53 protein-coding genes, 1 tRNA gene and 1 riboswitch (1 of these 55 running past the window's edge) are annotated in these 54896 nt (G+C 74.2%); of the genes, 37 read left to right on the top strand and 17 right to left on the bottom strand.

What is annotated here, in order from left to right:
• Window positions 1-520, bottom strand: the beginning of a protein-coding gene (murA, locus tag ACFU7Z_RS00905) for a UDP-N-acetylglucosamine 1-carboxyvinyltransferase (protein ID WP_049653446.1). Its footprint begins 821 nt before the window's first position; only the first 520 of its 1341 coding nucleotides appear in the window; the start codon lies at window positions 518-520; its stop codon lies beyond the left edge, outside the window.
• A gap of 300 nt (window positions 521-820) precedes the next feature.
• On the opposite strand from murA, the gene ACFU7Z_RS00900 reads away from it, so the two are divergent.
• The 6 genes from ACFU7Z_RS00900 (at window position 821) to ACFU7Z_RS00875 (ending at window position 8397) form a co-directional block, all read left to right on the top strand.
• The gene (locus ACFU7Z_RS00900; protein WP_049653449.1) at window positions 821-1405 is read left to right on the top strand and encodes a YqgE/AlgH family protein; all 585 of its coding nucleotides are present in this window, start codon (window positions 821-823) and stop codon (window positions 1403-1405) included.
• A gap of 63 nt (window positions 1406-1468) precedes the next feature.
• Entirely contained in the window at window positions 1469-1747 is a 279-nt protein-coding gene (locus ACFU7Z_RS00895) for a DUF3039 domain-containing protein (RefSeq protein WP_049653451.1), read from the top strand.
• Between the two features lie 91 nt (window positions 1748-1838).
• Window positions 1839-3449, top strand: coding sequence for a beta-N-acetylhexosaminidase (locus ACFU7Z_RS00890; RefSeq protein WP_380775129.1), 1611 nt, complete (start codon window positions 1839-1841; stop codon window positions 3447-3449).
• Between the two features lie 357 nt (window positions 3450-3806).
• Window positions 3807-4673: a xanthine dehydrogenase family protein subunit M gene (locus ACFU7Z_RS00885; protein ID WP_049659370.1), complete on the top strand. Its 867-nt coding sequence runs from the start codon at window positions 3807-3809 to the stop codon at window positions 4671-4673.
• Window positions 4670-6073, top strand: a complete 1404-nt coding sequence (locus tag ACFU7Z_RS00880) for a 2Fe-2S iron-sulfur cluster-binding protein (RefSeq protein ID WP_074005026.1) — start codon at window positions 4670-4672, stop codon at window positions 6071-6073. Before ACFU7Z_RS00885 ends, ACFU7Z_RS00880 begins: the two co-directional genes overlap by 4 nt.
• Complete coding sequence (locus tag ACFU7Z_RS00875; RefSeq protein ID WP_079272634.1) at window positions 6070-8397, top strand: xanthine dehydrogenase family protein molybdopterin-binding subunit; 2328 nt, start codon at window positions 6070-6072, stop codon at window positions 8395-8397. Before ACFU7Z_RS00880 ends, ACFU7Z_RS00875 begins: the two co-directional genes overlap by 4 nt.
• A gap of 96 nt (window positions 8398-8493) precedes the next feature.
• Here ACFU7Z_RS00875 and ACFU7Z_RS00870 read toward each other — a convergent pair.
• Window positions 8494-8565: transfer RNA gene (locus ACFU7Z_RS00870), tRNA-Cys, on the bottom strand.
• An 84-nt stretch (window positions 8566-8649) separates the two neighbouring features.
• Window positions 8650-8715: riboswitch (guanidine-III (ykkC-III) riboswitch) on the top strand.
• A gap of 44 nt (window positions 8716-8759) precedes the next feature.
• On the opposite strand from ACFU7Z_RS00870, the gene ACFU7Z_RS00865 reads away from it, so the two are divergent.
• Window positions 8760-9074 carry a multidrug efflux SMR transporter gene (locus ACFU7Z_RS00865; protein ID WP_049656934.1) on the top strand — a complete coding sequence of 105 codons (315 nt, stop codon included), beginning with the start codon at window positions 8760-8762 and terminating at the stop codon, window positions 9072-9074.
• A 94-nt stretch (window positions 9075-9168) separates the two neighbouring features.
• Window positions 9169-10608, top strand: coding sequence for an MFS transporter (locus tag ACFU7Z_RS00860; RefSeq protein WP_380775127.1), 1440 nt, complete (start codon window positions 9169-9171; stop codon window positions 10606-10608).
• Window positions 10609-10611: 3 nt separating this feature from the next.
• Here ACFU7Z_RS00860 and ACFU7Z_RS00855 read toward each other — a convergent pair whose 3' ends face one another.
• The gene (locus ACFU7Z_RS00855; RefSeq protein WP_199823158.1) at window positions 10612-11901 is read right to left on the bottom strand and encodes a hypothetical protein; all 1290 of its coding nucleotides are present in this window, start codon (window positions 11899-11901) and stop codon (window positions 10612-10614) included.
• A gap of 405 nt (window positions 11902-12306) precedes the next feature.
• Between ACFU7Z_RS00855 and ACFU7Z_RS00850 the strand changes: the two genes are divergently transcribed.
• From ACFU7Z_RS00850 to ACFU7Z_RS00840, 3 genes are read left to right on the top strand one after another with little or no spacing between them, the layout of a single operon-like run.
• A complete protein-coding gene (locus ACFU7Z_RS00850) occupies window positions 12307-12948 on the top strand; it encodes a class F sortase (RefSeq protein ID WP_049656930.1) in 642 nt (213 codons plus the stop codon).
• Window positions 12945-14270 carry an esterase family protein gene (locus tag ACFU7Z_RS00845; RefSeq protein ID WP_049656928.1) on the top strand — a complete coding sequence of 442 codons (1326 nt, stop codon included), beginning with the start codon at window positions 12945-12947 and terminating at the stop codon, window positions 14268-14270. The genes ACFU7Z_RS00850 and ACFU7Z_RS00845 overlap by 4 nt, the downstream gene beginning before the upstream one ends.
• Complete coding sequence (locus tag ACFU7Z_RS00840) at window positions 14237-16849, top strand: rhomboid family intramembrane serine protease (RefSeq protein WP_147409113.1); 2613 nt, start codon at window positions 14237-14239, stop codon at window positions 16847-16849. Before ACFU7Z_RS00845 ends, ACFU7Z_RS00840 begins: the two co-directional genes overlap by 34 nt.
• A gap of 145 nt (window positions 16850-16994) precedes the next feature.
• On the opposite strand, the gene ACFU7Z_RS00835 is transcribed toward ACFU7Z_RS00840, so the two are convergent.
• Window positions 16995-17420, bottom strand: coding sequence for an SsgA family sporulation/cell division regulator (locus ACFU7Z_RS00835; protein ID WP_049654781.1), 426 nt, complete (start codon window positions 17418-17420; stop codon window positions 16995-16997).
• Window positions 17421-17732: 312 nt separating this feature from the next.
• On the opposite strand from ACFU7Z_RS00835, the gene ACFU7Z_RS00830 reads away from it, so the two are divergent.
• The 3 genes from ACFU7Z_RS00830 (at window position 17733) to ACFU7Z_RS00820 (ending at window position 21428) form a co-directional block, all read left to right on the top strand.
• The gene (locus ACFU7Z_RS00830) at window positions 17733-19565 is read left to right on the top strand and encodes a DEAD/DEAH box helicase (RefSeq protein WP_074005029.1); all 1833 of its coding nucleotides are present in this window, start codon (window positions 17733-17735) and stop codon (window positions 19563-19565) included.
• A 367-nt stretch (window positions 19566-19932) separates the two neighbouring features.
• Window positions 19933-20583 carry an IclR family transcriptional regulator gene (locus ACFU7Z_RS00825; RefSeq protein ID WP_049654777.1) on the top strand — a complete coding sequence of 217 codons (651 nt, stop codon included), beginning with the start codon at window positions 19933-19935 and terminating at the stop codon, window positions 20581-20583.
• 38 nt (window positions 20584-20621) lie between these two features.
• Window positions 20622-21428: a S16 family serine protease gene (locus ACFU7Z_RS00820; protein WP_074005030.1), complete on the top strand. Its 807-nt coding sequence runs from the start codon at window positions 20622-20624 to the stop codon at window positions 21426-21428.
• Between the two features lie 73 nt (window positions 21429-21501).
• Here the strand turns inward: ACFU7Z_RS00820 and ACFU7Z_RS00815 are convergent, their stop codons facing one another.
• Together ACFU7Z_RS00815 and ACFU7Z_RS00810 are read right to left on the bottom strand one after the other, a co-directional pair.
• Window positions 21502-22272: a helix-turn-helix domain-containing protein gene (locus ACFU7Z_RS00815; protein ID WP_049654774.1), complete on the bottom strand. Its 771-nt coding sequence runs from the start codon at window positions 22270-22272 to the stop codon at window positions 21502-21504.
• A 152-nt stretch (window positions 22273-22424) separates the two neighbouring features.
• Entirely contained in the window at window positions 22425-22907 is a 483-nt protein-coding gene (locus ACFU7Z_RS00810; RefSeq protein ID WP_181970601.1) for an Lrp/AsnC family transcriptional regulator, read from the bottom strand.
• A gap of 273 nt (window positions 22908-23180) precedes the next feature.
• Here ACFU7Z_RS00810 and ACFU7Z_RS00805 point away from each other — a divergent pair, with 273 nt between their 5' ends.
• A complete protein-coding gene (locus ACFU7Z_RS00805; protein WP_380775124.1) occupies window positions 23181-23786 on the top strand; it encodes a VOC family protein in 606 nt (201 codons plus the stop codon).
• A gap of 48 nt (window positions 23787-23834) precedes the next feature.
• Here the strand turns inward: ACFU7Z_RS00805 and ACFU7Z_RS00800 are convergent, their stop codons facing one another.
• A complete protein-coding gene (locus tag ACFU7Z_RS00800) occupies window positions 23835-24401 on the bottom strand; it encodes a hypothetical protein (protein WP_380775122.1) in 567 nt (188 codons plus the stop codon).
• 134 nt (window positions 24402-24535) lie between these two features.
• On the opposite strand from ACFU7Z_RS00800, the gene ACFU7Z_RS00795 reads away from it, so the two are divergent.
• The 4 genes from ACFU7Z_RS00795 (at window position 24536) to ACFU7Z_RS00780 (ending at window position 28772) form a co-directional block, all read left to right on the top strand.
• Window positions 24536-25240 (top strand): response regulator transcription factor, encoded by a 705-nt coding sequence (locus ACFU7Z_RS00795; protein WP_074005033.1) that lies wholly within the window; start codon window positions 24536-24538, stop codon window positions 25238-25240.
• On the top strand, window positions 25237-26733 hold the full coding sequence (locus ACFU7Z_RS00790; protein WP_380775120.1) for a sensor histidine kinase: 1497 nt from the start codon (window positions 25237-25239) through the stop codon (window positions 26731-26733). Before ACFU7Z_RS00795 ends, ACFU7Z_RS00790 begins: the two co-directional genes overlap by 4 nt.
• A gap of 256 nt (window positions 26734-26989) precedes the next feature.
• On the top strand, window positions 26990-27214 hold the full coding sequence (locus ACFU7Z_RS00785; RefSeq protein ID WP_380775118.1) for a hypothetical protein: 225 nt from the start codon (window positions 26990-26992) through the stop codon (window positions 27212-27214).
• A gap of 157 nt (window positions 27215-27371) precedes the next feature.
• Window positions 27372-28772, top strand: coding sequence for a glycosyltransferase 87 family protein (locus ACFU7Z_RS00780; RefSeq protein WP_117488016.1), 1401 nt, complete (start codon window positions 27372-27374; stop codon window positions 28770-28772).
• Between the two features lie 158 nt (window positions 28773-28930).
• Here ACFU7Z_RS00780 and ACFU7Z_RS00775 read toward each other — a convergent pair whose 3' ends face one another.
• Window positions 28931-29347, bottom strand: a complete 417-nt coding sequence (locus ACFU7Z_RS00775; protein ID WP_049658875.1) for an SsgA family sporulation/cell division regulator — start codon at window positions 29345-29347, stop codon at window positions 28931-28933.
• 406 nt (window positions 29348-29753) lie between these two features.
• Here ACFU7Z_RS00775 and ACFU7Z_RS00770 point away from each other — a divergent pair, with 406 nt between their 5' ends.
• Together ACFU7Z_RS00770 and ACFU7Z_RS00765 are read left to right on the top strand one after the other, a co-directional pair.
• Window positions 29754-31454 carry an RDD family protein gene (locus tag ACFU7Z_RS00770; protein ID WP_380775116.1) on the top strand — a complete coding sequence of 567 codons (1701 nt, stop codon included), beginning with the start codon at window positions 29754-29756 and terminating at the stop codon, window positions 31452-31454.
• A gap of 74 nt (window positions 31455-31528) precedes the next feature.
• Window positions 31529-32290, top strand: coding sequence for an RDD family protein (locus tag ACFU7Z_RS00765; RefSeq protein WP_380775114.1), 762 nt, complete (start codon window positions 31529-31531; stop codon window positions 32288-32290).
• A 36-nt stretch (window positions 32291-32326) separates the two neighbouring features.
• On the opposite strand, the gene ACFU7Z_RS00760 is transcribed toward ACFU7Z_RS00765, so the two are convergent.
• Window positions 32327-32599: a hypothetical protein gene (locus ACFU7Z_RS00760; RefSeq protein WP_380775112.1), complete on the bottom strand. Its 273-nt coding sequence runs from the start codon at window positions 32597-32599 to the stop codon at window positions 32327-32329.
• 233 nt (window positions 32600-32832) lie between these two features.
• Between ACFU7Z_RS00760 and ACFU7Z_RS00755 the strand changes: the two genes are divergently transcribed.
• From ACFU7Z_RS00755 to mycP, 4 genes are all read left to right on the top strand, one after another.
• The gene (locus ACFU7Z_RS00755; protein WP_049657751.1) at window positions 32833-33546 is read left to right on the top strand and encodes an endonuclease V; all 714 of its coding nucleotides are present in this window, start codon (window positions 32833-32835) and stop codon (window positions 33544-33546) included.
• Window positions 33547-33645: 99 nt separating this feature from the next.
• Window positions 33646-34095, top strand: coding sequence for a hypothetical protein (locus tag ACFU7Z_RS00750; RefSeq protein ID WP_049657753.1), 450 nt, complete (start codon window positions 33646-33648; stop codon window positions 34093-34095).
• A gap of 37 nt (window positions 34096-34132) precedes the next feature.
• Window positions 34133-35563, top strand: a complete 1431-nt coding sequence (locus tag ACFU7Z_RS00745) for a hypothetical protein (protein WP_380775110.1) — start codon at window positions 34133-34135, stop codon at window positions 35561-35563.
• 162 nt (window positions 35564-35725) lie between these two features.
• Window positions 35726-36886 carry a type VII secretion-associated serine protease mycosin gene (mycP, locus tag ACFU7Z_RS00740; RefSeq protein ID WP_380775109.1) on the top strand — a complete coding sequence of 387 codons (1161 nt, stop codon included), beginning with the start codon at window positions 35726-35728 and terminating at the stop codon, window positions 36884-36886.
• Here mycP and ACFU7Z_RS00735 read toward each other — a convergent pair.
• Window positions 36880-37449 (bottom strand): GNAT family N-acetyltransferase, encoded by a 570-nt coding sequence (locus tag ACFU7Z_RS00735; protein WP_074005041.1) that lies wholly within the window; start codon window positions 37447-37449, stop codon window positions 36880-36882. The genes mycP and ACFU7Z_RS00735 overlap by 7 nt on opposite strands.
• A 205-nt stretch (window positions 37450-37654) precedes the next feature.
• Here ACFU7Z_RS00735 and ACFU7Z_RS00730 point away from each other — a divergent pair, with 205 nt between their 5' ends.
• Entirely contained in the window at window positions 37655-38251 is a 597-nt protein-coding gene (locus tag ACFU7Z_RS00730; RefSeq protein WP_380775107.1) for a DinB family protein, read from the top strand.
• A gap of 90 nt (window positions 38252-38341) precedes the next feature.
• On the opposite strand, the gene ACFU7Z_RS00725 is transcribed toward ACFU7Z_RS00730, so the two are convergent.
• Window positions 38342-38782 (bottom strand): hypothetical protein, encoded by a 441-nt coding sequence (locus ACFU7Z_RS00725; RefSeq protein WP_049657761.1) that lies wholly within the window; start codon window positions 38780-38782, stop codon window positions 38342-38344.
• 654 nt (window positions 38783-39436) lie between these two features.
• A complete protein-coding gene (locus ACFU7Z_RS00720; protein WP_380740318.1) occupies window positions 39437-40096 on the bottom strand; it encodes a hypothetical protein in 660 nt (219 codons plus the stop codon).
• A 256-nt stretch (window positions 40097-40352) separates the two neighbouring features.
• On the opposite strand from ACFU7Z_RS00720, the gene ACFU7Z_RS00715 reads away from it, so the two are divergent.
• The gene (locus ACFU7Z_RS00715; protein WP_380775105.1) at window positions 40353-41357 is read left to right on the top strand and encodes a hypothetical protein; all 1005 of its coding nucleotides are present in this window, start codon (window positions 40353-40355) and stop codon (window positions 41355-41357) included.
• 74 nt (window positions 41358-41431) lie between these two features.
• Here the strand turns inward: ACFU7Z_RS00715 and ACFU7Z_RS00710 are convergent, their stop codons facing one another.
• Together ACFU7Z_RS00710 and ACFU7Z_RS00705 are read right to left on the bottom strand one after the other, a co-directional pair.
• A complete protein-coding gene (locus ACFU7Z_RS00710) occupies window positions 41432-42022 on the bottom strand; it encodes an isochorismatase family protein (protein ID WP_380775103.1) in 591 nt (196 codons plus the stop codon).
• A 260-nt stretch (window positions 42023-42282) separates the two neighbouring features.
• On the bottom strand, window positions 42283-43617 hold the full coding sequence (locus tag ACFU7Z_RS00705; RefSeq protein WP_049654311.1) for a nicotinate phosphoribosyltransferase: 1335 nt from the start codon (window positions 43615-43617) through the stop codon (window positions 42283-42285).
• A gap of 139 nt (window positions 43618-43756) precedes the next feature.
• On the opposite strand from ACFU7Z_RS00705, the gene clpS reads away from it, so the two are divergent.
• The 7 genes from clpS (at window position 43757) to ACFU7Z_RS00670 (ending at window position 48683) form a co-directional block, all read left to right on the top strand.
• Window positions 43757-44050, top strand: coding sequence for an ATP-dependent Clp protease adapter ClpS (gene clpS, locus ACFU7Z_RS00700; RefSeq protein WP_049654313.1), 294 nt, complete (start codon window positions 43757-43759; stop codon window positions 44048-44050).
• Between the two features lie 92 nt (window positions 44051-44142).
• Window positions 44143-44715, top strand: coding sequence for a DUF2017 domain-containing protein (locus ACFU7Z_RS00695; protein WP_375874761.1), 573 nt, complete (start codon window positions 44143-44145; stop codon window positions 44713-44715).
• A gap of 283 nt (window positions 44716-44998) precedes the next feature.
• Window positions 44999-46498, top strand: a complete 1500-nt coding sequence (locus ACFU7Z_RS00690; RefSeq protein ID WP_241853104.1) for an amino acid permease — start codon at window positions 44999-45001, stop codon at window positions 46496-46498.
• A gap of 53 nt (window positions 46499-46551) precedes the next feature.
• Window positions 46552-46983, top strand: coding sequence for a Mov34/MPN/PAD-1 family protein (locus ACFU7Z_RS00685; protein ID WP_380775101.1), 432 nt, complete (start codon window positions 46552-46554; stop codon window positions 46981-46983).
• Window positions 46984-47121: 138 nt separating this feature from the next.
• Window positions 47122-47241 (top strand): putative leader peptide, encoded by a 120-nt coding sequence (locus ACFU7Z_RS00680; RefSeq protein ID WP_310593142.1) that lies wholly within the window; start codon window positions 47122-47124, stop codon window positions 47239-47241.
• Window positions 47242-47359: 118 nt separating this feature from the next.
• Entirely contained in the window at window positions 47360-47638 is a 279-nt protein-coding gene (locus tag ACFU7Z_RS00675; RefSeq protein WP_030242903.1) for a MoaD/ThiS family protein, read from the top strand.
• 76 nt (window positions 47639-47714) lie between these two features.
• Entirely contained in the window at window positions 47715-48683 is a 969-nt protein-coding gene (locus tag ACFU7Z_RS00670; RefSeq protein ID WP_049654320.1) for a PLP-dependent cysteine synthase family protein, read from the top strand.
• A gap of 3 nt (window positions 48684-48686) precedes the next feature.
• Here the strand turns inward: ACFU7Z_RS00670 and ACFU7Z_RS00665 are convergent, their stop codons facing one another.
• On the bottom strand, window positions 48687-49136 hold the full coding sequence (locus ACFU7Z_RS00665; protein ID WP_380775131.1) for a type II toxin-antitoxin system PemK/MazF family toxin: 450 nt from the start codon (window positions 49134-49136) through the stop codon (window positions 48687-48689).
• Window positions 49137-49334: 198 nt separating this feature from the next.
• Here ACFU7Z_RS00665 and ACFU7Z_RS00660 point away from each other — a divergent pair, with 198 nt between their 5' ends.
• The 3 genes from ACFU7Z_RS00660 to ACFU7Z_RS00650 all read left to right on the top strand — a co-directional run bounded on the left by ACFU7Z_RS00660 (window position 49335) and on the right by ACFU7Z_RS00650 (window position 52082).
• Window positions 49335-49526, top strand: coding sequence for a MarR family transcriptional regulator (locus tag ACFU7Z_RS00660; RefSeq protein ID WP_079272642.1), 192 nt, complete (start codon window positions 49335-49337; stop codon window positions 49524-49526).
• 246 nt (window positions 49527-49772) lie between these two features.
• Window positions 49773-50519 carry an MBL fold metallo-hydrolase gene (locus ACFU7Z_RS00655; RefSeq protein ID WP_074005047.1) on the top strand — a complete coding sequence of 249 codons (747 nt, stop codon included), beginning with the start codon at window positions 49773-49775 and terminating at the stop codon, window positions 50517-50519.
• Window positions 50520-50759: 240 nt separating this feature from the next.
• Window positions 50760-52082, top strand: a complete 1323-nt coding sequence (locus tag ACFU7Z_RS00650) for an LAETG motif-containing sortase-dependent surface protein (protein ID WP_380775099.1) — start codon at window positions 50760-50762, stop codon at window positions 52080-52082.
• A 35-nt stretch (window positions 52083-52117) separates the two neighbouring features.
• Here the strand turns inward: ACFU7Z_RS00650 and ACFU7Z_RS00645 are convergent, their stop codons facing one another.
• Window positions 52118-53404 (bottom strand): LLM class flavin-dependent oxidoreductase, encoded by a 1287-nt coding sequence (locus tag ACFU7Z_RS00645; protein WP_380775097.1) that lies wholly within the window; start codon window positions 53402-53404, stop codon window positions 52118-52120.
• Window positions 53401-54474 (bottom strand): LLM class flavin-dependent oxidoreductase, encoded by a 1074-nt coding sequence (locus tag ACFU7Z_RS00640; protein ID WP_380775095.1) that lies wholly within the window; start codon window positions 54472-54474, stop codon window positions 53401-53403. Before ACFU7Z_RS00640 ends, ACFU7Z_RS00645 begins: the two co-directional genes overlap by 4 nt.
• Window positions 54475-54896 lie beyond the last annotated feature (422 nt).

The raw sequence follows: 54896 nt of genomic DNA, 5'->3' as shown, positions 1-54896 counted from the left end.
CGGTCGCGCCGACCGAGGGGTAGGGCAGCTCGATCTTGGTGCCGCGCAGCCGCTGCGGGGCCACCAGGTAGGTGCCCTGCGGGTGCTTCTCGATGCTGGCGCCGAACTGGCGCAGCACCTCGAAGTGGAAGTCGACGGGGCGGCCGCCGATGTCGCAGCCGCCCAGGCCGGGGATGAAGGCGTGGCCGAGGCGGTGCAGCAGCGGGCCGCAGAACAGGATCGGGATCCGCGAGGAGCCGGCGTGCGCGTCGATGTCCGCGACGTTGGCGCTCTCGACGTGCGAGGGGTCGAGGATCAGCTCGCCGTCCTCGTCACCGGTGCGCACGGTCACGCCGTGCAGCTGCAGCAGGCCGCGGACCACCTTGACGTCGCGGATGTCCGGGACGTTGCGCAGTCTGCTGGGGCCCTGCCCGAGGAGGGCGGCGACCATGGCCTTGGGCACCAGGTTCTTCGCTCCGCGGACGCGGATCTCGCCTTCGAGCGGGTTTCCGCCGTGGACCAGCAGGACGTCGTCGGTCATCGTTCTCGCAATCCGGGGTGCCAGAGGAGTCGGGGGGAGGGCTCCGGGAGAGAGCCGGTGGTGGACCGGTCGTACGGGCGCGTTCGGGCCCCCGGCGAAACCGAGTCGGCACCGTATAAAGGCGTCCACCAGACGTAGATGGTAGTAGGCGTGCCGTTGGTTCCCGTGAGCCTCTCCCGTGATGGTGCTCTCTCCGGGCCCGGGCCCGCCCCCCGGTACGGCCGTACGGGTGTTCGTGGGCGTGGCCGTTTCCGGGCGTTGCGGTGTCCGAGCGGTGCGGTTCTGCGGGATCATGTGGGCATGACGGCGGCCCATTCGCACGGAGGCCGGTCCCACACCGGCCGTCTGCTCGTCGCGACGCCCCTGCTCACCGACCCGAACTTCGCGCGGGCGGTGGTGCTGCTCCTCGACCACGACGTCGAGGGGGCGCTCGGCGTGGTCCTGAACCGGCCGACGCCGGTCGAGGTGGGCAGTGTGCTGGACGGCTGGAACAGACTCGTCGGACAGCCGGCCGTGGTCTTCCAGGGCGGCCCGGTGGCGCTGGACTCGGCGCTCGGCCTCGCGGTGGCGCCGGGGGAGCCGGGCACCGGCGAGCCGCTCGGCTGGCGCCGGGTGCACGGCGCGATCGGCCTGGTGGACCTGGAGGCGCCGCCCGAGGTGCTGGCCGGCGAGCTGGGCAGCCTGCGGATCTTCGCCGGGTACGCCGGGTGGTCGCCCGGGCAGCTGGAGGCGGAGCTGGAGAGCGGCGCCTGGTACCTGGTGGACTGCGAGCCGGGGGACGTCTCCAGCCCCGAGCCGGAGCGGCTCTGGCGCTCGGTGCTGCGCCGCCAGCGCGGCCCGCTCGCCCTGCTGGCGACCTACCCGGACGACCCGACGATGAACTGAGCCGACCGGCCCGGAGCCGCGACACTGGCCGGGTTTCCGGAGGCGCCCATAGACTTGGCACCCATGAGCACTCTTGAGCCCGAGCGCGGCCTCGGCACCGGCACCCTGGTCGAGCCCGTCCCGCAGGTGTCCCACGGGGACGGCGACCACGAGCGCTTCGCGCACTACGTCCAGAAGGACAAGATCATGGAGAGCGCGCTCTCGGGGTCCCCCGTGGTGGCGCTCTGCGGCAAGGTGTGGGTGCCCGGTCGCGACCCGAAGAAGTACCCGGTCTGCCCGATGTGCAAGGAGATCTACGACGGCATCGGCAAGCCGCAGGGCGGCGACGGCGACAAGAAGTAGTCCGCGGCGCCCCGCACAACGCCGTTTTGCATAGCACCAGGGTTCCCCTGGTGGTCTATGCCAATCGTCGGGGCGTGGGCAGGATGTCGGAATGGACCTCATTCCCGCACCTTCGAGTGCCGCCCGCCGCCCGGACGAGGACTATCCGCTCGACGCCGCCACCACGCTGACCGCACCCCCCGCGCTGGCCGACGCCGAGCGCTGGCTGCGGGCCACGCTCTCCGCCGCCACCGGGCTGCCGCTCGGCCCGGGCCGGCCGGGCGCGGGCATCGAGCTGGTCCAGGACGGGACGCTCGCCGCCGAGGCGTACCGGATCACGGTGCGCCCCGGCCACGCCCTGCTCGCCGCGGGCGGCCCGGCCGGCGCGCTGTGGGGCGCGCAGACCCTGCGGCAGCTGCTCGGGCCGGACGCCTACCGCCGCTCGCCGCTGCGCCACGACGGCTGGGTGCTGCCCGGCGCCGACATCGAGGACGCCCCCCGGTTCGGCTGGCGCGGCGCGCTGCTCGACGTCGCCCGGCACTTCCTGCCCAAGGCGGACGTGCTGCGCTTCGTCGACCTGCTGGCCGCGCACAAGCTCAACGTGCTGCACCTGCACCTGACCGACGACCAGGGGTGGCGGGTCGAGATCAAGCGCTACCCGAGGCTGACCGCGCGCGGTTCCTGGCGGGACCGCTCGATGGTCGGGTACCGGGCCGGACAGCGCCGCGACGACCGCCCGCACGGCGGCTTCTACACCCAGGACGACCTGCGCGAGATCGTCGCCTACGCGGCCGCCCGCGGGATCACCGTCGTCCCGGAGATCGACCTGCCCGGCCACACCCAGGCCGCCGTCGCCGCCTACCCCGAACTGGGCAACACCGACGTGGTGGACACCGCCGCGCTCGGGGTGTGGACCGACTGGGGGGTGAGCCACAACGTGCTCAACGCCTCCGAGGAGACCCTGCGCTTCTTCGAGGGCGTGCTGGAGGAGGTCCTGGAGCTCTTCCCGTCCGAGTTCGTCCACCTCGGCGGCGACGAGTGCCCCAAGGAGCAGTGGAAGGACAGCGCCGCCGCGCAGGCGAGGATCCGCGAGCTGGGCCTGGCCAACGAGGACGAACTGCAGAGCCACCTGATCCGGCACTTCGACCGCTGGCTGGCCGAGCGCGGCCGCCGGCTGATCGGCTGGGACGAGATCCTGGAGGGCGGGCTCGCGCCCGGCGCCGCGGTCTCCTCCTGGCGCGGCTTCGGCGGCGGGATCGCCGCCGCGAAGGCCGGGCACGACGTGGTGATGTGCCCCGAGCAGCACGTCTACTTCGACCACCGGCAGGCGGACGGGCCGGACGAGCCGATCCCGGTCGGCTTCGTGCGCACGCTGGAGGACGTCTACCGGTTCGAGCCCGTCCCGAAGCAGCTGGACGAGGCCGCCGCCCGGCACGTGATCGGCACCCAGGCCAACCTGTGGAGCGAGTTCATGGACAGCGCCCGGGACATCGACTACCGGGCCTTCCCCCGGCTGGTCGCCTTCGCCGAGGTCGCCTGGTCCGCGCTGCCCGCCGAGCCGGCCGAGCGGGACTTCGCCGGTTTCGAGCGGCGGCTGACGACCCACCTGAAGGCGCTGGACGCGCTCGGCGTCGAGTACCGCCCGGCCGACGGGCCGCACCCGTGGCAGCGCTGGCCCGCCCCGGCCGGCCGGCCGATCGAGGGCCCGCCGCCGGTCCGTTAGGGCGTGTCCCGGGGGCCCTTTCCGGGGTCGCCGGGACCCCCGTGACACGCCCCGGTCGTGCTGACCGGGAACTTCTGAGCGGTCATCGGACGTCAAGAACTGATGAACATCTGCCCTGGCCCGGAGCGGGTCAGGGCAGATACCGCCCGGTATCGGTCCCAATCGGGCAGCCCCGTTCACCGGCCCCGAAATGATCATCGAGCATTGTGTGCCAGAGTTGCCCAACCCGGCCCGATCGCCCGTACCCTACGGGCCAGGCCGGGCTGCTGACGCAGGACGGCACGGCCGCAGGCCGGCGGGCGGCAGGCGATCGATGAGCAAGTGGAGCACGGTGGGACCCAGGTGAACCGGACGATCATGCTGCCGGCCTCCCTCGACGAGGCCGTCGACGCGCTGGCCGCCGCTCCGGCCGCGGTACCGGTGGCCGGAGCCACCGACCTGATGGAGGCCGTCAACGCCGGCCGGTTGCGCCCCGCCGCCCTGGTCGGCCTCGGCCGGATCACCGAACTGCGGGGCTGGCGCTACGAGGACGGCGGCACCGCCGTACTCGGCGCCGGACTCACCCACGCCCGGATGGACCGCCCCGACTTCGCCGCGCTCATCCCCGCGCTCGCCGACGCCGCCCGCACCGCCGGCCCGCCGCAGGTCCGCAACGTCGGCACCCTCGGCGGGAACATCGTCACCGCCGCCCCGGCCGGCGACACCCTCCCGGTGCTCACCGCGCTGGAGGCCGGCGTCACCCTGACCCGGGCCGGGGGCACCCGCGAGGTGCCGGTCAGTCACCTGCTCACCGGACTCGACCCGGTGCGCCCCGGCGAACTGCTCACCTGGGTGCGCGTCCCGCTGCTGCACGCCCCGCAGGTCTTCCTCAAGGCCACCGGCCGCAGCGGCCCGGCCCGCGCCACCGCCTCCGTCGCCCTCGTCCTCGACCCGGCCAGGCGCTCGGTGCGCTGCGCCGTCGGGGCCGTCGCGCCGGTGCCGCTGCGCCCGCTGGAGGCCGAGGCCTGGGTCGCCGGCTGCATCGACTGGGACGGCAGCCGGGAGATCGACCCGGCCGCGACCGCCGCCTTCGGCGAGTACGTGGCCGCCGCCTGCGTCCCCGACGACTACGGCGCCGAGGGCGCCTGGGAGGCCGTGACCGAGGGGCCGACAGCGGCCGCCGTTCGGCTGCGGCGTACCGTATCGGTGCTGGCCCGACGGGCGCTGGGAAGGGTGCTGAAGTGACCACAGACCCCATCGAGACCCTCGACGCCGACCCGCTCGGCCTCTCCCCGCAGGTCAGCCGCGAGCTGCGCCCGTGCGCCTCGTACACGCTGCGGGTCAACGGTTTCGAACGGCCCGTCACCGACGCCTGGATCGGCGAGAGCCTGCTCTACGTGCTGCGCGAGCGGCTCGGCCTGGCCGGCGCCAAGGACGGCTGCGAGCAGGGCGAGTGCGGGGCCTGCTCGGTGCAGGTGGACGGCCAGCTGGTGGCCGGCTGCCTGGTGCCCGCCGCGCTGGCCGCCGACAGCGAGATCAACACCGTCGAGGGCCTGTCGGCCGCCGGCGGCGCGAGCGCCGTCCAGCAGGCGCTGGCCGCCTCCGGCGCCGTCCAGTGCGGCTACTGCACCCCCGGCATGGCGATGGCGGTGCACGACCTGCTCCAACGCAACCACCGGCCCACCGAGGTGGAGGCCCGTCAGGCCCTGTGCGGCAACCTCTGCCGCTGCACCGGCTACCGGGGCGTGCTGGCCGCCGTCCAGACCGTCGCGGACGCCCGCGCGCTGGAGGCCGAGCAGGCGGAGGAGGCCGCCGAGGCCGCCGCCGCGCAGGCCGCCGCCGAGGCGCCGGCCGAGCCGGTCGCCGAGCCGGTCGCCGAGCCGCCCGCCGCACGGCCGGCGGAGGCGCCGATCGAGCCCGGGCAGGCCGTCGAGCCGCCGGTCTACGCCGACGCCGGGGACTGGATCGAGCACGTCCCGCAGCAGGCCGTCGAGCAGCAGCCCGTCCCGCAGCAGCCCGTCCCGCAGCAGCCCGTCGAGCAGCACGCCGTCCCGCAGCACGCCGTCGGGCAGCCGGGCGTCGGGCCGGCCCCGGCCGGAGTGCCGTACGGCGACCCCCAGGGCGGCTACGACACCGGCGTGTACGACACCACCGTGCTGGCCCCGATCCGGGACGCCATCCCCGCCCAGGCCGCCGACGAGCAGGTGTACTACCCGCCGCAGGGCTACCCCGAGCAGCCCTACCAGGCCACCCCCGCGCACGGCACCTACCTGCCCTACCCGGACGGCCACCAGCAGCAGAACGGCTACGACACCGGGTACGACGCCCCGGTCTACGAGCCCACCCCGGCGCACGGCACCCCGCTGCCCGGCGCCGGCTACGACGGCACGCCGCCGCACGGCACGCCCGCGCACGGCACCCCGCTGCCCGGCACCGGCTACGACGGCACGCCGCCGCACGGCACGCCCGCGCACGGCACCCCGCTGCCCGGCACCGTTTACGACGGCACGCCGCCGCACGGCACCCCGTACCCCGCTCCGCACCCGCACGGTGCCCCGGCCGAGGGCGGCGCCCCGGCCGGTGTCCCGTACGGGGCCACCCCCGCCCACGGCATCCGGCTCCCCGAGGACGACCACGCATCATGACGTCGCCTACCGACATCGGCGCAGCACTCCAGCAGGACGGCGGCGAGGGCGGCGCACCGGAGCCGATCGGCCTGGGCAGCTCCCCGCTGCGCGGCGACGCGCTGCCGAAGGCGCTCGGCATCTACCCGTACGCGGCCGACCTCTGGGCCGAGGGCCTGCTGTGGGGCGCGGTGCTGCGCTCGCCGCACCCGCACGCCCGGATCCGCGGCATCGACACCTCGGCCGCGCTGGCGCTGCCCGGGGTGCACGCCGTGGTCACCGCCGCCGACCTGCCGCCCGGCCCGGACGGCACCCCCGACGGCGCCCCGGCCGGGCCGATCGTCTCCGACCGGCCGGTGCTGGCCGCCGGCGTGGTGCGCCACCACGGCGAGCCGATCGCCGCGGTGGCCGCCGACCACCCGGACACCGCCCGGCTGGCGGTCGGCCTGATCGCGGTCGACTACGAGCCGCTGGAGGCCGTCACCGACCCGGAGCAGTCCTTCACCGCGCCGCCGCTGCACCCGGACGGCAACCTGTTCCGCCACCTGCCGCTGCGCACCGGCGACCCGGACGCGGTCGGCGAGATCATCGTCGAGGGCCTCTACCAGGTCGGCCGGCAGGACCCGGCCCCGCTGGGCGCCGAGGCCGGGCTGGCCGTGCCGCGCCCGGACGGCGGCGTCGAACTGCACCTGTCCTCCACCGACCCGCACGGCGACCGCGACCGCACCGCCGCCTGCCTCGGCCTGGAGCCGGACCGGGTCCGGCTGGTGGCCACCGGCGTGCCGGGTGCCACCACCGACCGCGAGGACCTCTCGTTCCAGGTCACCCTGGCCCTGCTGGCGCTGCGCACCGGCCGCCCGGTGAAGATGACGCTCACCCGCGAGGAGTCCTTCCACACCCACACCTCGCGCCACCCCGCGCTGCTGCGCTACCGCCACCACGCCGACGCCGAGGGCACGCTGGTGAAGGTCGAGGCGCAGATCCTGCTGGACGGCGGCGCCTACGCGGACGTCTCCGCCGAGGCGCTGGCCGCCGCGACGGCCTTCTCGGCCGGTCCGTACGTCTGCCCGAACGTCTTCGTGGACGCCTGGGCGGTGCGCACCAACAACCCGCCGGCCGGCCGGATGCGCGGCGAGGGCGCCCTGCAGGCCTGCTTCGCGTACGAGTCCCAGCTGGACCAGCTGGCCGCCCGGATCGGCGTGGACCCGGTGGAGATCCGCCGCCGCAACGCGATGTCCACCGGCGACCCGCTGCCCACCGGACAGGCCGTCACCTGCCCGGCGCCGGTGCGCGCCCTGCTGGACGCGGTCGCGGCCGAGCCGCTGCCGGCCCTGCCGGTGGACGACCCGGACGCCGAGTGGCTGCTGCCCGGCGGGCCCGGCGGCGCGGGCGACCCGGCGGCGGTGCGGCGCGGCATCGGCTACGCCGTCGGCATGGTGCACATGCTGGGCGCCGAGGGCGAGGACGAGGTCTCCACCGCGACGGTGCGGGTCAGCGGCGACCACGCGACGGTGATCTGCGCGGCGGTCGACGCCGGGCAGGGCTTCGCCACGCTGGCCCGGCAGATCGTGCAGACGGTGCTGGGCGTCAGCGAGGTCTACATCGCGCCGGCCGACAGCGACCAGTCGATCGCCGGGCCGTCCGCCCGCGGCCGGCACACCTGGGTCTCCGGCGGCGCCGTCGAGCGGGCCGCGCTGATGGTCCGCCACCAGCTGCTGCAGCCGATCGCGGCGAACTTCGGGATGTCGGCGGAGCTGCTCCAGATCGCCGACGGCAAGATCACCTCGTACGACGGGGTGCTCGGCATGCCGGTCGCCGAGGCGCTGGAGGGCAAGGAGCTGTGGGCGACCGCGCAGTGCCGCCCGCACCCCACCGAGCCGCTGGACGAGTCCGGGCAGGGCGACGCCTTCGTCTCCATCTCGTTCTGCGCGATGCGCGCGGTGGTGGACGTGGACATCGAGCTGGGCGCCGTCCGGGTGGTCGAGATGACCGTCGCCCAGGACGTCGGCCGGGCGTTGAACCCGCGCCAGATCGAGGACCGGATCGAGGCGGGGGTGGCCCAGGGCGTCGGCCTGGCGCTGCTGGAGGACCTGCGGACGGAGGGCGGGGTGCTGCAGAACCCCTCGCTCACCGGCTACCGGCTGCCCACCGCGCTGGACACCCCGGAGGTGCGGATCGCCGCGCTGCTGGAGGAGCGCGACGTGGTGGCCCCGTTCGGCGCGAAGGCGGTCGGCGCCGTCCCCGCGGTGGTCGCCCCGGCGGCCGTGGCCGCGGCGGTGCGCGCGGCCACCGGCCTGCCGGTCGGCCGGCTGCCGATCCGGGCGGAGGACGCCGTCACCGCCTGACCGGACTGTTCGGAAAGGCGACGGAAAGCGGTGCAAACAGCGGAAAGGAATTGCCGGCCGACTTTTCCGGGTCGACCGGCAATTCCTTTCTCCACGAGGCCATGGCGGGGATCGAACCCGCGTGTACCGCTTTGCAGACGGTTCCCTAAGCCACTCGGGCACACGGCCAGTGAATTCATAGTGGCCGATCCGGGGAGAGCGGTCAACGCTCCTTTGTAAATTCTGTATGGCAGTGTGTGCTACCGTCGGAGACCGGTGGCGGCATTTCCGCCACCCCGGACGAGCGCGTCGTACCCGGTGACGACAAGACGGCGCAGTTCAGCGGCAATCCGGCCGCTGTGGACTGCGGAGGCACCACCGTCATGGCCTGGCTCGTTCTGATCCTCTCGGGTTTCCTCGAAACCGTCTGGGCGGTCGCCCTGGAATCGTCCAAGGGCTTCACCCGCCTCGTTCCCAGCCTCGTCTTCGGCGTCGCCCTGCTGTTCAGCATGGGCGGGCTGGCGTACGCGATGCGCACCATTCCGATCGGCACCGGCTACGCGGTCTGGGTCGGCATCGGCGCGGTCGGCACCGCGGTCTACGGCATGGCCGTCCTGGGGGACGCGGTGACCATGGCCCGGATCGGCTGCCTGCTGCTGATCGTCTCCGGCGTGGTGGGCCTCAAGGTGCTGCACTGAGCCCCGGCGGGCCCGCGGCGTAGGTCCCGGGGCGGAGTCGATCACCGACCGGGGTCAGGGGTCATCGAGGCGGACGGCTCTTACGATGTTACGTATGACCACTGCCTCCCCCACCTCGGTCGACCCTGTTCCGATACCCCTCGACGACGACCCCGGTGGCGGGGTGCTCGGCGGCCGCTACCGCGCGCTGACCCTGGGGATCGTCTCGGTGGTCCTGGTGATCGCCTTCGAGGCGACGGCCGTCAACACCGCGATGCCGACCGCGGCCCGCCAGCTGAACGGGCTCGGGCTGTACGCCTTCGCCTTCTCCGGCTACTTCACCACCACCCTGTTCGCCCTGGTCGTCTCCGGCCAGTGGTGCGACCGGAGCGGCCCGCTGAGGCCGCTGTTCAGCGGCATCGCGGTGTTCGGCGTGGGGCTGGTGGTGGCCGGGACGGCGCCCGGGATGTGGGTGTTCGTGGCCGGCCGGGCGATCCAGGGCCTGGGCGGCGGGCTGGTGATCGTCGCGCTGTACGTGGTCGTCGGCCGGGCCTACCCGGAGCGGCTGCGGCCCGCGGTGTTCGCGGCCTTCTCCTCCGCCTGGGTGCTGCCCTCGATCGTCGGCCCGCTGGTCTCCGGGGCCGTCACCCAGCACCTGGGCTGGCGCTGGGTGTTCCTGGCCGTGCCGGCGCTGATCCTGCTGCCGCTGGCCGTGATGGGCCCGGCGCTGGCCCGCTCGGAGCGGGAGCGCCCGGTGGTCCGGGGCGCGGCCTTCGACCGCCGTCGCACCCTGCTGGCCGCGATGGCGGCGGTCGGCGCCGGCCTGCTGCAGTACGCGGGCCAGCGGCGCGACCTGATCGGGCTGCTCCCGGGGATCGCCGGGGCGGCGCTGCTGGTGCCGGCGGTCCTGGGGCTGCTGCCGACCGGGACCCTGCGGGCCGGGCGGGGGCTGCCGGCGGTGATCCTGCTGCGCGGGATGGCGGCCGGGGCGTTCCTCGGCGCCGAGGCCTTCGTCCCGCTGATGATGACCACCCAGCGGGACCTCTCGCCGACGCTGGCCGGCCTGACCCTGACCAGCGGCGGCCTCACCTGGGCGGTCGGCTCCTGGCTCCAGGGCCGGCCCGGGGCGGAGCGCTACCGCGAGGCGATGATCCGGGGCGGCCTGCTGCTGACCGCGGTGGCGATCGGGGGCGCCGCGCTGGTGCTGTTCCCGGCGGTGCCGGCCTGGGTCGCGTCGGTGGCCTGGGGCGTCGGCGGCATCGGGATGGGGATGGCGATCGCGAGCGTCAGCGTGCTGATGATGAAGCTCTCCACGCCGGAGGACGCCGGGGCCAACTCGGCCGCCCTGCAGATGAGCGACGCGCTGGGCAACGTGCTGCTGACCGGGATGGCCGGGGTGCTGTTCGCGGCGCTGGGCGGCGGCTCGCTCGCCGCCGCCCACGAGGGCGGCGGGGCGGCCGGCTCGCCCGGCGCGTTCGCGGTGATCCTGCTGTCGATGGCCGGGGTGGCGCTGCTCGGCGCGCTGCTGGCCGGCCGGGTGCGGGCGAAGGCCTGACGGTCAGGACCCGGCGGGGGCTCCGGCCCCCACCGGGGCGCCGAGGAAGGCCTCCCAGCCGCCGGCCGGCGCCTGGCCCGGGGCGAGGGTCTGGAGCTTGCGCAGCACCGCCGGGTCCTGGGCGTCCAGCCAGTCGACCAGCTGCCGGAAGGAGACCAGCCGGACCTCCGGCTTGCCCGCGATGGTCCGGAGGACGTCCTCGACGGCGTTCATGTAGATGCCGCCGTTCCACTCCTCGAAGTGGTTGCCGATGACGTACGGCGCCCGATTGCCGTTGTAGGTGCGGTCGAAGCCCATCAGGTAGGCGTCGCGGGCCTGGGTCTGGAAGCCGGGGTGGAGCGCCGGGTCGGCCTTGGTGTTGGGGCCGCACTGGTTGTACATGATGTTGTAGTCCATCGAGAGCACCTGGAAGGTGTGCCCGGGGAACGGGATGGACTGCAGCGGGAGGTCCCACAGGGCGCCGCCCTGGATCTTCTGCGGCCACACCTGGGTGCCGTTGCCGCTGCTGTCGTAGCGCCAGCCGCGCTTGACCGCGGTGGGCAGCAGGTTGCGCTGGCCCTCCAGACAGGGGGTGCGGCTGCCGATCAGCTCCTTGCGGTAGTCGAAGGGCAGCGCCGGCAGGTCGGTGAAGCCGGTGTTGGTGCGCCAGTTCGTCACGAAGTCCATCGCCTGCTGGATCTCGCTGTCCCACTCCTCGGGGGACCACTTGCCGACGCCGGTGGAGCCGCAGAAGTGGCCGTTGAAGTGGGTCCCGATCTCGTGGCCCTCCAGCCAGGCCGCGTGCACGTTCTCCAGGGTGTCGCGGATGTGCTGGTCGCTCAGGTAGCCGATGTCGGAGGCGCCGGCCCTGTGCTGCGGCGGGCGGTAGAGGTCCTTCTTGGACTCCGGCAGCAGGTAGAGGCCGCTGAGGAAGAAGGTCATCTTCGCGTCGTGCTCCTGCGCCAGCCGGCGGAAGCGGGCGAACAGGCCGTTGTCGAGCTCGCCGGCGCCGTCCCAGGAGAAGACCACGAACTGCGGCGGGCGCTGGCCGGGCTGCAGCCGGTCGGGGACCGGCTGGTGCGGCTGGGCGCCGGTGTCCGAGGTGGAGCCGTCGCCGATCAGGACGGCCTGCGGCTTGGGGGCCGGGGCCGGGGCGGGGGTGTCGCCCCGCTCGTCGGCCGCGCCGGTGGCCGGGACGACGGCTCCGGGCACCCGCACTCCGCCGGTGGCGTGGTCGCTGCCGCAGCCGGCCGCCAGGGTGGCGGCGGTGGCGGCGCCCGCCGCCAGCAGGGTGCGGCGTGAGAGGGCTTCCATGGTCACTCCGTTCGTGGGGCGGTGGGGCGGCGTGCGGGAGTGCGGAGTCCGGTCGGACAAGTGGGTGATACAACCCGTGGCCGGGTCAGCATGGCACGGGGGCGGGGCCGGTCGGAGAGGCGCAGCGCGTCGTCCGGAGCGATCGCCCGAACGCCGCAACCGATCGGGTCCGTAGAACCGTCGGTAGCTCGTGTCGGGAGTGTTCCTGCGGCGATCGTATGCGGGGGGCGGCCGTCGCGCTCCGCGACCGGGTGCCCACGGGGCGCACGAAAGAGGGCGTCAGCCCTGCCGATCGGCGGGTGCCGGTACGACCGTCGTATGGACGTGCCTTACAGTCCGTTCCGGTTGAATTGTTTCCCAGGAAACTCCCAGGAAGCGGGGTTCCGTCGGCAGAGGGGAGCGCCCGTGGGCGTCCAGCAGAGCAGGGGGCCCTGGCCGGGCACCCTGGCGGCGGGTGCCGCGCTGGTGCTCGGTGCCTGGCTCGTGCACGACGGAGGCCCGTCGCTGCCGCCCGCACCGGGGGCCGGCCAGGCCCAGGCCGGGATCACGCCGGTCTCGGTCGTCCCTCCGCTGGGCCCGTCCGCGCCGACCCGGATCCGCATCCCGGCGGTGCGCCTGGACGCCCCGGTCACCGCGCTCGGACTGGACGCGGACGGCCACCTGCAGACCCCGCCCGAGGCGGACCGCAACCTGGCGGGCTGGTACCGGGGCGGGGCCAGCCCCGGCCAGCGCGGTACCGCGATCCTGGCGGGACACGTCGACAACAAGACCGGCCCCGCGGTCTTCTATCATCTGGGCGCGCTCCGTCGGGGGGACCGGATCGAGATCGCCCGGGCGGACGGCGCCACCGCCGTCTACCAGCTCTACGCCATCGAAGTGCACGACCGAAAGGACTTCCCGGACGATCGGGTCTACCGTCAGGCCACTGACGCGCAGCTGCGGGTGATCACCTGCGGCGGCTCGTACAGCGAGGAGCACGGCTACGACGGCAACGTCGTCGCCTACGGCTTCCTGGCCGACACCACCCCGCCGGGCAAAGCCGCATGAGCACGCTGACCCTTGCCTCCCGCTGGAACCCGATCGACTGGCCGCTCACCGAGGGCCTGATCCCGCACGCCGTGCTGGCGGCCGGCTGGGCGGCGCTGATCGCGCTCGCCGTCGGCCGCGGCCGGAGCTGGTGGCGGGTCCGCCTGCCCGCCGCCCTGATCACCGCCGCGGCGCTCAGCTGGCTGCTGGACGTCGTGGTCGACGGCTGGTGGCACCCCTTCCCGGAGGGCACGCCCAAGTACGTCACCTGGTGGATAGCCATCGCCCTGACCGGGCTCTGCCTGGCCGGCTACCGGATGCGCCGGCTCACCTGGCGGCGGCGGGGGCTCGCGCTGGGCCTGTGCGGCCTGGTGGTGCTGATGGCCTCCTCCGAGGTGAACATCGGCTTCGGCCAGTTCCCGAGCGGGCGCGTGATGCTCGCGCCGTGGCTGACCAAGACCGACGGGCTGGTCGCCGACAAGGCGGGCCAGACCGTGGCCGCCCCGCCGGGCAGGACGCTGGAGGAGGTCTGGCAGCCCCCGGCGGACCTGCCCGAGAAGGGCACCGTGTCGGTGGTGCCGATCCCCGGCACCAAGTCGGGCTTCAAGGCCCGCGACGCGTACGTCTACCTCCCGCCCGCCTACCAGGCCACCCCGCGGCCGCTGCTCCCGGTGATCGTGATGATCACCGGTCAGCCCGGCGTCCCGGGGGACTGGGTGCTCTCCGCGCAGATCAACGAGGCGCTGGACGCCTACGCCGCGGACCACGGCGGCCTCGCGCCGATCGTGGTGATGCCCGACCAGCTCGGCTCCACCTGGGCCAACACGCTCTGCCTCGACTCCAAGATCGCCAAGACCCAGACCTACCTGGCGGTGGACGTCCCCGAGTGGGTGCACCAGCACCTCCAGACGGCGGCCGGCCGGAAGTCCTGGGCGATCGGGGGCGCCTCGATGGGTGGAACCTGCGCCCTCCAGCTCGGCGTCAACGCCTCCGACGTGTACGGCACCGTCCTCGACATGTCCGGGCAGGAGGAACCGACCCTGGGCAGTCGGGAACAGACCGTCAAGGCCGCCTTCGGTGGTGACGAGAAGAAGTTCGACGCGGTCGATCCGCTCCAGGTGATGGCCCGCAAGAAGTTCCCGGACACCAACGTCGCGTTGGTCGTCGGCGAGACCGACGAGGAGTTCAGACCGCAGATGGAGAAGGTCTACCAGGCCGCGCAGGCGGCCGGAATGAAGTCCAAGTTCGAACTGATGCCGGGTGGCCACGGCTGGGTCGTCTTCCGGCCCGGCATCGCCCAGCAGCTCCCGTGGCTCGCCCAGCAGACCGGGCTGACCCGGTGACCGGGGCGGGGACGGCGCTGGCCACCGTCGGCGAGCAGCGCGGGCCGGGGCCGGACGCGGAGCGCTCGGCCGAGCGCGGCACCGACCGGGCCGACCGGGCGCCGGTCACCCGGACGCCGGAGCCGCGCCCGCAGAAGGTCCGGCGGGCGGCCGGGGTGCTCGGGGCCAGGCTGCGCTCGGCGCCGCTGACGCTGGCCCTGCTGGCCGGGCTCTGGCTGCTCGGCGCGGCCACCCGCAGCCTGGGCCACGGCCCGTCGGACCGGCTGCTGGAGCGGGCCGGCATCGGCCTGTCCACGCTGGCCGAGGGCCACTGGTGGACGCCGGTCACCTCGATGTTCTGGTGCTCGGGCCGCGGCTCGTACGTGTTCACCAGCCTGTTGCTGCTCTTGGTCGGCCCGGCCGCCGAGCACCGGCTCGGGCGGCTGCGCACCCTCGCGGTGCTGGTCGGCGGGCAGGTCGTCGGCACCCTGCTGGGCACCGGGCTGGTCGCGTTCGGCTCCTCGGCGGGGGAGCAGTGGACCGCCTCGGTGGCCGACCAGATCTCGGTCGGCCCCGGCGTCGGCGTGTTCGCGCTGGCCGGGGTCCTCGGGTACCGGCTCACCGTGCTCTGGCGCCGCCGGCTGCACCTGCTGGTGCTGCTCGTCCCGCTGGTGATGACGCTGTACGTGGGCCACCTGCAGAGCGTCCAGCGGTGCGCCGCCGCGCTGGCCGGGCTCGGCCTGGGCGCGCTGGTCAGCCGGGGCCGCCCGCACCTGCGCACGCACCGCTCCTCGCACTCGGAGACCCGGGTGCTGGTGGCGCTCTGCCTGGTCGCGGCCGCCTTCGGGCCGCTGCTCGCCTCGCTGTACGACAACGCCAGCGGGCCGTTCAACACCTTCTCCGAGCTGTACTTCTCGCACCGGCTCAGCCCGGACGAGGTGGCCGACTTCTGCGCGCAGTCGGCGCACGACTGCGCCCGGGCGCACGCCGTCGTCCGGATCTTCGACACCCCGGGCCGGATGATGGCCGCGCTGATCCCGGCGCTGCTGCTGGTGCTCGCCGAGGGGCTGCGCCGGGGGCTGCGGTTCGCCTGGCTGGTCACCGTGGCCACCGAGCTGCTCTGGGCGGCGCTGCTGTGCTGGCTCTACCTGGACGCCGGGCCGGTCAGCCGGGACGTGGTGCAGTACTTCGTCGAGGCGCTGCTGCTGCCGCTGCTGACCACCGCGCTGCTGGTGGCCACCCGCAAGCGGTTCCTGCTGCGGCTGTCCGGCCGCTCGGTGCGCCGGCTGGCCCTGGTGCTCGGCGGCGCGGCGCTCGCCTCCGCGGCCACCTACGTGGGGGTCGGGCGGCTGGTGGCCGGGGAGTTCGAGCCGGGGGCGTCCGCCCGCCGGCTGGTCGCCGGGCTGCCGGCCCAGTTCCTGCCGCCCGCGTACAACGACCTGCTGCCGGACTACCCGATCGCGGTCGGGCCGGTGGCGCGCTTCCTGGAGACGTACTGCGGGCTGGCGTTCTGGGCGGTCGCGCTGGCCGTGCTGCTGTCGGTCTTCCGCCGGCCGGTGCTGCACACCGACGCGGCGGCGGCCGCCCGCGCGCGGGCGCTGCTGGCCGAGCACGGCGGCGGGACGCTCTCGTTCATCGCCACCTGGGACGGCAACCACTACTGGTTCGACGAGGGCGGCCGGGCGGCCGTCGCCTACCGGGTGGTGGGCACCGTCGCACTGACCACCGGCGACCCGTTCGGCGCGCCGGAGGACCGGGCCCGGGCGGTGGCCGGCTTCGCCCGGTACTGCGACGCGCGCGGCTGGACGCCGTGCTTCTACAGCGTCTGCGGCGAGACCAGGGCCGCCACCGCGCAGCTCGGCTGGCGCTCGGTGCAGGTCGCCGAGGACACCGTGGTGCCGCTGCCCGAGCTGGCCTTCACCGGCCGCAAGTGGCAGGACATCCGCACCGCCCTCAACAAGGCCGGCAAGCAGGGCATCTCCGCGGAGTGGTGGGCGTACCACGAGGCGCCGCTCGCGCTGCGGGAGCAGATCCGGGCGATCTCCGAGGAGTGGGTCTCCGAGAAGGGCCTGCCGGAGATGGGCTTCACGCTCGGCGGGCTGGAGGAGCTGGACGACCCGGACGTGCGGGTGCTGATCGCGGTGGACGAGCAGCGGGTGGTGCACGGGCTGACCAGCTGGATGCCGGTGTACGAGAACGGCGTGCCGGTCGGCTGGACGCTGGACTTCATGCGCCGGCGCTCGGACGGCTTCCGCGGCGTCAGCGAGTTCCTGATCGCCTCGGCGGCGCTCGGCTTCAAGGAGGAGGGCGCGCGCTTCCTGTCGCTGTCGGGCGCGCCGCTGGCCCGGACCGGGCAGGACGAGGAGCCCACCGGCCTGCAGCGGATGCTGGACTGGATGGGCAAGGTGCTGGAGCCGGTGTACGGCTTCCGCTCGCTGCTGGCGTTCAAGGCGAAGTTCCAGCCGGAGTACCGGCCGATGTACATGGCGTACCCCGACCCGGCCGCGCTGCCCGGCATCACCAGGGCGATCGGCAAGGCGTACCTGCCGCACCTGACGGCGGCCCAGGGCGTCCGGCTGATGCGCAAGCTCTCGGGCTGACCCGCCCAGGGGGGCGCGACCGTACGGGCTTCCCGGGCCCCGGACCCGGGTCGCCGCGCGACGGACGCGGACGGACGGTTCACCACGCGGGCGGGCGCGTCACGGCCCGGAAGCACGGGGGCGCTCCCGCGGGCCGGCGCCCCCGTCAGCCGAGCAGCTGGGCGAGCGCGCGGTCGGCGTCCAGGTGCAGGTGCTCCTCGCCCTCCGGGACGACCAGCCGGCTGCGCCACAGGAAGCGGCGCAGGTCGGCGGCGTCGAACTGGAGCAGCGCGGTGCCCTCGGGCGCCCGCAGCTCGACCATGGTGCGCCGGCCGACCGCGGGCCGGACGTGGACGTCCCCGGCGCCGGACGGCAGCTCCAGACCGGCCGAGAGCAGCTGGCGCGCGAAGACCCAGACGATGTCCTCGGAGCCCCGGCGCTCGGCCGGGTCGTCCAGCGAGAACTCGGCGGGGAAGGCCATCCGGACGGCCAGCGGGTCCTCCGGCAGGTAGGAGAGCCCCACCCGCAGCCGGACGGAGCGGTGGGAGGAGAGGATCAGGCGGGCCTGGACGGTCTCTTCGACGGTGCGCACGGGCGGGGTCCCTTCGGTTCGGTGCGAGGCTGCGTGACAGCAGTGAGGGTTGCTGCGGCCTCACCCTGGTGAGAGTCCCGGGACCGGTGGTGCTTACCGGGTTCCACGAGGCAATCGGTGTGATCCGGGTCACATCGATTTCCGGCCGCGCGGGCCCGGCGCGGAGCGCCGCCTGGAGGCCCGAACGGCGCCGGACCCGGTACGCTGGGCGGGTTGTCCGATTGCCGCCCGACCGCGGGGTGAGGCCGCAAAACCGCCTCTGACCTGCGATGATCCCCCTCGGAGACCGTGAGTACTGCCGCCGCCTCCTCGATGCCGCTGTTCTCCGACGTACCGGAGCCGCAGGCGCCCGTCCGATCCGTCGGCCACGCCGCGCCCGCCGGTTCGCACCACCTCTCCCCGGCCTTCCCCGGCCGCGCCCCCTGGGGCACCGCCGGCAAGCTGCGGGCCTGGCAGCAGGGCGCGCTGGACAAGTACATCGAGACCCAGCCGCGCGACTTCCTCGCGGTCGCCACCCCGGGCGCAGGCAAGACCACCTTCGCGCTCACCCTGGCCTCGTACCTGCTGCACAACCACCTGGTGCAGCAGGTGACGGTCGTCGCACCGACCGAGCACCTGAAGAAGCAGTGGGCCGAGGCCGCCGCGCGGATAGGCATCCGGCTGGACCCGGCGTACTCCTCCGGGCCGCTCTCCCGGGACTACCACGGCATCGTGGTCACCTACGCGGGCGTCGGGGTCAACCCGATGCTGCACCGCAACCGGACCGAGGCCCGCAAGACCCTCGTGATCATGGACGAGATCCACCACGCCGGTGACTCCAAGTCCTGGGGCGAGGCCTGCTTCGAGGCCTTCGAACCGGCCACCCGCCGACTGGCGCTGACCGGTACGCCGTTCCGCTCCGACACCAACCCGATCCCGTTCGTGGCCTACGACGCGGGCAGCGACGGCATCCGCAAGTCCATCGCCGACTACACCTACGGCTACGGGCACGCGCTCGCCGACCACGTCGTCCGCCCGGTGATCTTCCTCAGCTACAGCGGCAACATGCGCTGGCGCACCAAGTCCGGCGACGAGCTGGAGGCCCGGCTCGGCGAGCCGATGACCAAGGACCTGATCGCCCAGGCCTGGCGCACCGCGCTGTCCCCGCAGGGCGAGTGGATCCCCTCCGTCCTCCAGGCCGCCGACCGGCGCCTCACCGAGGTCCGCAAGGCGATCCCGGACGCCGGCGGACTGGTCATCGCCACCGACCAGAACGTGGCCCGCGCCTACGCCAAGATGCTGCGCGAGATCAGCGGCGAGAAGGTCACCCTGGTCCTCTCCGACGAGACCGAGGCCTCCAAGCGGATCTCCGACTACGCGGAGGGGACCTCGCGCTGGATGGTCGCCGTCCGCATGGTGTCCGAGGGCGTCGACGTGCCCCGGCTGTGCGTCGGGGTCTACGCCACCTCGATCTCCACCCCGCTGTTCTTCGCCCAGGCCGTCGGCCGCTTCGTGCGCGCCCGCAAGCGCGGCGAGACGGCCTCGGTGTTCCTGCCGACCATCCCGATGCTGCTGGGCTTCGCCAACGAGATGGAGCTCCAGCGCGACCACGTGCTGGACCGGCCGAAGAAGGAGGGCGACGGCCTCTTCGACGAGGAGGACCGGCTGCTCGCCGAGGCCGAGCGGGCCAACGACGGGCCGGACGGCGCGGGCGGCGACGAGTTCTCCTACGAGGCGCTGGGCTCCGAGGCGGTCTTCGACCGGGTCCTGTACAACGCCATGGAGTTCGGCATGCAGGCCCACCCGGGGAGCGAGGAGGAGGAGGACTACCTCGGCATCCCGGGCCTGCTGGAGCCGGACCAGGTGCAGATGCTGCTCCAGAAGCGCCAGCACCGGCAGATCCAGCGCAGCAAGACCAAGCCCGCCGAGGAGGCCGACCTGCTGGAGCTGCCGGCCGAGCAGCGGCCGGTGGTCACCCACCAGGAGCTGCGGGAGCTGCGCAAGGAGCTGAACGCGCTGGTGGCCGCCTGGCACCACCGCACCAACCAGCCGCACGGCACCATCCACAACGAGCTGCGCCGCCAGTGCGGCGGGCCGCTCACCGCGCAGGCCACCGCCAACCAGCTCAAGGCGCGGATCGTGAAGATCCGGGAGTGGGCCAACTAGTCCGGGCGGCGGCCCGGCGGGGCCTGTCTGCGGAGGGGCTTCGAAGGGCGGCGCGTCCGGTCATCGGACCGGGGGCGCGTCCGGAGCCCGACGCACCCGGCGAATCGCGGGGGTTCGTCCCGAATTCGAGGCGCTGTTGGAGTTGATCACGCCCGAATTTTGGACAACCACTTCCGTCGCGTCATTTCCTTCACTACCTTTCCCCCACGCTCTTCCGTCGGGCAACCCCCGCGGGACGGCGTCGCAGGGCCGTGCGCGTCAACGACGACGCCGTACGGCCCGAGCGCGGCCACCCCCACCTGCGCGCGACACCGACCTTGGAACGGCGCCGCCCGCCCCGCGAGCGCCGCGGAAAGGATTGCCCGTCGTGACAGCCGAGACCTCCCAGACCCTGGACCGCGGCGTCCGGGTCCTCAAGCTCCTCGCCGACTCCGAGCGCGGGCTCACCGTGACCGAGCTGGCCGCCCGGCTGGCCGTCAACCGGACCGTGGTCTACCGGCTGCTGGCCACCCTGGAGCAGCACGGCCTGGTCCGCCGGGACATCGGCGGGCGCGCCCGGGTCGGCCTCGGCGTGCTGCGCCTCGCGCACCGGGTGCACCCGCTGCTGCGCGAGGCCGCGCTGCCGGCCCTGCGCAGCCTCGCCGAGGACCTCGGCGCCACCGCCCACCTGACCCTGGTGGACGGCAACGAGGCGCTGGCCGTCGCCGTGGTCGAGCCCAGCTGGACCGACTTCCACGTCGCCTACCGGACCGGCCTGCGCCACCCGCTCACCGAGAGCGCGGCCGGCCGGGCGATCCTGGAGGCGCGCACCTTCCCCAGCCAGCGCCGGCCCGAGCAGGGCTTCGTCATCACCCGGGCGGAGGAGCAGTCCGGGGCGAGCGGGGCCGCCGCCGCGCTGGTCGGACTGAGCGGCATCGAGGGCAGCGTCGGCGTGGTGATGCTGAACGGCATGGTGCCCGAGCGGGTCGGCCCCCGGGTGGTGGAGGCGGCGACCGAGGTGGCCGACGCCCTGAGGTAGCGCCCGCACCCGGTGTCGGGTGTGTTTGGATTCCCCTTGTGTCCGACACCAAGCTCTCCAAGGCCCTCACCTCCCCGCGGACCCGCGCGCTCACGCTGTGCGGGGTGCTGGTCGCCGCGCTGTTCGGGGTGGCCGCCTTCGTCCCGCTGCCGTACACGATCACCTGGCCGGGCCTGACCGCGGACACCCTGGGCTCGTACGAGGACAAGCCGGTCCTCACGATCACGGGCGCGCCGCTGCGCACCACCGAGGGCGAGCTGCGGATGGTCACCATCACGGCGACCAACCCGGGGCAGAAGAACACCTTCTGGCGCTCGATGCAGGCCTGGTTCGACCCGAAGGAGGCCGTGCGCCCGACCGAGACGGTCTACCCGGAGAGCAACCCGGTGAAGGCCGACGAGGCGACCGCCGCGCAGATGGCCGAGTCGCAGGACGCCGCCACCGCGGCCGCGCTGAACTACCTCCGCCTGTCGCCGGACCAGGTGAAGGTCAAGGTCGACCTGGGCGCGGTCGGCGGCCCGAGCGCCGGCCAGATGCTGGCGCTGGGCATCGTCGACAAGCTGGCCGGCGACGGCAAGGGCGGCGACCTCACCGGCGGGCTCACCGTGGCCGGCACCGGCACCATCGAGGCGGACGGCACCGTCGGCCCGGTCGGCGGCGTCCCCCTGAAGACGCAGGCGGCGGCCCGGGACGGCGCGACGGTGTTCCTGCTGCCCAAGGACGAGTGTTCGGACGCCAAGGTGAACACCCCGAAGTCGCTGCGGCTGGTGCCGGTCGGCACCCTCGGCGAGGCGGTCTCCGCCCTGGAGGCGCTGAAGAGCGGCGGCAGCGTCCCGTCCTGCTGACCCCCGGCCGGCCTCGTGCGGGCCTCCGGCTGGCCGGGCGTCCCCCCGCACGGGGTCGGCCCGGCCCGCGCGGTCAGATGCCGAAGGCCACCGCGGCGAAGTCCTCGCCGAGCCGGGTGCGCAGCTCGGCGGCGATCCCGGCCAGCCGGTGGGCCTGGGCCATCGGCAGGGAGACCGAGATCGCGCCGATGCCGTTGCCCGCGACGATCGGCACCGCCGCACCCGCCGAGCCGAGCGCGTACTCCTGGAACTGGGTGATCGGGACGGCCCGCCGCGGGCCCTGGCGGGGCAGCAGCGGCAGGCAGGCCGGGTCCCGCAGGGTGTACGGGGTGAACGGCACCATCGGGTAGCGGGCCAGGTGGGCCCGGCGCTCCTCGGCGGTCATCAGGGCCAGCAGGGTCTTCCCGGCCGCGTGGGCGTGGGCGCCGACCCGCCAGCTGTGCCGGTCGATCAGCGGCGCGCCGGGGGCCTCGGCGGCCTCGATCAGCTCCACCTCGCCGTGCCGGTACCAGGTGAAGTAGACGGCGGCGGACAGCTCGTCGGCGAGCAGGCCCAGCAGGGCCCTGAGCCGGGCCCGGTCGGTGGCCGGGCCGTCGTCCCGGACCAGCCCGGTGACGGCGGGGCCGGTCAGGTAGCGGCCGCTGTGGCGCTCCAGGTAGTGGTCGTGCACCAGGGTGCGCAGCAGGTGGTAGGCGGTGCCCAGGGCGAGGTCGGTGTCCCGGGCGAGCTGCTTGGCGGTGGCGCCCTTGGGGTAGCGGGCGGCCGCCGCCAGCAGGCGCAGGGCCCGCTGGGCGGAGGCGATGAGGGTGGGGGCGGTACCGTCGGCCGCGACGGCGTTCGTCATGCGGGGGCCGACCAGGGGGAGGGCGCGGCCGCCACGGGTATCAGCGGGCCGGAGAGCGGCGCCAGGATTTGTAGAACGTTCATACATAAATCTTGCGGCCCCCGACGCCTCCTGCCTATGCCGAATCGGCGCGTGGCGTGGCGCGGACCCTCCTACTCGGCGGCGGCCTGGTCCACCAGCGGCAGGATCCGGTACGGCACCGGGTTCTCCAGCACGATCGCGGTGGACGAGCGGACGATCCCGTCGAAGCCCAGCACCCGGTCGATCACCCGCTGCAGATCGGCGTTGGACCGGGCCACGATCCGCACCAGCATGTCCCCGATCCCGGTGATGGTGTGCAGCTCCAGCACCTCCGGCACGCTCGCCAGGTGCGCCCGCACGTCCGCGCCCTGCCCCTGGGAGATCTCCAGGGTGGCGAAGGCCGTCACCGGGTAGCCGATCGCCGCCGGGTCCACCTCCGGGCCGAAGCCGCCGATCACGCCCTTGGCCTGGAGCCGGTCCAGCCGGGCCTGGACGGTGCCCCGGGCGACCTGCAGCCGGCGCGAGCACTCCAGCACCCCGATCCGGGGCTCCTCGGCGAGCAGCCGGATCAGCCGGCCGTCCAGCGGGTCGATCGTGTCGTTCGTACTGCCCACGATGGAATTCCCTTGAGGGGCAGCGGAGTTGGGGGAGCCGGGGGAGCTCGGCGAGTGGGCGGGGGGCATTCGCGGCACCGTCCTGTGGTGGGCATTCTGTACAGCGGCGCGGCCGATTCTCCCGCTCCGGGGCACAGCTTGACCAGGAGGAAACGGAACAGTTGCGCGCGGGTCGGCCCGGCGACACCCTCCAGCCACACCCCCGTGCGCAGGGCCCCACCCCCGGTGCCGGGGGCGGCCACGATGGTCCGTACGCCTACCGGGAGGGCAGTCATGACCGACACCGCCGCCGAACCCGCCCTGTTCGGGGCAGACCTCCCAGCGGACCCGGCGGAGGCGGGGCCGCTGCCGATGGGCCGCGCCGACGCGGTGGTCTTCGCGGTCGCCGACGCCGAGCGGGCGGCCCGCCGCTACTGCGCCGCGCTCGGGCTGCGATGTACCGCGTACGCCGGGCCGGAGACCGGCGAGCCGGAGCTGCTCTCGTACGTGCTCGCGGCGCCGGGCACGCGGATCGTGCTCACCTCCCCGGTGCCCGCCGCCCCGCCGGTGCCCGCCGCGCCGGTGCGGACCGCCTCCCGGACCGCGCCCCGGGTGCGGACCGGCGGCCCGCGCGGCCGGGAGCTGACCGCGTACCTGGACCGGTACGGGGACGGGGTGCTGGACCTCGCGGTGAGCGTGCCGGACGTCTACTACGCCTACGACTACGCGGTGGACCGGGGCGCGCTGTCGCTGGCCGAGCCGTACGAGGCGCGGGACGACTACGGCGCGGTGGTGCTCGCCACCATCGGGGTGCCGGGCGGGACCAGGCACACGCTGGTGGACCGGGCGGGGTACGTGGGGCCGTACCTGCCGGGGTACGTGCCGTGCGACGGCCTCTGACGGGACGTCGAGTGGCGGACCGGTTCCTGACGGTCCGCCGGAAGCGCCTCAGCGGATCGCGGTCTCCACGATCGGCGGGTGGCCGTTCCAGGAGGCGAAGACGGAGTTGGCCTCGTCGCCCCGGGTGAAGTCGACCCGCAGCCACTGGCCGTCGGTCCACACCTGCATCTGCCAGCCCGGGTCCGGGGTGGCGGAGACCAGGGTGGCCCGGTCCGGCTTCAGGTCCAGCGCGACCTTGCCGCCCGGGATCGGGTAGCTCTTCACCGTGGACGTCGTGGTGGCGGTGGGGACGGGCCGGCGGGTGGGCGGCGCGACGGCGGTGGTGGCGGGGGCCGGGCCGTGCGGGGCGGTGGCGGCGGTGGCGGCGTTGGTGGTGCCGGTGGTCGGGGAGGCCGCCGGGGAAGGGGTCGTGGACTGTGCGGCGGAGCGCGGCTGGTCCGCGGTGGCGGGCGCGGAGTGCAGCGTGCCGTCGGCCTTCGGGGAGGGCAGCGGCAGCGCCGTGGGCCGTTCGAACGCGGCGCCGGTCAGCACCGCGTGCACGCCGAGCCAGGACAGCGCCACCGCCGCCCCGGTGGCCGCCGCCCAGGCGCCGAGCTGTACCAGTCCGTTCCGCATCGTCCGCACATCCTGCCGTATTTCCATACGGATGGAGACCGGCACCCCCGGTATTCAGCAGGGCAGTTGCACAATGTCCGGACCCACCCCCGAGGTACAGACCACTGACCGGCGATGGCGTACCGTGCAGGCCCATGGCAACAGTGCTCGTGGTCGAGGACGACCCCTTCGTACGATCCGCCCTCATCCGGCACCTGACCGACACCGGTCACGCGGTCCGCAGTGTGGGCACGGCTCTGGAGGCGCTGCGGGAGGTCGCCCAGGTCGGCTGTGACCTGGTGATCCTCGACCTCGGCCTGCCGGACCTGGACGGCAGCGAGGCGCTCAAGATGATCCGGGGCCTGACCAACGTTCCGGTGATCATCTCCACCGCCCGGGACGACGAGGCCGAGATCATCCGGCTGCTCAACGACGGCGCCGACGACTACCTGGTGAAACCTTTCTCCGGGGAGCACCTCAGCGCCCGGATGACCGCCGTGCTGCGCCGCTTCGGCAGCGGCGCGGCCCCCGTCGCCCAGGTGCTGCGGGTCGGCGGACTGGCCATCGACCTCCAGCGGCGGGAGGCCGCGCTGGACGGACGGCCGCTCGACCTGACCCGCCGTGAGTTCGACCTGCTGGCCTTCCTGGCCGCCCGGCCCGGCGTGGTGGTGCCGCGCAAGGAGATCCTCGCCGAGGTCTGGCAGCAGACCTACGGCGGCGACCAGACCATCGACGTCCACCTCTCCTGGCTGCGCCGCAAGCTCGGCGAGACCGCCTCCAACCCCCGCTACCTGCACACCGTCCGGGGCGTCGGGGTCCGACTGGAGGCCGCCGGAGGACTGCCGGAGCACCGGACATGAGGCGGTTCGGGCGCTCGCTGCGCTGGGCCCTGATCAAGGCCGCGGTGGCCGGGACCACCATGGTCGCGCTGGCCTTCCTGATCCCGCTCGGGCTGATGGTCCAACAGACCGCGCGGGACCGGGCCTTCACCGCCGCCGAACGGCAGGCCGCGGCGCTCGGGCCCGCCCTGGCCATCACCACCGACGAGGACGCGGTCAACCGGGCCCTGGCCAGTACGGACGCGGGCGGGCAGGGGCGGATGGCGGTGCACCTTCCGGCGGCCGGGCAGCCCGCCGGAGCGGGCGGCGCCGAGGCGGCGGCCGTGGGGACGGGCGGGGGTGGCCCGGGTGTGGCGGCCGCCGGGACCGGCGAGCCCGAGGGCCCGATGCTGGGGGAGGGGCGCGCCGCTGCGGCCGACGTGGCCACGGCCGGCGGAAAGGGCCGCTCCTTCACCGTGAAGGTGGCCGGCGGGTACGCCCTGCTCCAGCCGGTCGCGGTGGACACCGGGCGGACCGCGGTGGTCGAGGTGTTCGTGGCCGAGAGCGACCTCACCCGGGGCGTGGCCACCGCCTGGCAGGTGCTCTCCGCCGTGGCGCTCGGCCTGGTCGCCATCTCGGTGCTGGTCGCCGACCGGATGGGCAGCCGCATCGTCGCCTCCGCGCGGAAGCTCGCCGCCGCCGCCCGCTCGCTCGGCGCCGGGAACCTCGCGGTGCGGGTCCCGGTGGAGGGCCGGCTGGTCGCGGGCAGCCCGGAGGAACTGCGCGAGGCCGGCCAGGCGTTCAACACCATGGCCGACCGGGTGGTCCAACTCCTCGCCGCCGAACGGGAACTGGCCGCGGACCTGTCGCACCGGCTGCGCACCCCGCTGACCGTGCTGCGGCTCAACGCCGCCTCGCTCGGCGAGGGCGACGCGGCCGACGCCACCCGGCACGCGGTCGCCCAACTGGAGCGCGAGGTCGACCAGATCATCCGCTCGGCCCGCCGCGCCCCCGAGGACGCGCCCGTCGTCGCGGTCGGCTGCGACGCCGCCGAGGTGATCCGGGAACGGGTCGCCTTCTGGTCGGCGCTGGCCGAGGACGAGGGGCGCCGCTGGCAGCTGGCCGGCGCCGAGCGGGCGGCGCCGGTGCCCGTCCAGCGCGGCGACCTGGCGGCCGCCGTCGACGCGCTGCTCGGCAACGTCTTCCGGCACACCGCCGTCGGCACCGCCTTCTCGGTGGACGTACTGGCCACCGACTGCTCGGTGATCGTGCTGGTCGGCGACGCCGGACCGGGGTACAGCGACCCGGCCGCCGCCCTCAAGCGCGGCGAGGGGCACGGCGGCGAGGGCTCCACCGGCCTCGGCCTGGACATCGTCCGCAAGCTCGCCGAGTCCACCGGCGGGGACCTCGCGCTCGGCCGCTCCGCGGTGCTCGGCGGCGCCGAGACCCGGCTGCGGCTGCGCACCGGGCCGCAGGAGGCGGCGCCCGCGCGGGGCGGACGGCGGCGGAGCCGGGGCGCGCTGTTCCAGAAGTGACGGGGTTTCGGGGTGGCCGGGCGCCAGGTGTGGCGGTACGGCGCCCGTGCGCTCTTCCTTAACGGCGGCCTAAGGGACCTCTACCGCTCGCTCAGCCCGCCCGCCGCGCCCCCGGCCCACCGCTAGCGTCGGTCGCGCCGGTCACCCGACCCCCGACCCCCGACCCCCGACGGCTACCCCGACCGTCCCCGCGACGGCGAAGCCGACCACCCCGGCGCCGACCCCCACCCCGGCCGTCACCCCCACGGCGACCGGTGTGCCCGTTCCCCCGGTCGGCGCCGGGGCCGGCTTCGCCCCGTACGTGGACACCTCGCTCCACCCGCCGTACGACCCGGTCGCCACCGCCGGGGCGACCGGGGTGAAGAACGTCGCCCTCGCCCTCGCCCTCGGCCGACGCGGCGTGCGGCAGTGTCGTCCAGCGGCCGCCGGACTTCACCCGGGCCCTGGGGGCGTACACGGGCTGAGGGTTGTGATCGCGTGATCGCCTGATTCCCGGCCCTGGCCGTCCGTGCCCCGCTCGCGGCGGAGGACGGCTGGTCAGGGCCGGTCCGTCACGCCGGGTAGTCGATCGTGTCCGGTTCCGCCCGGGCGGCATCCGGTATCGTCGCTGGTTGGCCCAGCCGTGGACGGAGTGGACAGTGACAGCGGTGCAAGACGAGCGCAGCCCGGTGCGGACCGCACCCGACCCCTCGCCCGCCCCCCTGTCGGACCGGCTGCGCCGGGCCCTCGGCGCCCCCGTCCGGGCGCTGCGCGAGGCCCCCCGTCGCCCGCTGCTGGCGGCCTCCGCCGTCGCGCTGCTGTCCCTGCTGGTGTACGCGGTGGTCCGCCACTTCGTGCACACCTCGATGGTGGACATGATCGTCTACCGGGCCGAGGGCGCCGCCGTGGCCAACGGCACCGACCTGTACGCGCTGCGCGTCACCGAGTGGAACCTGCCCGCGACCTACCCGCCGTTCGCGGCGATGCTGTTCGTCCCGACCACCTGGTTCCCGGTCCCCTTCCTCCGGGTGGCGATCACTCTCGGCAACATCGGGCTGCTCGCCCTGCTGACCCACCTGTCCTTCAAGCTGGCCGGGTGGCCGCGCCGCGAGCTGCGGCCGATCGGCGTGATCCTGGTGACCGGCCTCGGGGTCTGGCTCGAACCGGTCTTCACCACGCTCCGTTACGGCCAGATCAACCTCGCGCTGGCCTGCCTGATCCTCTGGGACCTCACCCGTCCGGACGGGCGGCGGAGCAAGGGCGTGGCGATCGGCATCGCCGCCGGCATCAAGCTCACCCCCGGCCTGTTCGCGGTCTACCTGCTGGTCACCGGACGGATCCGGGCCGCCTTCGTGGCCGGCCTCACCTTCCTCGGCACCTTCCTGCTCGGCGCCCTGGTCCTGCCCGACGCCACCTGGGGCTTCTGGACCAAGTACCTCTACGACTCCTCCCGGGTCGGCAAGACCTGGATCGTCGACAACCAGTCGATGCGCGGCGCCTTCGCCCGCTTGCTGCACAGCGCCGACCCCGGCACCGTCGCCACCCTCGGCGCCGGCCTGGTCGCGGTGGCCGGCCTCGCCGTCGCCGCCTGGGCCGCGCGCAGCGGCCGCTGGCTGCCCCGGGCCGAGGCCTGGGGCGTCTGCTGCGCGGCCGTCACCGCCGTCCTGATCTCGCCGATCAGTTGGACCCACCACTGGGTCTGGTGCGTGCCGATGCTCGTCCTGCTCGCCGCCGAGGCCTCGGTCGAGCACGCCCGCCCGGCCGGCGTCCGCCGACTGCGCTGGCGGGCCGCCTTCTGGGCCACGCTGGTCGCGTTCCTGTCCTTCGCGATGTGGGCCGCGAAGCCGGTCGGCCTGGCCGTCCTCGACATGTCACCGTGGCGCCAGCTGCCGACCTCCGTCTACCCGTGGGTCGGACTCTGCTTCCTGATCGCCGCCGCCGTCCGGATAAGGGCCCGACGGCGCTCGGCCGGCGCGCCGCTGGTCCGGCTGCCCGGACAGCGGGAGACCGGCGGCCCGGACGCCGCCCGCGGTCGTCAGCAGGCCCCCGCGGCCCGCTGAGCCGGCGGGGGCGCCGCTCCTGCTTCCCTGTTCCCGCGCTCGCGGTTCCTGCCGAGCCCGCTGCCCGTGCTCGTGGTCGCGGTCGTGGCCGTGCTCTCGCAGGTGTCCGTGTTCGTGTCCCTGCTGCTGTCCGTGCCGGTGCACGCTGCGGCGCACGCCTAGGCGAGCAGCTCGGCGAGCGAGCCGTCCATGTCCAGCGCGGCCAGCTCGCTGCCCGGCGGGACCAGCCGGTGCGCCCGCTCCAGCCAGGCCGCGACGATCGGCAGCGGGGCCTCCAGCAGGGCGTCCCCGGCGGGCGAGCTCAGGGCCAGACAGAGCACGCTGCGCCGGCCCGAGCGGGTCGGCCAGATCCGCACGTCGCCCTGGCCGCACGGGCGGAAGGTGCCCTCGACCAGCAGCTCGCGGGCGAACACCCAGGTCACCGGGGAACCGGTGTCCAGGTGGAAGGTGATGTACACCGCGTACGGGTCGTGGCTGCCGTAGGACAGCCGGGCCGGGACGGGGACGCTGTGCTCCGGCGAGAGCACCAGGTTGAGCTCCAGCTCGTGCTCGACGACGCTGACGGGACGCTCCATGATCGTCTTCCTCTCTGCCTTCGGGCGGTGCCCGGTTCCGGGCCCCTGTGACCTTTGAGAGGGCGGTCCGCACCGGCTCTTACACACGTTTCCGGGATTTCTTCGGGAAGTTTGGTGAGGGGTGGTGAACGGCGGGTGGCACGGCGCGCGGGCCATCGTCGTGCGCTGGGTTCCTTACCTTGAGCCACCCTCCACTGTCCGGGGATTCGCGAACTTTCCGTCACGGCTTCGATGAGGTACTACCCTTTGTGACTGCCCGGCGACTGTCCGCCCATCGGTGGCTCCCCCACGCGCGCCGAACGCCGGGCGCGCGCCTGGTCGTGCGCGCGGGGGGACGCGTCTGCGGTGGTCGGGCCCGGTCGGCCCGCACCGTCCTCGTCAGGCCCTGCCAGGAAAGAAGACCCCCATGACGGACCGCCCCTTCGCCGCCGCCGGCGACCCGGCCGTCGCACCCGAGCCCGGCTACTACCCCGACCCCTCCATCCCCGGCTTCATCCGGTACTGGGGCGGCTCGGCCTGGGTGCCCGGCACCAGCCGGCCCGCGCCCGCCGAGGGCGAGGTGCCGGCGCCGCCCCGGTACGCGACCCGCCCTCCCGTCCCGGGCGGGCCGGCGGCGCGGGCGGTGCCGCCGCCGGTGGTGCTGCTGGAGGCGGTGGCGCCGGAGGCGGGGGGTGCGGGGCAGGCGGCCCCGGAACCGGTGGCTCCGGAGCAGGTGGCCCTGGGGGCGGTGCCGCTGGGGGCGGTTCCCCCGGGGTCGGGGCCTTCCGGGGTGGCGCCCTCGGGGTCCGTGGCGGAGGTGCGGGGCGGGCTGCCGGCGGGCGGGGGCGACACCGGGCCGGTGTACTTCGACCAGACCTCGGGCGGGGCGTCCTTCGTGCTCGGGCCGCGGGTGGCGGAGGTGATCGGCGGGCCGGTGTTCCGGACGGTCGACGGGCCGGGGGTGCTGTCGGGGGTTTCGCCGGGGGTGCCGTTCGGGGTGCCGTCCGGGGGGCCGTCGGGCTTCGCCGGCGCCGAGCCGCCCGGGGTCGTGGACGCGCCGGTGGCCTTCGGTGCGGTGCCCGAGGCGGCCCCGGTCCCGGTTCCGGGGCTGGGGCTGGGCCCGGCTCCGGCCCCGTCCGCCGCTCCGGTCGCCGGGGATTTCGAGTCCGGCTGGCAGGCCGATCCGCGGGCGCAGCGGGGCCTGATGGAGACGGGCGACGCGCCGCGTTGGGTCTCCTGGGGGGTGCTTCCGGAGGCGCCCGACGCGGAACAGGGGCGTGCGGAGCCCGAGCGTGCTCCGATTGCCGCGGAACTGGCCGCCGCCGGCTCTCCCGCCGTGGCGGTGGCGGTGCGGGAGGCCCCGGTGCCGGCCGTCCTGGCCTCGGGCCCGGTGCCGGTGGTCGGCGAGGAGATGCTCCGGAGCCCGCTTCGGGCCCCGGCCCCGGTCCCGACCGCGGCCGCCTCGAAGCCCCTGGCCGCGGCGGCGGCGACCGCCTCCGCCCACGCCGCTCCGCTGCCCGCCGTACGGGCGGTCCGGGAGACCGCCGTCCAGCCCCGCCCGTCCGCCGCCACCCCCGTCCCCGCGCCCTCCCGGGCCGCCCGGACCTCCCGGGACGCCCGGACCACCCGGATCCCCGGGCCGGCCGGCCTCGGCCGCCGACTGGCGGCGCGGACGGTGGACACCGCCGTGCTGCTGGTGGTCGCGGTCGCCGCCGGGATCCCGCTCGGCAACTCGGTCTCCGACCACCTCCGGCAGAAGGTCGACCAGGCCCGGATGGCCAGCGCCCTCACCCGGCGCCAGGTCCAGGTCTGGCTGGTGGACGACGTGGTGCTGGGCAAGATCGCCGTGCTGATCGGCATCCTGCTGTTCGTCAGCCTGCTCTACGAGGTGCTGCCGGTCGCCCGCACCGGACAGACCTTCGGCAAGCGGATCGTCCGGATCCGCGTGGTGGACGCCGCCGCCCCCGTGGCCCGCACCAGGCTGAGCCTCGGCCGCTCGCTGCTCCGCTGGGCCGTGCGGCAGCTGGGCGCGGTGCTGCTGCTCGGCCTGGTCTGGCCGGTGTTCGACCGTACGGCGCGGCGGGGCTGGCAGGACCGCGCGGCCAGGACCCGGGTGGTGCGCGGCTGAGGACCGGTAGGGCCCGGTGCAAAACGGACAAAATGTCCCGAACATCAAGAATGTGTGATGTTCTACTCGGGGGCATGAGCACCCACGACCCCTCAGGCCCCCAGCCGGAGGGGGGCGGTACGCCCTCCTTCGACAAGCAGCCCCCGCAGCCGGGCGGCGGCACGCCGGAAGGCGAGCCGCCGGGCCCGACCCCGTCCCACGGCCCGTCCGGTGACTCGTCCGGTGACCGGTCCGGCGGCCCCGGCGCCTACCAGGGCACCTACGGCGGAAGCCCGTACGGCGAACCGACCCCCGGTCAGAACCCGTACGGCCAGAACCCGTACGACCAGCCGCCCGGCCACGGCACCGGCTACGGCCCCGGCTACGGCCCCGGCGCGTACGGCACCCCCGGCGCCGGCCCCGTCCCCGGCATGCCGCCGATCGGCACCTGGCCCAAGCGGTTCCTCGCCCGGCTGATCGACTACCTCCTGATGCAGGCCGTCGGCGTGATCATCGTGGGCCCCTTCGCCGACCTCAGCACGCGCAACGGCTCCACCGAGGCGTTCTGGCTCGGCTGCGCCATCTACCTCGTCTACGAGGCCCTGATGCTCAGCCGGGACGGCCAGACCCTCGGCAAGAAGGCGATGAAGATCCGCGTCGCCATGCTCGTCGACGGGAACAAGCCCACCCAGTCCGCCGCCTGGACCCGCGCCGCCGTCTTCATCCTCCCGGCCGTGCTCTGCTGCGCCGCGCTCTGGTGGATCGTCGACGGCCTCTTCGGCGTCTTCGACAAGCCCTACCGGCAGTGCCTGCACGACAAGGCCGCGAAGACCGTGGTGGTCACCACGGAGGTCTGAGCGGCGCGGCGGGACGCGCCCGCGCCCGGCGGCGGATCAGCGCTGCCGGGCGTACGCGTGCCCGGCAGCGGTCGCGGTGGGGCGCGGCGGGGCGGCCGGGGCCCCGGGACCCGACGCCACGGTGGCGGACCTGGCCGCGGCGGCGGACATCGAAAGCACCGTCACCACGGTGCCGAGCGCCAGCGCGAACCCCACCAGCACCACGACCGCCAGGACGCCCGAGGCGCCCGAGACGGCCAGCAGTGCCACCGTGGTGGCGACGACGGTGAACGAGCCGAGGCAGGCCTGGGCGACGGAGGGGCGCGGCATGGCGGGGGTCCTTCGCACGTCGGGGGAAACGGGCGGGAGTGGAGCCGGTTCCAGTGGTGCTACCCCGCGGGGAGGACGGGTACGTCCAGGCTAGCCCCCGGAGGCGGGGGCACAGGGGGCGCACGGGCTCACCCCGGGGTCGTCCGGCCCGCTCGGTACGGTGAGACCGGCACCTGCCACGCACTGTCGCAGAGCACGTATCACCGAGCACCACGTACCCGGGGGAACCGACCATGCCCATCCCCGCCGACTGGCCCACCACCGAGGCCGAGGCACTCGCCGAACAGGAGCGGCTGCGCCCGCTCGTCCAGCCCCACGACGACCCGGGCCGGGACCCCGCCGCCCCCGGCACCCTGATCGCCGGCGTGGACGTCGCCTACGACGACGAACACGACCTCGTCGCCGCCGCGGCCGTCCTGCTCGACCGCGACACCCTGGACGTCGTCGAACAGGCCACCGCCGTCGGCCGGATCGCCTTCCCGTACGTCCCCGGACTGCTCGCCTTCCGCGAACTCCCAGCCGTCCTCGACGCGTTGGCCGCCCTCACCCGCACCCCCGACACCGTCGTCTGCGACGGCTACGGCCTCGCCCACCCCCGCCGCCTCGGCCTCGCCAGCCACCTCGGCATCCTCACCGGACTGCGCACCCTCGGCGTCGCCAAGACCCCCTTCACCTTCGACCACCACGAACCCGACGCACCACGCGGCTCCTGGACCCCCCTCACCGACCCCGCCACCGGCGAGGAGGTCGGCCGCGCCGTCCGCACCAGGGCCGGCGTCAAACCCGTCTTCGTCTCCGTCGGCCACCGCACCGGCCTCGACACCGCCGTCCGCACCACCCTCGACCTCGCCCGCCACTACCGCCTCCCCGAAACCACCCGGCACGCCGACTCGCTCTGCCGCCGCGCCCTCGCCGACGCCCGACGCACCGGGACGAACGCGAACTGACCATGCCCCGGGCGGGATTCGGGCCCGGTGTGTTAGACATGAGACACCGGGGCCCGGCCCCGGCCGCCAGGGGGACGGACGCACGGGGGAGGCGCCGACATGGGCACAGGAACCACCGGAACCGGATCGACCGGCGGAGCCGGACAGGGCTACCGCGTCGAGGTCGAACAGCTCCGCGCCTTCGCCGGCCAAGTACGGCTGCTGCTCGCCGACTTCCAGAAACACGCCGACGGCACCGACGCCCACGGCCGCAGCGGCATCGGCAAGACCGCCTTCGGGACCTTCGCCGAGGCCGCCGAGATCCACGGCCGCTACGGCACCATGCGGGACGCGCTGCGCGACGTCCTCAACCAGCTCCAGGAAGCCGTGAACGAGGCCCAGCAGAAGGCCGACCTCACCGCCACCAACTACGAGGAGCAGGACCAGCACACCGCCACGAAGCTCAAGCTCGGCGACGACGGCTGGTCCGTCGCCCAGCCCTCCGCGAGCAGCCAGGCCGCGGCCCAGCAGAACCGCACCCCGTCCACCCGCGGCAACGCCACCGTCTGACCGCCGCCCGCCCGCCCCGAACGGAGGCCGACCGCCCGTGGTCTACACCGACTTCACCAAGTACAGCCACGCCCAGCTCCGCACCATGGCACAGGCCCTCGACCCCGGCGCGGTGATGGCCGCCGGCGACCCCTGGCGCAAGGCCGCCGACACCCTCAAGCAGATCCGCCAGACCCTCACCAAGGCCAGCACCGAAGCCGCCACCTCCTGGGAAGGCACCACCAGCGACGCCTTCCACACCCGCATGCTCACCCTGGCCGCCAGCATCAACAACGCCGCCGCCTACGCCAACGACGCGGCCAACACCCTCCACAACACCTCCGAAGCCATGGCCAAGGCCAAGCGCGACATGCCCGAGGAACCCGGCAACTGGGACAAGGTCAAGGACACCGTCGGCGACGCCCTCTTCGGCGACGACGACGAACACATCCCCCTCGCCGACCGCAAGAAGGCCGAAGCGGCCGCCATCATGCAAACCCTCGCCATGCACTACCGCGTCGCCACCCCGGCCCTGAAGCCCCCGCCGGCGTTGGATACGAGGCCGCGGCAGCCGATCCGGGACGACCCCGCAGACGGCGCCCAGGGCGATCCGAGTGGTGCCGCGGCGACGGCGGCCGCGATGATGTCGGGCACCTCGGTGGGAGCGGCGGGAGCATCGACACGGCCGACGACCGTCCCGCCTTCTCAACGTAGTTCCTCCCAGCCGCCGATGACGGCTCGGCCCGTGGCGAGGAGTACGCCTGCTCCGACCGACTCGGGGATCAAGGGCGGTACGGCGCAGACTCCGTCGAAGCCCTCGGTCCCACCGGGTCGTGGTTCCGGTGAAGGCATCTCCGGCAGGCCAGTGGCGCCCGCGAGCGGAAGCATGCCGAGTCCAGCGCTGGCCGGGACACAGACCTCCGGAGTGGAGCTCGTGCAGGCCGGGGGCACCGCCACCGGGCCGTTCGGGGGTGCCCCCGGTCCGGAGACGCCTCGCACCACCGGCCCGACGACCGTCTCTCCGGCCGCGCCGATCGTCGGCCCGGGGAAGGTCGGCCCCGGAGGCCGGGAGATCGCGGGTGGCGTGGTGCCGGTCGAGGGCTCCGGTCCGCGTGGCGGTCGGGCTCCCGGTGGTTCCGGTGAGGTCAGTCCGGTCATGGGCGCCCGAGGCCCTGGAGCTTCTGGTGGCCGGCAGTCCGGGGGTTCTCTGGCGCGACCTGGCGGGGTCGCGGGAGAGACGGCGAAGCCGGGTGGCGCACAGGGCAAGCAGTCGTTCACGGAAGGCGGGTCCGGGCTGGGAGCACGCAATCGCCTCAGGGGTGAGTCGGGCCCCGCTACGACGAACGGCGCGTCTCCCGGTATCCCGCTGGGTGGAGCACAAGGACGCAAGAAGGAGCGGGGGAAGGACGGCAAGCGGCCCGACTACCTCGTTGAGGACGAGGAGACCTGGGCGTCGAAGAAGCCCGCGAATCCGAACGTGGTGGAATGAAAGCCGGTCCGTGAGCGGACAACGGTTCTGATCGCATCCCGCAGGTCGGTGACCTGTGGGATGCCGCGCTGAGTGGGGTGACCAGGTTTGACGAGCCGCCGGTTGGCACGTGGTACGGCGGCCCTTGCCGCTGGGGCACTGATCTGGGGTGTCGGGGCACCGGTGGCATCGGCCGATCAGATCAGGGACCAGCAGTGGGCTCTGAAGGCGCTCGAGGCGGAGACGAAGGTCTGGCCGACGAGCCAAGGCGATGGTGTGGTCGTCGCCGTGATCGACACGGGGGTGAGCCAGGATCAGCCGGACCTCACCGGACAGGTGCTTCCCGGGGGCGACTTCTCCGGTGGCAACACGGACGGTCGAGTGGACAACGACGGCCACGGCACCGGGATGGCGAGCCTGATCGCCGGACACGGACACGGCTCCCAGGACGGGATCATGGGCCTTGCCCCGAAGGCGAAGATCCTCCCGGTGAAGATCAAGTCTGGCGGCGACGGCCCGGACTCCCAGTCCACCTCCGAGCCGCAGCCGACCCCGGATCCTCAGCAGAACGACCTGGCGGACGCGATCCGCTTCGCGGCGGACCACGGTGCGAAGGTCGTCAACATGTCCATCGGAGGATATTCGCGCTTCGACTCGAAGCTGCGGAAGGCGGTCAACTACGCGGTGTCCAAGGACATCGTGCTGGTCTCCAGTTCGGGCAACGGGGCTGGTCTGGGGGTCGAGTATCCGGCCGCCTTCCCCGGCGTGGTGGCGGTGGGAGCCGTGGACTCCAACGGGGTTGTGTGGGAGCGTTCCACGTCCGGCCCCGAGACCACGCTCACTGCACCCGGCGTGGGGATCTACCGTTCCGCTCCGAAGTCCTCGACGGGCTACGAGCGGAGGAACGGTACTTCGGATTCCACTGCCTACGTCTCCGCGACGGCGGCGCTCATCCGTTCCAAGTACCCGAACCTGTCCGCTGGGCAGGTGATCAATCGGATGATCAAGTCGGCCACGAGCCCGGTCGGTGGGCTGGCGGTGCCCAACGGTCAGTACGGCTACGGCCTCGTCGCGCCGGCGAAGGCCCTGGAGGCGAATCCCGCTGTGGACAACGGGCCCCGGGAGAACCCCCTGCTCGGGCGGATGGAGGCGAAGGGCACTCCGCCTCCGGTGGACGAGGAGACCGACGAGCCTGCCGTCGTGCCCATGGTCCCCGAGGGGGACAAGGCGAGCGGCGGGAACGGGGTCGGGGTGGTCGTGGGGGTGGCGGCCGGGGGGTTGGTGTTGGTGGTCGCTCTCGTCGGGGTGTTGGTGGTGCGGAGGCGGCGGGGGGCGGGTCAGTGAGTGGCGAGCCATTCGTCGCGTAGGGCGGCCATCTGGAGGACGTCCCAGTAGCGGTCGTCCCAGTGGTGGGCTTGGCGGGAGCGGCCTTCGAGGGTGAAGCCGGACTTGCGGTAGGAGTGGGCGGCGCGTTCGTTGTACTCGAAGACTTCGAGGTGGACGCGGTGGAGGCGGATGGTCTCGAAGGCGTGGCGCAGGACCAGGAGGGTGGTTTCGGTGCCGATGCCGCGGCCGGTGTGGTCCGGGGTGAGGGCGATCCGGTAGCCGGCGGAGGAGTTGTCGGGGTCGACGTCGTTGAGGGCGGCCTCGCCGAGGAAGCGGCCGGTGGCGGGGTCTTCGACGGCGAGGTCGAGGCGGTCGGGCTGTTGGGCGCGGGTGGTGCACCACTGGTGGATCCGGTCGCGGGTGAAGGCGGTGCGGGTGCCGGTGAGCCGTTTGGTGGTCTCGTCGGCGCAGAGTTCCCACATCGGGTCGGTGTGCCGTTCGTCGAGGGGGACGAGCCGGATGGTGGGGCCGTGCAGGGTGGGCTTCACGGCGAGGGCGGCGAGATCGGTGGGAGCGGTCATGGCGGCCAGGATGGATGGTCGGCTTCCGGTTCGTCCACGTGTTTAGTCCTGGCGTGCGGGCGCGCACCGGTTGGGGTGCGCGCGGGGACGGGGGCGTGTGTCGGGCGGTCGCGCCGGGTGAATGCGCCGGGGGTGGCAGTATTTCGGCGACCGCTGGCGTCATTGCCGCTGGTGGGGTTCCCCCGGTGGCGGAGATGCTGGGCCCATGAGCACTCCTGAGCGCACGCGGGTCGAGAGCACGTCGATCGCCGCCACGAACACCGCCGACGACGGGATCGTCCCCGACACCAAGGACTGGACCTGGGTGCTGGAACGCCCGTGCCCCGACTGCGGGTTGGAGACTCCGCGGGTGGTGCGGGAGGACGTCGCCGGGATGGTCCGGGCCAATGCGGAGGGCTGGCTGGCGGTGCTGGCGGGGGATGTGGACGGGCTGCGCAGGCGGCCGGCTCCGGGCGTGTGGTCGGACCTGGAGTACGCGTGCCACATCCGGGACGTGTTCCGGCTGTTCGAGGTCCGGTTGAACCTGATGCTGGACCTGGAGGACCCGCTGTTCCCCAACTGGGACCAGGACGAGACGGCCGTCGCCGAGCGCTACGGGGAGCAGGACCCGAAGGTGGTGGCCGGGGAGCTGGCGGAGGCCGCTGAGACGCTCGCCGCCGCTTTCGAGCGGGTGGCGGGGGCGCAGTGGGCGCGGACCGGGAGCCGCAGCGACGGGGCGCGGTTCACGGTCGAGTCGTTCTCCCGGTACCTGATCCACGACCCGGTGCACCACCTGTTCGACGTGACGGGCGAGCGGGTCTGAAGCCGGTCCTGAAGCCGGGCCTGGAGCCGGGCCCGGGAGCGGGGCCGAGGCCCGGTCTGAGGCCGGACCGGAGGCGGCCGGGGCGCGGGGTCACCAGCCGGAGGCCTCGCGCAGCATGGTGCGGCGCAGCCGTCCGGCCACGCTGGCGGCGTCGGTGCCGATGACGTCGGCGATCTCGGGGGCGGCGAGGCCGACGACGTAGTGCAGGATCGCCAGGTCGTCGTCGGCCGGGTGGCGGTCCGGGGCGGGGGTCGCCTGGCGGGTGTGGTCGGCGACGGTGCCGCGCAGGATCTCCCAGGCGTGCGCGGTGGGGTTGGAGCTGCCCATCAACTCCCGCCAGTGCACCGCGATTTCCGCGAAGGCCTGTTGGACGGCGACGGCCGCGGCGCTGTGCTCGGTCAGCCACACGCGCGCGTAGCTGAGGTACCGGGGGCGGTGGAGTTCGCAGAACGCGGTGAACTCCAGGGGCACCTCCGCCGGCTCGCCGGGCCTCGGGGGCGGCTCGGCTGAACTCTCATGACGGTTGGTCATCTCGGCTTCTCGGAAAGGGAGATGGGTTTCTGACGGTCGATCATCTGTGCTCACTCTACGGTAGGCCCTCGGTGCGCTGGGTGACCAATCCGATGGAATGCCCGGAACCCGCCGCCGCCAGGCCGGTTCCGGTGGCGATCGGGTGCGGCGAGGTGGCGGGACGGCCGGGCGGAGGGCCGGCGAGGGCCGGTGGGGCGGTGCTGCGCAGTGGCGCGGGATTCGTAGGTGCGAGCGTGTCGCGGCTGGTCAGAGGGTGTGGGGCGACGGCGGCCGCAGGGCGGTTGATGTGCCACCGTAGGCCCTGTGGAGGCTGGCGTCCACGCCCAGGGCGCGAACCTGGGTGCGCACAACCACCCGCACAACCGCACTCACGATCGTGGGGAAGATCGCCACGGAAGAGGGCATGGTCGTCACCGCGATGACGTCCGCGCGGGCGGGCCGGACGGCGTGCGCGGAACGGGTGCGCCGTGGGCGCGGTGGACCCGGCGCCCGCCGCGCGCCGGGGCGGAGGGCGCGCTGGTGGGGCGGCCGTTGGACGGGGTGGTCCCGCGACCGCCGGTGTGCCGCCGGGCGCGTCCGCCACACCCCGGCGGCCCGGGTCGGGCCGGGCGGAACGCCGGGGGCGGGAGGGCGGGCGGAGCGGCCGGCTGTCCGTCAGGAGGTCGTCCGGGCCTCCGTGGGGGAGATCCGGTCGACGGCGGTGTCCCGTTCGACCTGGGTCGGGAAGGCTTCGACGGCCCGTCGCCGGGCCGCCTGCGCCGCCGCGGCTGCCGCGGCCGCAGCCGCCGCAGCTGCCCCGGCGGCGGCCTCCTCGCGCTCGCACCGGTGCGCCGGGCCCGCGTGCGCCGCGCCCGTGGCGTGGGCGCCGGCGGCATGCGGACCCGCGGCGTGGGCACTCGCCGCGTGCACACCCGTGGCGTGCGCGGCGGGGGCGTGCACGCCCCCCGTGAGCGCCCCGGGGGCGTGTCCGGTGGCCCGTCGTCGGCGGCCGAGCGCGGCCCGGGCGGCATGCTCCTCGGCGGCCTGTCTAGCGGCCAGGTAGGCCTGTACGGCCGCCATGCCGTAGACGGGCTGGATGAGCTGGTGGCCCTTGAAGAAGGGCCTGGCCGGGGCGAACCCGGCGGCGACCACGAGGTCGCGGATCTCTGCTATCTCGGCCTCACTGCGGGCGGTGAAGCGGACCTCCCAGCCCTTCTTGTACGTATGCCCCTTCTCGCCGCTGCGGCGGGCGGGGTCCGGGCGGCGGACGTATCCGGGCAGACGGCCGAGGCGGAGCTGGGCCGCGCGGAGGCCGGCGGTCTCGTCACGTGACATGACGTAAGCCTAGGCAATCCCCGGGGCGGGATTGACGCCTTGGGGGTCCCTCGCCGTATGCCTTTGATCACTCTGGGTCAGGCGACCAGGTCGGCGATCGTTTTCGATCACATATGACAACCTGATGAGCGTCAATTACTCCAAATGAGTGAGGTTATGAGGACTTTAGTGCGGGCTGATCCCGGTTTCGCGACGGTTGGGTAACAGTGCGTCAGGGTCTCGGTCGCGGGTCCGGACGGTTGGGGATGGTGTCGGCATGAGCTACCGGATTCCGTCGCCGCCGCCGTCCCTGGAGGAGCTGGCGAAGCGTCAACAGAACGTCGTCACCGCGAGCCAGCTGCGCGCCCGGGGCGTGCCGGCCCGGATCATCACCGAGCACTGCCGCCGGGGCGGCCCCTGGCGGCGGGTGCTGCCCCGGGTCTACCTGCTGCAGTCCGCCGAGCCCACCCCGGAGCAGCGGATGTGGGCCGCGCTGCTGTACGCCGCGCAGAACGGCCGGGAGGAGGGCCGCCGGGAGGGCGCGGTGATCACCGGTACGGCCGCGCTGGCGCTGTACGGCTTCACGGTTGTGCCCCGGCTGCCGGCGGTGACCGGGGTGGACGTCCTGGTGCCCCGGCAGCGCCGGCTGAAGGATGTCGGCGAGGTGCGGATCCGGCGCACCGAACGGGAGTTGGTGGCCCGCTCGGTGCACGGCCTGGCCTGTGCGCCGGTGGCCCGGGCGGTCGCCGACGCGCTGGTCGAGTGGACGGCGGAGCCGGGTGGCGCGGCGCCGGTGCGCGAGGTGCTGCGGGAGGCCGTCGCCCTGCCCGGGAACCGCTGCACGGTACGGGAGTTGGTGTCCGAGCTGACCGACTCGGGGCTGACCTGCGAGCCGCGGGTGCGGGCTGCCCTGGACGAACTGCTGGCCACCGAACGGGACTTGGCGCTGGAGCGGATCGGCCGCCTGGTGGACGAGCGGCTGCTGCCCGCCCCGCTGAACGCCCCCGAGCTGCGGATGCGCGGCGGCACGTACATCGCCGTCCCGGACCTCTACTGGCCGGAGCGGGGCGTCGCGGTGGAGGTGGACTCGGAGCTGCGCAGCGTGAGCGAGGGCGAGGCCGCCTGGGTGCGCGGCGGGCAGCACCGGATGGAGTACCTGGGCATCCGGGTGGTGTACGTCTGCGGGGCCGCGCTGGCCGCCGACCCGGACGCGGTCGGCGGCGAACTGCGCGAGGCGTACCGGGTCGGCGGGACGGACGTGGTGGAGCTGCTGGTGGTCTGAGCGGGCGACGCCGCCGACCGGGACACGCCGGCCGCACCCACAACACGCCCGCACAGCACGCCCCCCGAATGCCGTTACGAACGGACCACCGGCGCGCCGACCAGCTCGACCCCGGCCGCCCGCAGCTCCGCCAGCGCGGCGGCGGTGGTCTCCGGGTTCACCCCGGCGGTGAGGTCCAGCAGCACGCGGGTGGTGAAGCCCGCCCGGGCGGCGTCCAGCGCGGTCGCCCGGACGCAGTGGTCGGTGGCGATGCCGACCACGTCGACCTGGTCGACCTGCCGTTCGCGCAGCCACTCCACCGGACCGCGGTTGTTCTCGTCCAGCCCCTCGAAGCCGCTGTACGCCGCTGAGTGGGCGCCCTTGTCGAAGACCGCCTCGACCGCGCCGGAGATGACGGCGGGCGCGAAGTTGGGGTGGAAGCCCACGCCCTCGGTGCCGGCCACGCAGTGCGGCGGCCAGCTGTCGACGTAGTCCGGCTCGGCGGAGAAGTGGTTGCCCGGGTCGATGTGGTGGTCGCGGGTGGCGAGGATGTGCCGGTAGCCGGGGGAGGACTCGGTGATCAGGTCGGTGATGGCGGCGGCCACCTCGGCGCCGCCGGCGACGGCCAGGCTGCCGCCCTCGCAGAAGTCGTTCTGCACGTCGACGACGATCAGTGCCCGGTGCATGACTCGCATCCTCGGATCTCGGGGGCCCGCGGGAGGCGGCGCCCCGGTGGGGGAGCCCTCGGGAGTACGCGGCCCGGCCGTGCCGGGCGCGGGGGGTACTCGGGGAGCTCCGGGGGAACTCGGGGAACTCTACGGCTGACTCTAGGGAGTGGCGCCCGGGGGCGGAAGCCCCGGGGCCGGTCCGGGACATCCCGTCCGCGGGGACGGGCGCGGCGACGGGAGACCCGGGGCCGGTCCGGTGGTCCGGCCCCGGGTTCCGGTCAGCGGCCGGGGCCGGCCGGCAGGACCAGTTCGGTCGGCAGCACCGGGTCGCCCTTGGACAGCTGGGTGGCCGACAGCGGCAGCGCGGCGCGGGCGCGCACGTGCCGGTCGCGGGCGGCGCTGAGCGGTTCCCGGCCGACGGTCTCGCCGCCCAGGACCAGCGGCACCTGCGTCAGGTGCGGGCGCAGGTAGTCCGGGACGGGGCCGGTGCCGACCACCTCGGCCTCGGCCACGCCGTCGGCGTCGGGCCGGCGGGCCGCCCACTTGCGGCCGCCGATGCTGGTCTTGCCGCCGGCCGCGCGCTTGGCGACCGGGATCAGCGGCCCGCCGTCGGTCTCGGCCCGGGCGACCAGCTTGTAGACCATCGCGCAGGTCGGGTGCCCGCTGCCGGTGACCAGGCTGGTGCCGACGCCGTAGCCGTCGACCGGGGCGGCGGCCAGGGCGGCGATCGCGTACTCGTCGAGGTCCGAGGTGACGATGATCCTGGTCCGGTCGGCGCCGAGGTCGTCCAGCTGGCGGCGGACCCGGTGGGCCAGCAGGGTGAGGTCGCCGGAGTCGATCCGGACCGCGCCCAGGTCGGGGCCGGCCACCTCGACCGCGGTGCGCACGGCCTCGCGCAGGTCGAAGGTGTCGACCAGCAGGGTGGTGCCCTTGCCCATGGAGGCGATCTGCGCCTTGAAGGCGTCCCGCTCGCTGTCGTGCACCAGGGTGAAGGCGTGGGCGGCGGTGCCGGTGGTCGGGATGCCGTGGGTGAAGCCGGCCTCCAGGTCGGAGGTGGCGGCGAAGCCGGCCACGTAGGCGGCCCGGGCGGCGGAGACGGCGGCGTGCTCGTGGGCCCGGCGGGCGCCCATCTCGATCACCGGGCGGCCGCCGGCGGCGGCGGTCATCCGGGAGGCGGCGGCGGCGATGGCCGAGTCGTGGTTGAGGATCGAGAGGATCACCGTCTCCAGGATCACGGCCTCGGCGAAGGTGCCCTCGACGGTGAGCAGGGGGGAGCCGGGGAAGTAGACCTCGCCCTCGGGGTAGCCGTGGATGTCGCCGCGGAAGCGGTAGTCGGCGAGGAAGCGCAGGGTCTCCTCGTCGACCACGCCCTGGTCGGCCAGCCAGTCCAGCTGGGGCGAGGTGAAGCGGAAGTTCTCGACGGCGTCCAGCACCCGGCCGGTGCCGGCCATGACGCCGTAGCGGCGGCCGCTCGGCAGGCGGCGGGTGAACACCTCGAAGACGGAGCTGCGGTGCGCGGCCCCGCTGCGCAGGGCGGCCTGCAGCATGGTGAGCTCGTAGCGGTCGGTGAGCAGGGCGGTCGAAGCGGCCGCTCGCACGGAAGTGGCGTCCATACGGATGATGCTACTACCACTTAGCGTCAGAGTGACGATTTCTCGTCGAGCGTGCCGGGGCGGAATCGCCCGGGTGTCCCCCGGATGGCAGCATGGGGCATGAGTGGTTACGGACGACTGTGCAGCGAGGAGGACCGGGGTGAGCGTCGCGCCCGTGGAGATCGAGCGCCCGGAGGTCGAGGGGGTGCCGGTGACCGAGCCGGACACGCCCTGGGTGACCATCGTGCACAACGACCCGGTCAATCTGATGAGCTACGTCCAGTACGTCTTCCAGGCCTACTTCGGCTACCCGAAGGACAAGGCCCGGAAGCTGATGATGGACGTCCACACCAAGGGCCGGGCGGTGGTCTCCAGCGGTTCCCGCGAGGAGATGGAGCGCGACGTCCAGGCGATGCACGGCTACGGCCTCTGGGCGACGCTGCAGCACGACTGACACCGGGCCGACTGACGCCGAGCCGACTGACACCGGGCCGACCGGCGCCGGCCGTACGACCGAAGACGACGAAGACGGGCTGACCGATACAGATGGCTGGGTTGTTCGAGAGCGCCGGCAGTGGTGGCGCGGCGATCGCGCTGGACGAGTGGGAGGCCTCCATCCTGCGCTCGCTGGAAGTGCAGGTGCTGGAGCTGATCGGCCCCGGTCCGGGCGGGGAGGGCGACGACCCGCTGGCCGCGCTGTTCGCCGAGGGCCCGACCGAGGCGCCCGCCGACCCGGTGCTGGCCCGGTTCTTCCCGGACGCCTACAGCGACCCGGAGGAGCCGGCGGACGAGGAGGCCGAGGTCGCGTCCGGGGAGTTCCGCCGCTTCACCGAGCTGGACCTGCGGGCCCGCAAGCGGGACGACGCGCTGTTCGTCGTCCGGGCGCTGGACGGGCTCGGCGGCGGCGGGGTGCTCAAGCTGGCCGCGCCGGACTGCCTGCGCTGGCTGGGTGCGCTGAACGACCTGCGGCTGGCCGTCGGCGTCCGGCTGGAGGTCACCGAGGACGACGAGGACGGCCTCTACGAGCTGCCCGACGAGGACGAGCGCAAGCCGCTGGTGATGGCGTACCTGTGGCTGGGCGCCCTGCAGGAGTCGCTGCTGGAGGCGATGGCGGACTGACCTGCGCGGACTGACCTGCGCGGACCGCTCCGCGCGGACCGCTCCGCGGGGGTCGCCGTATACGCACCGTGTCGCACGGATCGCCCTGCGGGGTCGATCCTGCCCGATTCCGGGCAAGCCCCGGCCGTTTTGTCCAGAATATGGACGATCAGCCGGGGCTTTTGCCATCAAAATGGGACAGAACATACCAGGTCATGCTCAAATAACGCTCAGATGGACGCCGCTATCCGAACCCTGCGTGGTACGACTTCTCCACCCCCGAGACCGACCAGGACGGTGCACAGTGGCCGAGAAGTTGTACGACGAAAGGGTCGATACTCCACCGGATGCGGAGGGCTACGAGCGCGGGCTCGGCAGCCGCCAGATCCAGATGATCGCGATCGGCGGTGCGATCGGCACCGGCCTGTTCCTCGGCGCGGGCACCGCGATCTCCCGCTCCGGTCCCAGCCTGATCCTCTCCTACGCCGTCGCCGGCCTGGTGATCTTCGTGATCATGCGGGCGCTCGGCGAACTGCTCACCTACCGCCCGGTCTCCGGCAGCTTCGCCGAGTACGCCCGGGAGTTCCTCGGCCCCTTCGCCGGCTACGTGACCGGCTGGACGTACTGGCTGTTCTGGGTCGTCACCGGCATGGCGGAGACCACCGCCGCCGCCGTCTACGTGCGGTTCTGGGCGCCCGGCATACCGCAGTGGGCCAGCGCGCTGACCTTCCTGGTCCTGCTCTACGCGGCCAACCTGATCTCGGTGAAGCTGTTCGGCGAGATCGAGTTCTGGTTCTCCATGGTCAAGGTCACCGCCATCATCGGCATGATCCTGATCGGCGTCGGCGTGCTGACCCTGGGCTTCAGCAAGGCCGGTGACACCGCGTCACTCGGCCACCTCTGGCAGGACGGCGGCTTCTTCCCCGAGGGCATCGGCTCCACCGTGATGACCCTTCAGATCGTCATGTTCGCCTACCTGGGCGTCGAACTCGTCGGCGTCACCGCGGGCGAGAGCGAGAACCCCGAGAAGACCCTGCCGCGGGCCATCAACACCCTGCCGTGGCGGATCATGCTGTTCTACATCGGCGCCCTGGTGGTCATCCTCTCGCTCGTGCCGTGGACCGAATTCCGGCCCGGCGTCAGCCCGTTCGTCGCCGCCTTCGGCAAGATCGGCATCCCGGCGGCGGCCGGCATCATCAACTTCGTGGTGCTCACCGCCGCGCTCTCCTCCTGCAACTCCGGGATGTACTCCACCGGCCGGATGCTGCGCGACCTCGCGCTGCGCGGGCAGGCCCCGGGACGGCTCACCAGGCTCAACTCCCGCCGCACCCCGGCCTTCGCGATCACCGTCTCCTGTCTGCTGATGGGCATCGGCGTGGTGCTCAACGGCGTCGTCCCGGCGCGGGCGTTCGAGTACATCACCTCGGTCGCCACGGTCTGCGGCCTGTGGACCTGGGCGATGATCCTGATCTCCCAGATCCGCTACCGCCGGGCCTGGCGGGCCGGCCACCTGCCGCCGCCCACCTTCAAGGCGCCCGGCGGCACCTGGGTCAGCGGGGCCGCGCTCGCCTTCCTCGCGGTGGTCGTGGTGCTGATCGCGCTGGACCGGGACAACCGGATCTCGCTGTTCGTCTTCCCGGTCTGGGCCCTGCTGCTGGTCGGCGGCTACCAGGTGCTCAAGCGCCGCGACCCGCAGGCCGTCCTCGGCGCCGCGCCGGACGGGGCGCCCGCCCCCACCGGGAACGCCTCCACCGGGAACACCCTCGACGGGAACGCCCTCGACGGGAACGTGGACGCCCGCTGACCGAGCCTCGGACACCCGGCGGACGGCCGCCGGGGCGTGGCTATCCTGACCGCATGCTGACCATCACCCGAGAACTCCGCGACCGGATCGTGGCCCACGCCCGCGCCGACCACCCGGACGAGGCCTGCGGCGTGGTCGCCGGACCGGCCGGCAGCGGCCGGCCCGAGCGGTTCGTCCCGATGCTCAACGCGGCCCGCTCGCCCACCTTCTACGAGTTCGACTCGGGCGACCTGCTCAAGCTCTACCGCGAGATGGACGACCGGGACGAGGAGCCGGTGATCGTCTACCACTCGCACACCGCCACCGAGGCCTACCCCTCGCGCACCGACGTGAGCTACGCCTCCGAGCCGTTCGCCCACTACGTCCTGGTCTCCACCGCCGAGGGCAGCGGCGAGGAGGACCCCTACCAGTTCCGCTCGTTCCGCATCGTGGACGGCGAGATCACAGAGGAAGACGTGCAGGTCGTCGAGGCCTACCCGGTGTGACCGGTACCGGCGCGGACCCGGCCCGCCGACCCCTCCGAGGGGGCGGCGGGCCGCCGTCGTCTCAGCCCTGGGAACGGGAACATCCGGATCCCGAGACGGGCATGTCGAAGCGAGCCCGGGAATCTATACGATGAGCCCATGCGTTCCGTCGATGTGAGCACCCAGGCCCCGGGCACCCGCCTCGTGGCGCGCCTGCACATCGACCTGTGCCGGCACGCCGGTGCGATCTGTCCCGGCACGCCCGCGCGCTCGCGCTGAGAGCCGCTTCACCACCTCACCCGGGCCCGCCGCCCCGCGGCGACGCCGGGCCCCGGGCGCCCGCCCCGCCGCGTCCGCCGCGGCCCACCCACTCCACGACTCGCACAGGAGCGCACCCATGGCCATCGAGGTCCGCATCCCGACCATCCTCCGCACCTACACCGACGGCGCCAAGGCCGTCGAGGGCAACGGCAGCAACCTCGGGGAACTCTTCACCGACCTCGACGCCCGCCACCCGGGCATCGCCGCCCGCCTGGTCGAGGGCGGCGAGCTGCGCCGCTTCGTCAACGTCTACCTGAACGACGAGGACGTCCGCTTCCTGGAGGGCATCTCCACCGCCCTCGCCGACGGCGACAGCGTCACCATCCTGCCCGCCGTGGCCGGCGGCGCCCGCTAGCGTTGACCGGTTCCCCCGTCGCCACGGCGGGGGAACCATCCCTCTCCACCCTCACCGCCGTGGCCGGAGGCCTCCCTTGCGTTACGACAGTCCGCTCGAAGCCGTCGGCAACACCCCGCTGGTCCGCCTGCCGCGGCTGTCCGCCGCCGTCCCCGGCAACGCCGACGGCCTGGTGACCCTCTGGGCCAAGCTGGAGGACCGCAACCCCACCGGCTCGATCAAGGACCGCCCGGCCCTGCACATGATCGAGCGCGCCGAGGCCGACGGCCGGCTCACCCCCGGCTGCACCGTCCTGGAGCCCACCAGCGGCAACACCGGCATCTCGCTGGCCATGGCCGCCAAGCTCAAGGGCTACCGGATGGTCTGCGTGATGCCCGAGAACACCAGCGAGGAGCGGCGCGAGCTGCTGCGCATGTGGGGCGCCGAGATCATCCCGTCCCCGGCCGCCGGCGGCTCCAACACCGCCGTCCGGATGGCCAAGGAGATCGCCGCCGAGCACCCCGACTGGGTCATGCTCTACCAGTACGGCAACCCCGACAACGCCGGTGCCCACTACACCGGCACCGGCCCCGAGATCCTCGCCGACCTGCCGACCGTCACCCACTTCGTGGCCGGCCTCGGCACCACCGGCACCCTGATGGGCGTCGGCCGCTACCTGCGCGAGAAGGTCCCCGGCGTGAGGATCGTCGCCGCCGAGCCGCGCTACGACGACCTGGTGTACGGGCTGCGCAACCTGGACGAGGGCTTCGTTCCCGAGCTGTACGACGCCGAGGTGCTCACCACCCGGTTCTCGGTCGGCTCCGCGGACGCCGTCCGCCGCACCCGTGAACTCCTCCAGCAGGAGGGCATCTTCGCGGGCGTCTCGACCGGCGCCATCCTGCACGCGGCGATCGGCGTCGGCCGCAAGGCGGCGGCGGCCGGCGAGCGCGCGGACATCGTCTTCGTGGTCGCGGACGGCGGTTGGAAGTACCTCTCCACCGGCATCTACACCGCCGAGTCCACCGAGGCCGCGGTCGAGGCGCTGCAGGGCCAGCTCTGGGCGTAGGGCCTATCCGCCCTGCGACACCTTCCGCGCCCGGGCCCAGACCTGTCGGTCCACCGTGCCGGCCCGGCGGCGGAAGTCCGCCAGCGGCACCTCGCGCAGCTCGTCGGTCTCCAGCCAGCTGGCCCGGCCCTGCCGGTCGCCCACCACGCCGGGCGGCAGCGGCAGCACGCCCGGGCGCTCCGCGTGGTGCTTGCTGGTGATCTTCGCGACGGTGGCGGTCCGGCCGTGCACCCGCAGCACCAGGCACGGGCGGTCCTTGGCACCGGGGCCGTCCTCGAACGGCACCAGCGCCCACCAGACCTCCTGCGGCCGCGGGCCGGCCCCCGTCCGCGGTCGCGGACCGGTCGGCCCGGACGGACGCGGCGCCGGACGGGCGCGCCGCACCAGCGCCGCCGCGGCGGCGGCCAGCAGCGCGACGCCCAGCAGCGACAGGACGAGCCAGGTAGCGGTCATGCCGTTCATGCGGCGAACCGTACCGGGCCGGGGGTGAACGCCACCACCGCGACGGCCGGACACCCGTCCGGGCATTTGTCCGCGCATTGCTCCCGGTTCGTCACGGAACTGCCACAATGCCCGTTCTGCGCCCGGAGCCCCGGCCGTCCCGGCAAGGCTGCGTCACGAACGTCCGCCCCCGTCCCCCGGAGGTGCCCCGTGGCCCGTGGCCCCGAGCTGTGGTCCTACGCCGAGATCGCCCGCCACATCAACGTCCGGCGCGAGACCGTCCGCAGCTACCGGAGGCACCGGCTGCTGCCCGATCCGGACGTGATCGACGGCAGCGGCCACCCGCGGTGGTACCCGTTCACCATCCGCAGCTGGGCCCGCAACCGGCCCCGCCGCCGCTGATCCCCCGGCCCGTCAACCGCCCGCGCCCCCGCCCCGGGCGTTCTGGTGATTCCGCCCACAGCCCGGCACGGGGACGGGGGCAAAGTGCCGCTCCGCCCTTACCCTCGACACACCAACGCAGTGCTACCGGCCGGTCCACCGGGCCCGGCCTGCCGTTTTCCATGCTGTTTTCCACGCTGTGCCCGTGGAGGACGGCGATGCCGTTTTCCAGCAGCAGCCAGGATGTGTCGGGGCGGAGGGGCTCGGATGAAACTGACCGTGGTGGGGTGCTCGGGGAGCTTCCCGGCCGCCGACTCGCCCTGCTCCAGCTACCTGGTCGAGGCCGAGGGCTACCGCGTCGTCCTCGACCTCGGCAACGGAGCCCTCGGCGCCCTCCAGAAGTACACCGGCCTCTACGACGTCGACGCCGTCCTGCTCAGCCACCTGCACGCCGACCACTGCGTCGACCTGTGCGCCTACTGGGTGGCCCGCAACTACCGCGCCGAGGGTTGTCCCGAACTGCTGCCCGTGTACGGCCCGGCCGGCACCGCCGAGCGGCTCGCCCGCGCCTACGACATGCCGGAGAACCCCGGCATGAAGGAGGTGTTCGAGTTCCGCACCCTCACCCCCGGCGGCTTCCGGCTCGGCCCGTTCCGGATCGACGTCGCCCAGGTCAACCACCCCGTCGACGCCTTCGCCTTCCGGCTGGAGCACGACGGCCGCTCGCTGGTCTACAGCGGGGACACCGGCGAGAGCGCCGAACTCGTCGAACTCGCCCGCGACACCGACCTCTTCCTCTGCGAGGCCGCGTACATCGACGGGCGCGACACCTACCAGGCCGTCCACCTCAACGGCCGCGAGGCCGGCGAGCACGCCGCCGCGGCCCGCGCCCGCCGGCTCGTCCTGACCCACATCCCCCCGTGGACCGACGCCGAGCACAACCGGCGGGACGCCGCGGCGGCCTACCCCGGGCCGGTCGAGGTCGCCCGGGCCGGCGCGGTGTACGAGGTCTGAGAGCGGGCCGGCGAGGCCTGAGAGCGGGCCGGCGAGGTCGGGCGGGATTCCCGGAAAAATGCTTCGGGACGACCCGCAACCTCCGCGCCCCCCGCACGTCCTTGTGAGTGAGCGGCGGGAAACGCCGCCGGAACGGCCGGCCCGTCGGGCACGGACGCGATCACACTACTCATCAGGCCCGCTTCGTGCTGCCCGGATCCGGTCGTACCGGTCCGGGACGGATATCCAGGGGGAAATCCCATGCGCAAGACCAACCGTGCCCTGAACCGGGCCCGCCGGCTCACCCCGGCGCTGGCGCTGACCGCCGCGCTGCTCGCCGGCGGCGCCGTGACCGCGGCCCCGGCCTTCGCCGCCGCCGGGCCGCTCAGCCTCACCGTGCACACCCCGGCGGTGGTCGGCTTCGCGGGCGGGCCGGTCGAGTTCACCGAGCACCTCGGCAACCCGGGTGACCAGGGCACCTCCGTCGTGCTGGACTTCGAGATCGAGAGCGACCTCGGGACGCCGCCGAACGCCCTGAGCCTCGACTACTTCAGCGAGCTGACCGGCGGCTGGCTCCCGGTGGAGCTGACGGAGCGCCCCGGGGCGGACAAGGTGGTCAACGCGGGCGGCACCGGCAAGGTCGTGGTCCCGGCGGGCGGCACGGACGTCCGGCTGCGGCTCGGCGTGCCGATGGGCAGGCCCCACGACGGGGCCACCAACGGCGGCACCGGCCCGAGCCTCACCTTCCGCACCGGCGTCAAGGGCTGGTCGCAGGACTCCCCGGTCGAGCCGCCGCTCACCGACAGCCACGTGGTCAAGGTGGAGGGGATCAGCAACGGCGTGTCCGGGGTCCCGGCCGAGGTCGTCGCGGGCGGCGAGCCCGTCGAGTTCGACGCGGTGCTCTCGAACCCGACGCCGTCCGCCTACACCAACCTCGGCAACGTGCTGTTCACCGACCGCCTCGCCAAGGTCGAGGTCCGCGGCGCCGACGGGAAGTGGACCACCGTGCCGGGCGTCACGGCCCCGGCGGAGCCCGTGGCGGGCCACTACCTGGACGGCCGCAACTCCTCGGCGGCGCCCCAGAGTTCGACCACCCGGCGGGTCCGGGTCAGCTACCCCGCCGACAGCCCGCTGGGCAGGACGGCGCTGAACCCCTGCGTGTTCGTCAACGAGGGCGAGGAGATGCCCTTCCGGGGCACCACCATGTGCTCGCAGGGCGCCACCACCGAGGTCGTCGCCCCCGCGCCGAAGCCCTCCCCGACCGGCACCCACAAGGCCGGCGAGCCCTCGACCGGGCCGGCCGGCTCCGACGGCTCGCAGTCGAGGCCGGACGGCGGCGCGGGCGTCGCCCAGTCGGCCGGCGACACCACCACGGCGCCGGCCGCCCCCGCTCCGGCCGCTTCGCAGCCCGCCGTGTTGTCCGCGGACAACGTTCCCGCCGCGGCCGCCCGGCCGGTGGACGCGAACCTGGCCTCCACCGGTGCGGACAGCGACCGGACCGGCCTGATCGCGGGCGTCGGCGCGCTGCTGGTCGGCGCCGGTGCGGGGGCCTTCGTGCTGATCCGCCGCCGCCGCACCGGCTGACCCCGCGCACGGCAGTGCCGTCCCCGGCCGGACGGCTAGAGCAGGCCGGGGACGGGCAGCCCGAGGTGGTCCCGCAGGGTGGGGCCGGTGTAGTCGGTGCGGAAGACCCCGCGCTCCTGGAGCAGCGGGACCACGCGGTCGACGAACTCGTCCAGGCCGCCCGGGGTGAGGTGCGGGACGAGGATGAAGCCGTCGGCCGCGTCGCTCTGCACGAAGCGGTCGATCTCGGCGGCGACGGTGGCGGGCGCTCCGATGAAGGACTGCCGGCCGGTCAGCTCGATCACCAGTTCGCGGCTGGTCAGCCTCTTCTCCGCGGCCACCGCCCGCCACCGTTCGGCGACGGCCACCGGGTCGGCGTGCCGGACCCGGCCCTGGACCAGGCCGCTGTCCGGGTCGGGGTCGACGGCTGGCAGCGGCCCGTCCGGGTCGTGGTCGGACAGGTCGACGCCCCAGACCTGCTCCAGGAAGGCGATCGCGGTCTGCGGGCTCACCTGGGCCCGGCGGATCTCCCGGGCCCGTTCGTCCGCCTCGGCGTCGGTGTCGCCGAGGACGAAGGTGACCCCGGGCATGATCTTCAGCTCGTCCGGCTTGCGGCCGTACGCCGCGAGCCGGCGCTTGACGTCGGCGTGGAAGGCCTGGCCGTCGGCGAGGGTGGAGTGCCGGGAGAAGACCACGTCGGCGGCGGCGGCCGCGAACTCGCGCCCCTCGTCGGAGTCCCCGGCCTGGATCACCACCGGGTGGCCCTGCGGCGGCCGCGGCAGCGAGAGCCGGCCCTCGACCTCGAACTGCGGGCCGGAGTGCCGGACTGGCTCCTCCCCGGCGTCCCAGAACTCCCGTGCCAGCTGGACGGATTCGGCGGCCCGGGTGTAGCGGTCGGCGCGGTCCAGGTACCCGCCGCGGCGGAAGTTCTCCCCGGTGAAGGCGTCCGAGGAGGTGACCACGTTCCAGGCCGCGCGGCCGCCGGAGAGGTGGTCCAACGAGGCGAAGCGGCGGGCCAGTTCGTACGGCTCGTTGAAGGTCGCGTTGACGGTGGCGGCCAGGCCGAGCCGTTCGGTGACGGCGGCCAGCGCGTTCAGCACGGTGATCGACTCGGGGCGGCCGACCACGTCGAGGTCGTGGATGAGGCCCTTGGTCTCGCGCAGCCGCAGGCCCTCGGCGAGGAAGAAGAAGTCGAACTTCCCGCGCTCGGCGGTCTGCGCGAGGTGGCGGAAGGAGGAGAACTCGATGTGGCTGCCGGCGGCCGGGTCGCTCCACACCGTGGTGTTGTTGACGCCGGGGAAGTGCGCGGCGAGGTGGATCTGCTTGAGCGGTCGGTCCGTCATCGGGTCACCTCGGCGAGGGCGGGAGCGGCGGTGGAGGCGGGGGAGGCAGGGGAGCCGTCGGCGGGGCGGGCGGCGTAGCGGCTGGCCGGGCGGGCCAGGCCGAGGTGGTCGCGCAGGGTGCGGCCGGTGTACCCGGTGCGCAGCAGTCCGGCGGCGCGCAGGGCGGGGGCGATCCGGTCGGCCAGCGCGGCGAGGTCGCGCGACGGGTCGGCGGGGGAGAGGTGGAAGCCGTCGACGCCGGTGCCGGGCGCGGTGAGCTCGGCGAGCAGCCGCTCGTCGGCGGCCCGGTCGGGCAGGGCGGACAGGGCGGCGTCGAGCCGGGCGAGGACGCGCAGGTTCTCGCCGGCCCGCAGCCGCAGTTCGGTGGCGGCGGTCAGCCGGGTGGCGCGGTCGGGGGCGTCGAGCAGGACGACGTCGGCGTGCCGGATCGCGGCGTCGACCCGGGCCCGCCCGCCCGGGGAGGCGTCCGGCGCGAGGTCGGCGGCGGCGACGGGCACCACGACCACCGGGCGGCCCTGCGGCGGGCGCGGGGTGATGGACGGGCCGCGGACGGAGAAGCGCGGGCCCTCGAAGTCGATGTAGTGCAGCTTGTCGCGGTCGATGAACCGTCCGGTGGCGGTGTCGCGGATCTCTGCGTCGTCCTCCCAGCTGTCCCAGAGCCGGGCGGCCACCTCGACGGCGTCGGCGGCCTCGGCCCACAGCTCGTCCTCGGCGGCGACGGGGCGGCGGCCGAAGGCCCGCGCCTCGGCCTCGGTCGTGGAGACGCCGACCAGCCAGCCGGCCCGGCCCTCGCTCACCCAGTCCAGGGTGTTGACCGAGATCGAGGTGTGGAAGGGCTCGGTGTGGGTGGTGGTGACGGTCGGCACCAGCCCGACCCGGCCGGTCAGCGGGGCGGTCCGGGCGAGGGCGGCGAGCGCGTCGGGGCGGCTCGGCTCGGCGGCGAAGGAGTCGTCGAGGGTGACGAAGTCCAGGGTGGCCCGCTCGGCGAGGCGGGCGAGGGCGGTGTAGTGCCCGGCGTCGAGACGGCCGGGGCTGTCGAGGGCTGCGGACAGGTGCAACTGGCGGGGCATGGTGAGCCTGGCTTCCTCGTGCGGACGCGTGCGGGCACCGGCGCGCCCGTACGGGGACACGGGTGCGCGGGGGCGCGCCGGAGCGCGGTGGCGGCCCGCGGGCGGAGCCCGTACGGGCGGGGGAGGGAGGACCGGTGCCGGGCGGGACGTCAGCCGGGCGGCGGTGGGGGAACGGTCAGCTCAGCCGCGACACGCCGCGGACCACACGCGACCGAAGTCGATGTGGCTGCGGGTGACCAGCGGGCACGAGGCGTTCACCGCTTCAGTTGACCAGGGCGTCCGGCGGTTCGTCAACCGTCGTTTCCGCCCGCCTGAGCCCGCCTGAGCCCGGCGGGAGTCCGGTCGGGGAGCCGCCGGAGCCGCGTGGGCGCGCCCGGGTACGCCGAAGGCCCCGCCCCGCCGCTGGGGGAGCAGCGGCGGGA

Origin of the sequence: Kitasatospora sp. NPDC057518 (assembly GCF_042802075.1) — a bacterium.
Lineage (GTDB): Bacteria > Actinomycetota > Actinomycetes > Streptomycetales > Streptomycetaceae > Kitasatospora.
This window is presented reverse-complemented; position numbering and strand designations above follow the sequence as displayed.

Bases quoted from the DNA above. Each gene is read 5' to 3' on its own strand.
- ACFU7Z_RS00895 (WP_049653451.1), top strand. From the start codon at position 1,469: ATGAGCACTCTTGAGCCCGAGCGCGGCCTCGGCACCGGCACCCTGGTC.
- ACFU7Z_RS00765 (WP_380775114.1), top strand. From the start codon at position 31,529: ATGAGCACCCACGACCCCTCAGGCCCCCAGCCGGAGGGGGGCGGTACG.
- ACFU7Z_RS00705 (WP_049654311.1), bottom strand. From the start codon at position 43,617: ATGGACGCCACTTCCGTGCGAGCGGCCGCTTCGACCGCCCTGCTCACC.
- ACFU7Z_RS00645 (WP_380775097.1), bottom strand. From the start codon at position 53,404: ATGACGGACCGACCGCTCAAGCAGATCCACCTCGCCGCGCACTTCCCC.
- ACFU7Z_RS00755 (WP_049657751.1), top strand. From the start codon at position 32,833: ATGCCCATCCCCGCCGACTGGCCCACCACCGAGGCCGAGGCACTCGCC.
- ACFU7Z_RS00750 (WP_049657753.1), top strand. From the start codon at position 33,646: ATGGGCACAGGAACCACCGGAACCGGATCGACCGGCGGAGCCGGACAG.
- ACFU7Z_RS00900 (WP_049653449.1), top strand. From the start codon at position 821: ATGACGGCGGCCCATTCGCACGGAGGCCGGTCCCACACCGGCCGTCTG.
- ACFU7Z_RS00790 (WP_380775120.1), top strand. From the start codon at position 25,237: ATGAGGCGGTTCGGGCGCTCGCTGCGCTGGGCCCTGATCAAGGCCGCG.
- ACFU7Z_RS00855 (WP_199823158.1), bottom strand. From the start codon at position 11,901: ATGGAAGCCCTCTCACGCCGCACCCTGCTGGCGGCGGGCGCCGCCACC.
- ACFU7Z_RS00640 (WP_380775095.1), bottom strand. From the start codon at position 54,474: ATGCCCCGCCAGTTGCACCTGTCCGCAGCCCTCGACAGCCCCGGCCGT.
- ACFU7Z_RS00680 (WP_310593142.1), top strand. From the start codon at position 47,122: ATGCGTTCCGTCGATGTGAGCACCCAGGCCCCGGGCACCCGCCTCGTG.
- ACFU7Z_RS00775 (WP_049658875.1), bottom strand. From the start codon at position 29,347: ATGGAGCGTCCCGTCAGCGTCGTCGAGCACGAGCTGGAGCTCAACCTG.
- ACFU7Z_RS00760 (WP_380775112.1), bottom strand. From the start codon at position 32,599: ATGCCGCGCCCCTCCGTCGCCCAGGCCTGCCTCGGCTCGTTCACCGTC.
- ACFU7Z_RS00845 (WP_049656928.1), top strand. From the start codon at position 12,945: ATGAGCACGCTGACCCTTGCCTCCCGCTGGAACCCGATCGACTGGCCG.
- ACFU7Z_RS00860 (WP_380775127.1), top strand. From the start codon at position 9,169: ATGACCACTGCCTCCCCCACCTCGGTCGACCCTGTTCCGATACCCCTC.
- ACFU7Z_RS00800 (WP_380775122.1), bottom strand. From the start codon at position 24,401: ATGCGGAACGGACTGGTACAGCTCGGCGCCTGGGCGGCGGCCACCGGG.
- ACFU7Z_RS00805 (WP_380775124.1), top strand. From the start codon at position 23,181: ATGACCGACACCGCCGCCGAACCCGCCCTGTTCGGGGCAGACCTCCCA.
- ACFU7Z_RS00675 (WP_030242903.1), top strand. From the start codon at position 47,360: ATGGCCATCGAGGTCCGCATCCCGACCATCCTCCGCACCTACACCGAC.
- ACFU7Z_RS00720 (WP_380740318.1), bottom strand. From the start codon at position 40,096: ATGTCACGTGACGAGACCGCCGGCCTCCGCGCGGCCCAGCTCCGCCTC.
- ACFU7Z_RS00655 (WP_074005047.1), top strand. From the start codon at position 49,773: ATGAAACTGACCGTGGTGGGGTGCTCGGGGAGCTTCCCGGCCGCCGAC.
- ACFU7Z_RS00730 (WP_380775107.1), top strand. From the start codon at position 37,655: ATGAGCACTCCTGAGCGCACGCGGGTCGAGAGCACGTCGATCGCCGCC.
- ACFU7Z_RS00685 (WP_380775101.1), top strand. From the start codon at position 46,552: ATGCTGACCATCACCCGAGAACTCCGCGACCGGATCGTGGCCCACGCC.
- ACFU7Z_RS00770 (WP_380775116.1), top strand. From the start codon at position 29,754: ATGACGGACCGCCCCTTCGCCGCCGCCGGCGACCCGGCCGTCGCACCC.
- ACFU7Z_RS00695 (WP_375874761.1), top strand. From the start codon at position 44,143: ATGGCTGGGTTGTTCGAGAGCGCCGGCAGTGGTGGCGCGGCGATCGCG.
- ACFU7Z_RS00815 (WP_049654774.1), bottom strand. From the start codon at position 22,272: ATGACGAACGCCGTCGCGGCCGACGGTACCGCCCCCACCCTCATCGCC.
- ACFU7Z_RS00665 (WP_380775131.1), bottom strand. From the start codon at position 49,136: ATGACCGCTACCTGGCTCGTCCTGTCGCTGCTGGGCGTCGCGCTGCTG.
- ACFU7Z_RS00890 (WP_380775129.1), top strand. From the start codon at position 1,839: ATGGACCTCATTCCCGCACCTTCGAGTGCCGCCCGCCGCCCGGACGAG.
- ACFU7Z_RS00715 (WP_380775105.1), top strand. From the start codon at position 40,353: ATGAGCTACCGGATTCCGTCGCCGCCGCCGTCCCTGGAGGAGCTGGCG.
- ACFU7Z_RS00650 (WP_380775099.1), top strand. From the start codon at position 50,760: ATGCGCAAGACCAACCGTGCCCTGAACCGGGCCCGCCGGCTCACCCCG.
- ACFU7Z_RS00725 (WP_049657761.1), bottom strand. From the start codon at position 38,782: ATGACCAACCGTCATGAGAGTTCAGCCGAGCCGCCCCCGAGGCCCGGC.
- ACFU7Z_RS00875 (WP_079272634.1), top strand. From the start codon at position 6,070: ATGACGTCGCCTACCGACATCGGCGCAGCACTCCAGCAGGACGGCGGC.
- ACFU7Z_RS00865 (WP_049656934.1), top strand. From the start codon at position 8,760: ATGGCCTGGCTCGTTCTGATCCTCTCGGGTTTCCTCGAAACCGTCTGG.
- ACFU7Z_RS00735 (WP_074005041.1), bottom strand. From the start codon at position 37,449: ATGACCGCTCCCACCGATCTCGCCGCCCTCGCCGTGAAGCCCACCCTG.
- ACFU7Z_RS00885 (WP_049659370.1), top strand. From the start codon at position 3,807: ATGCTGCCGGCCTCCCTCGACGAGGCCGTCGACGCGCTGGCCGCCGCT.
- ACFU7Z_RS00795 (WP_074005033.1), top strand. From the start codon at position 24,536: ATGGCAACAGTGCTCGTGGTCGAGGACGACCCCTTCGTACGATCCGCC.
- ACFU7Z_RS00830 (WP_074005029.1), top strand. From the start codon at position 17,733: ATGCCGCTGTTCTCCGACGTACCGGAGCCGCAGGCGCCCGTCCGATCC.
- ACFU7Z_RS00710 (WP_380775103.1), bottom strand. From the start codon at position 42,022: ATGCACCGGGCACTGATCGTCGTCGACGTGCAGAACGACTTCTGCGAG.